The 57,671-nt window shown below is 58.7% G+C and carries 51 protein-coding genes and 1 pseudogene (1 of these 52 running past the window's edge); 14 read left to right on the top strand and 38 right to left on the bottom strand.

What is annotated here, in order from left to right; all coding sequences use genetic code 11:
* From BM063_RS17655 to BM063_RS10795, 17 genes are all read right to left on the bottom strand, one after another.
* On the bottom strand, nt 1-593 hold the 5' portion of the coding sequence (locus BM063_RS17655; RefSeq protein WP_177199109.1) for a TetR/AcrR family transcriptional regulator. 10 nt of this gene lie to the left of the window's left edge; 593 of the gene's 603 nt are visible here — the first part of the coding sequence; the start codon lies at nt 591-593; the stop codon falls past the left edge of the window.
* A gap of 349 nt (nt 594-942) precedes the next feature.
* On the bottom strand, nt 943-1,818 hold the full coding sequence (locus BM063_RS10870) for a carbohydrate ABC transporter permease (protein ID WP_092038870.1): 876 nt from the start codon (nt 1,816-1,818) through the stop codon (nt 943-945).
* Nucleotides 1,819-1,831: 13 nt separating this feature from the next.
* Nucleotides 1,832-2,794, bottom strand: coding sequence for an ABC transporter permease (locus tag BM063_RS10865; RefSeq protein ID WP_092038868.1), 963 nt, complete (start codon nt 2,792-2,794; stop codon nt 1,832-1,834).
* 12 nt (nt 2,795-2,806) lie between these two features.
* Complete coding sequence (locus BM063_RS10860) at nt 2,807-3,697, bottom strand: ROK family protein (protein WP_177199108.1); 891 nt, start codon at nt 3,695-3,697, stop codon at nt 2,807-2,809.
* Nucleotides 3,698-3,710: 13 nt separating this feature from the next.
* Nucleotides 3,711-4,367, bottom strand: a complete 657-nt coding sequence (locus BM063_RS10855; protein ID WP_177199107.1) for a YesL family protein — start codon at nt 4,365-4,367, stop codon at nt 3,711-3,713.
* A gap of 7 nt (nt 4,368-4,374) precedes the next feature.
* Nucleotides 4,375-5,442 carry a dihydrodipicolinate synthase family protein gene (locus BM063_RS10850; RefSeq protein ID WP_092038862.1) on the bottom strand — a complete coding sequence of 356 codons (1,068 nt, stop codon included), beginning with the start codon at nt 5,440-5,442 and terminating at the stop codon, nt 4,375-4,377.
* 1 nt (nt 5,443) lies between these two features.
* On the bottom strand, nt 5,444-6,460 hold the full coding sequence (locus BM063_RS10845) for an NAD-dependent epimerase/dehydratase family protein (protein WP_092038907.1): 1,017 nt from the start codon (nt 6,458-6,460) through the stop codon (nt 5,444-5,446).
* A gap of 188 nt (nt 6,461-6,648) precedes the next feature.
* Nucleotides 6,649-8,211: an extracellular solute-binding protein gene (locus tag BM063_RS10840; RefSeq protein ID WP_092038860.1), complete on the bottom strand. Its 1,563-nt coding sequence runs from the start codon at nt 8,209-8,211 to the stop codon at nt 6,649-6,651.
* 170 nt (nt 8,212-8,381) lie between these two features.
* Complete coding sequence (locus BM063_RS10835; protein WP_092038905.1) at nt 8,382-9,644, bottom strand: Nramp family divalent metal transporter; 1,263 nt, start codon at nt 9,642-9,644, stop codon at nt 8,382-8,384.
* 101 nt (nt 9,645-9,745) lie between these two features.
* Nucleotides 9,746-11,311 (bottom strand): extracellular solute-binding protein, encoded by a 1,566-nt coding sequence (locus BM063_RS10830; RefSeq protein WP_245752232.1) that lies wholly within the window; start codon nt 11,309-11,311, stop codon nt 9,746-9,748.
* 60 nt (nt 11,312-11,371) lie between these two features.
* On the bottom strand, nt 11,372-12,346 hold the full coding sequence (locus BM063_RS10825) for a Gfo/Idh/MocA family protein (protein ID WP_092038858.1): 975 nt from the start codon (nt 12,344-12,346) through the stop codon (nt 11,372-11,374).
* Nucleotides 12,347-12,435: 89 nt separating this feature from the next.
* Nucleotides 12,436-13,434 carry a Gfo/Idh/MocA family protein gene (locus tag BM063_RS10820; protein WP_092038856.1) on the bottom strand — a complete coding sequence of 333 codons (999 nt, stop codon included), beginning with the start codon at nt 13,432-13,434 and terminating at the stop codon, nt 12,436-12,438.
* Between the two features lie 259 nt (nt 13,435-13,693).
* Nucleotides 13,694-15,799, bottom strand: coding sequence for a beta-galactosidase trimerization domain-containing protein (locus BM063_RS10815; RefSeq protein WP_177199106.1), 2,106 nt, complete (start codon nt 15,797-15,799; stop codon nt 13,694-13,696).
* A 76-nt stretch (nt 15,800-15,875) separates the two neighbouring features.
* Nucleotides 15,876-17,807 carry a beta-N-acetylhexosaminidase gene (locus BM063_RS10810; RefSeq protein ID WP_245752230.1) on the bottom strand — a complete coding sequence of 644 codons (1,932 nt, stop codon included), beginning with the start codon at nt 17,805-17,807 and terminating at the stop codon, nt 15,876-15,878.
* 236 nt (nt 17,808-18,043) lie between these two features.
* Nucleotides 18,044-19,282 (bottom strand): DegT/DnrJ/EryC1/StrS family aminotransferase, encoded by a 1,239-nt coding sequence (locus BM063_RS10805; RefSeq protein WP_092038852.1) that lies wholly within the window; start codon nt 19,280-19,282, stop codon nt 18,044-18,046.
* A gap of 38 nt (nt 19,283-19,320) precedes the next feature.
* The gene (locus tag BM063_RS10800) at nt 19,321-20,991 is read right to left on the bottom strand and encodes a polysaccharide deacetylase family protein (protein WP_425439154.1); all 1,671 of its coding nucleotides are present in this window, start codon (nt 20,989-20,991) and stop codon (nt 19,321-19,323) included.
* An 8-nt stretch (nt 20,992-20,999) separates the two neighbouring features.
* Entirely contained in the window at nt 21,000-21,920 is a 921-nt protein-coding gene (locus BM063_RS10795) for a Gfo/Idh/MocA family protein (RefSeq protein WP_092038848.1), read from the bottom strand.
* A 185-nt stretch (nt 21,921-22,105) separates the two neighbouring features.
* Between BM063_RS10795 and BM063_RS10790 the strand changes: the two genes are divergently transcribed.
* From BM063_RS10790 to BM063_RS10780, 3 genes are all read left to right on the top strand, one after another.
* Nucleotides 22,106-23,500: a GGDEF domain-containing protein gene (locus tag BM063_RS10790; RefSeq protein WP_092038846.1), complete on the top strand. Its 1,395-nt coding sequence runs from the start codon at nt 22,106-22,108 to the stop codon at nt 23,498-23,500.
* Nucleotides 23,501-23,576: 76 nt separating this feature from the next.
* Nucleotides 23,577-24,374 (top strand): M55 family metallopeptidase, encoded by a 798-nt coding sequence (locus BM063_RS10785; protein ID WP_177199105.1) that lies wholly within the window; start codon nt 23,577-23,579, stop codon nt 24,372-24,374.
* Between the two features lie 259 nt (nt 24,375-24,633).
* Entirely contained in the window at nt 24,634-25,833 is a 1,200-nt protein-coding gene (locus BM063_RS10780) for an ABC transporter substrate-binding protein (RefSeq protein WP_177199104.1), read from the top strand.
* On the opposite strand, the gene BM063_RS18220 is transcribed toward BM063_RS10780, so the two are convergent.
* A complete protein-coding gene (locus BM063_RS18220) occupies nt 25,773-26,273 on the bottom strand; it encodes a hypothetical protein (protein ID WP_342713750.1) in 501 nt (166 codons plus the stop codon). The two genes, BM063_RS10780 and BM063_RS18220, sit on opposite strands and share 61 nt — an antisense overlap.
* 31 nt (nt 26,274-26,304) lie before the next feature.
* On the opposite strand from BM063_RS18220, the gene BM063_RS18215 reads away from it, so the two are divergent.
* Nucleotides 26,305-26,859: a carbohydrate ABC transporter permease gene (locus tag BM063_RS18215; RefSeq protein ID WP_342713749.1), complete on the top strand. Its 555-nt coding sequence runs from the start codon at nt 26,305-26,307 to the stop codon at nt 26,857-26,859.
* Nucleotides 26,860-26,897: 38 nt separating this feature from the next.
* On the top strand, nt 26,898-27,728 hold the full coding sequence (locus BM063_RS10770) for a carbohydrate ABC transporter permease (RefSeq protein WP_245752228.1): 831 nt from the start codon (nt 26,898-26,900) through the stop codon (nt 27,726-27,728).
* Between the two features lie 727 nt (nt 27,729-28,455).
* On the opposite strand, the gene BM063_RS10755 is transcribed toward BM063_RS10770, so the two are convergent.
* Nucleotides 28,456-29,586 (bottom strand): mandelate racemase/muconate lactonizing enzyme family protein, encoded by a 1,131-nt coding sequence (locus BM063_RS10755; RefSeq protein WP_245752227.1) that lies wholly within the window; start codon nt 29,584-29,586, stop codon nt 28,456-28,458.
* Between the two features lie 246 nt (nt 29,587-29,832).
* Here BM063_RS10755 and BM063_RS10750 point away from each other — a divergent pair, with 246 nt between their 5' ends.
* Nucleotides 29,833-33,432, top strand: coding sequence for a heparinase II/III domain-containing protein (locus BM063_RS10750; protein WP_143085323.1), 3,600 nt, complete (start codon nt 29,833-29,835; stop codon nt 33,430-33,432).
* 302 nt (nt 33,433-33,734) lie between these two features.
* On the opposite strand, the gene BM063_RS18335 is transcribed toward BM063_RS10750, so the two are convergent.
* The 3 genes from BM063_RS18335 to BM063_RS10740 all read right to left on the bottom strand — a co-directional run bounded on the left by BM063_RS18335 (nt 33,735) and on the right by BM063_RS10740 (nt 34,998).
* Nucleotides 33,735-33,866, bottom strand: a complete 132-nt coding sequence (locus BM063_RS18335) for an LIM domain-containing protein (RefSeq protein ID WP_143085322.1) — start codon at nt 33,864-33,866, stop codon at nt 33,735-33,737.
* Nucleotides 33,859-34,059: a hypothetical protein gene (locus BM063_RS10745; RefSeq protein ID WP_092038828.1), complete on the bottom strand. Its 201-nt coding sequence runs from the start codon at nt 34,057-34,059 to the stop codon at nt 33,859-33,861. Before BM063_RS10745 ends, BM063_RS18335 begins: the two co-directional genes overlap by 8 nt.
* A gap of 270 nt (nt 34,060-34,329) precedes the next feature.
* On the bottom strand, nt 34,330-34,998 hold the full coding sequence (locus tag BM063_RS10740) for a suppressor of fused domain protein (protein WP_177199103.1): 669 nt from the start codon (nt 34,996-34,998) through the stop codon (nt 34,330-34,332).
* Between the two features lie 243 nt (nt 34,999-35,241).
* On the opposite strand from BM063_RS10740, the gene BM063_RS10735 reads away from it, so the two are divergent.
* The 5 genes from BM063_RS10735 to feoB all read left to right on the top strand — a co-directional run bounded on the left by BM063_RS10735 (nt 35,242) and on the right by feoB (nt 38,731).
* Nucleotides 35,242-35,607 carry a hypothetical protein gene (locus BM063_RS10735; protein ID WP_092038823.1) on the top strand — a complete coding sequence of 122 codons (366 nt, stop codon included), beginning with the start codon at nt 35,242-35,244 and terminating at the stop codon, nt 35,605-35,607.
* Nucleotides 35,608-35,612: 5 nt separating this feature from the next.
* Nucleotides 35,613-35,945, top strand: a complete 333-nt coding sequence (locus tag BM063_RS10730; RefSeq protein ID WP_092038821.1) for an ArsR/SmtB family transcription factor — start codon at nt 35,613-35,615, stop codon at nt 35,943-35,945.
* Nucleotides 35,942-36,202, top strand: coding sequence for a hypothetical protein (locus BM063_RS10725; RefSeq protein ID WP_092038819.1), 261 nt, complete (start codon nt 35,942-35,944; stop codon nt 36,200-36,202). Before BM063_RS10730 ends, BM063_RS10725 begins: the two co-directional genes overlap by 4 nt.
* A gap of 278 nt (nt 36,203-36,480) precedes the next feature.
* On the top strand, nt 36,481-36,714 hold the full coding sequence (locus BM063_RS10720; protein WP_218154436.1) for a FeoA family protein: 234 nt from the start codon (nt 36,481-36,483) through the stop codon (nt 36,712-36,714).
* Between the two features lie 25 nt (nt 36,715-36,739).
* Nucleotides 36,740-38,731 carry a ferrous iron transport protein B gene (feoB, locus tag BM063_RS10715; RefSeq protein WP_092038817.1) on the top strand — a complete coding sequence of 664 codons (1,992 nt, stop codon included), beginning with the start codon at nt 36,740-36,742 and terminating at the stop codon, nt 38,729-38,731.
* A gap of 24 nt (nt 38,732-38,755) precedes the next feature.
* Here feoB and BM063_RS10710 read toward each other — a convergent pair whose 3' ends face one another.
* Nucleotides 38,756-38,968, bottom strand: coding sequence for a hypothetical protein (locus BM063_RS10710; RefSeq protein ID WP_143085321.1), 213 nt, complete (start codon nt 38,966-38,968; stop codon nt 38,756-38,758).
* 644 nt (nt 38,969-39,612) lie between these two features.
* Here BM063_RS10710 and BM063_RS17285 point away from each other — a divergent pair.
* On the top strand, nt 39,613-39,864 hold the full coding sequence (locus BM063_RS17285) for a VOC family protein (RefSeq protein ID WP_143085320.1): 252 nt from the start codon (nt 39,613-39,615) through the stop codon (nt 39,862-39,864).
* A 397-nt stretch (nt 39,865-40,261) separates the two neighbouring features.
* Complete coding sequence (locus BM063_RS10695) at nt 40,262-40,912, top strand: DUF4272 domain-containing protein (RefSeq protein ID WP_092038808.1); 651 nt, start codon at nt 40,262-40,264, stop codon at nt 40,910-40,912.
* A 292-nt stretch (nt 40,913-41,204) separates the two neighbouring features.
* Here BM063_RS10695 and BM063_RS10690 read toward each other — a convergent pair.
* The 4 genes and pseudogenes from BM063_RS10690 to citZ form a co-directional block, all read right to left on the bottom strand.
* Nucleotides 41,205-41,396, bottom strand: a pseudogene (locus BM063_RS10690) (RHS repeat-associated core domain-containing protein); the annotation flags it as partial.
* 761 nt (nt 41,397-42,157) lie between these two features.
* Nucleotides 42,158-43,096 carry a malate dehydrogenase gene (mdh, locus tag BM063_RS10685; protein ID WP_092038804.1) on the bottom strand — a complete coding sequence of 313 codons (939 nt, stop codon included), beginning with the start codon at nt 43,094-43,096 and terminating at the stop codon, nt 42,158-42,160.
* Between the two features lie 130 nt (nt 43,097-43,226).
* Entirely contained in the window at nt 43,227-44,519 is a 1,293-nt protein-coding gene (gene icd / locus BM063_RS10680; protein ID WP_092038802.1) for an NADP-dependent isocitrate dehydrogenase, read from the bottom strand.
* 72 nt (nt 44,520-44,591) lie between these two features.
* Entirely contained in the window at nt 44,592-45,704 is a 1,113-nt protein-coding gene (citZ, locus tag BM063_RS10675; protein ID WP_092038800.1) for a citrate synthase, read from the bottom strand.
* A gap of 375 nt (nt 45,705-46,079) precedes the next feature.
* Between citZ and ytvI the strand changes: the two genes are divergently transcribed.
* Nucleotides 46,080-47,222, top strand: a complete 1,143-nt coding sequence (gene ytvI / locus BM063_RS10670) for a sporulation integral membrane protein YtvI (protein WP_092038798.1) — start codon at nt 46,080-46,082, stop codon at nt 47,220-47,222.
* 101 nt (nt 47,223-47,323) lie between these two features.
* Here ytvI and BM063_RS10665 read toward each other — a convergent pair whose 3' ends face one another.
* From BM063_RS10665 to BM063_RS18330, 11 genes are all read right to left on the bottom strand, one after another.
* Nucleotides 47,324-47,722: an FxsA family protein gene (locus tag BM063_RS10665; RefSeq protein ID WP_092038796.1), complete on the bottom strand. Its 399-nt coding sequence runs from the start codon at nt 47,720-47,722 to the stop codon at nt 47,324-47,326.
* Entirely contained in the window at nt 47,695-48,159 is a 465-nt protein-coding gene (locus BM063_RS10660) for an acyl-CoA thioesterase (RefSeq protein ID WP_092038793.1), read from the bottom strand. Before BM063_RS10660 ends, BM063_RS10665 begins: the two co-directional genes overlap by 28 nt.
* A gap of 603 nt (nt 48,160-48,762) precedes the next feature.
* On the bottom strand, nt 48,763-50,514 hold the full coding sequence (pyk, locus tag BM063_RS10655) for a pyruvate kinase (RefSeq protein ID WP_092038791.1): 1,752 nt from the start codon (nt 50,512-50,514) through the stop codon (nt 48,763-48,765).
* Nucleotides 50,515-50,525: 11 nt separating this feature from the next.
* A complete protein-coding gene (gene pfkA / locus BM063_RS10650; protein ID WP_092038892.1) occupies nt 50,526-51,485 on the bottom strand; it encodes a 6-phosphofructokinase in 960 nt (319 codons plus the stop codon).
* A 120-nt stretch (nt 51,486-51,605) separates the two neighbouring features.
* Entirely contained in the window at nt 51,606-52,568 is a 963-nt protein-coding gene (locus BM063_RS10645) for an acetyl-CoA carboxylase carboxyltransferase subunit alpha (protein ID WP_092038789.1), read from the bottom strand.
* Entirely contained in the window at nt 52,543-53,424 is an 882-nt protein-coding gene (accD, locus tag BM063_RS10640; RefSeq protein WP_092038787.1) for an acetyl-CoA carboxylase, carboxyltransferase subunit beta, read from the bottom strand. Before accD ends, BM063_RS10645 begins: the two co-directional genes overlap by 26 nt.
* 43 nt (nt 53,425-53,467) lie before the next feature.
* Nucleotides 53,468-53,650: a glutamate decarboxylase gene (locus tag BM063_RS10635; RefSeq protein WP_092038785.1), complete on the bottom strand. Its 183-nt coding sequence runs from the start codon at nt 53,648-53,650 to the stop codon at nt 53,468-53,470.
* Between the two features lie 144 nt (nt 53,651-53,794).
* A complete protein-coding gene (gene ystJ, locus BM063_RS10630) occupies nt 53,795-55,072 on the bottom strand; it encodes an NADP-dependent malic enzyme (protein ID WP_092038783.1) in 1,278 nt (425 codons plus the stop codon).
* Between the two features lie 107 nt (nt 55,073-55,179).
* The gene (locus tag BM063_RS10625) at nt 55,180-55,908 is read right to left on the bottom strand and encodes an MOSC domain-containing protein (RefSeq protein ID WP_092038781.1); all 729 of its coding nucleotides are present in this window, start codon (nt 55,906-55,908) and stop codon (nt 55,180-55,182) included.
* Between the two features lie 170 nt (nt 55,909-56,078).
* Entirely contained in the window at nt 56,079-57,017 is a 939-nt protein-coding gene (locus tag BM063_RS10620; protein ID WP_177199102.1) for a DMT family transporter, read from the bottom strand.
* Nucleotides 57,018-57,431: 414 nt separating this feature from the next.
* On the bottom strand, nt 57,432-57,644 hold the full coding sequence (locus BM063_RS18330; protein ID WP_092038890.1) for an IS3 family transposase: 213 nt from the start codon (nt 57,642-57,644) through the stop codon (nt 57,432-57,434).
* Nucleotides 57,645-57,671: the final 27 nt, after the last annotated feature.

The following is a 57,671-nucleotide window of genomic DNA, read 5'->3' as shown; positions in this document are numbered from 1 at the left end:
GTGGAATCTTTAATGCCGCACAAGACCATGCGCCGGACCGTTTCGACCATCGGAGGAATATCGCGCTCAATCCGGGCGGGATCCACTTCTTCCATGCTGTACAATTTTTGCAGCACCACGACACTGGCCGCCCCGAAAATGGCACTGGCCGTTTCCGGAACATGCTTGATCTGAAATTCGCCGAGCCGGTTCCCTTCGATCATCACTTCCTCGATCAGCTGCAAATATTCACCGATCTTTCTCCGGAACTGGACTTGTCTCGTCTTGGTTCCGAAGGCTTCGTTCAGCAACAATTTGGCGAGTTTCCCGTTCTGCACATAAAAATGAATCTGATTCTCCACCAGGGCCAGCAATTGATCCGTCGGCGATTTATGCAATTTCAGATACTGTCTGGCGCGGTCTATCAGCTTTTGAACCCCTTCATTCATCAACCCGACGAACAATTCCTCTTTGCTCCTAAAGTGGTAATAAATGGTCCCTTTCGCGACTCCGGCCGCCCTTGCGATGTCGTCCATTTTCGCCTGGTCGAAACCGCTTTCGGCAAAGACTTCAATGGCGGCGTTAAAAATCAGATCCACTGTTTCATGGCGCATGACAAAGCCTCCCGGTCCTCCGTCCATCCGGTAAAATCGCTCAAAATCAGTATACGGCAAATCCGGGCCAGAATGAAGAAAAACCGGCACCGGAAACCAAAGGCAGGTTCTCTTTGGCCCGCAAAAAGGGTTTTTCGCCCCGTCCATGCCGGCTGGGTCAGCCAAGCAAATCATCCCCCGGGAGGTCTTCAGGAGGGGGGCAGGCCGCCGCCGCGGGGGATGGGACCCACGCCTTCCTCCATGCGAAAAGCCCCCGCAGAAAAGACCGGTTCCGCCCAGCCATCCAAAAAAAACCGGCGCCCATCTCGATGCGCCCCTTTGGAAAAAGGATCGCGCCGCATCCATGCGTTCATTCCTTCACCGAACCCAGCATGACTCCCTTGACAAAATACCTCTGCAAGAAGGGATAAACGAACAGAATCGGCAGGGTGGCGAGCAGGATCGCCGCCATCTGCACCGTTTCGGGAGGAGGCGGATTTTCGATCATCTGCTGTCCGCCCCGGAGCGCCGCATTCGGTTCATTGACGATGACGATTTGCCGAAGAACCACCTGCAGGGGCCACTTGGCGGGATCGTTGATGTACAGAATCGCCGCAAAATAGTTGTTCCAATGGACCACGGCGTAAAACAGGCTGATGGCGGCCAGGGCCGGTTTGGACAGGGGCAGGATGATCCGCCAGAAAATCTGCAGGTGGTTCGCCCCGTCGATGATGGCCGCTTCGTGCAGCTCCTCCGGTATGTTGAGGAAGAATTGGCGCATGACGATCAGATTGAAGGGATTGATGGCCGCCGGGAGAATCAGGGCCCACAGGCTGTCGATCAGCCCCGTCGCCCGGACCACCATGTAGGTGGGGATCATCCCCGCGCTGAACAGCAAGGTGAATACCACCATGAACAGGAGCGGCTTTTGTCCGGGCACCGGCCGGGACAAGCCGTAAGCCATGGTGGTGGTGAAGGCCATGTTGACAAAGGTTCCGACCACGGTGACGAACACCGTGACAAAAAAGGACCGGATGAACTGCTCGGAGGAAAGGATGTACCGGTAGGCGTCGGTCACCCATTCCTTGGGCCAGAGCAGCAGTTCGTTCTGAAGCACCTCCTCCAGGCTGGAAAAGGATACGGCGAAAATGTAGACAAAGGGAAACAGCATCGACAGCGCGATCAGCAACAGCACAAAGGCGTTTATGGCATCCGCGATTTTTCCGGCGGTGCTTCGATACCTCACGCCCTTCCCTCCTTCAGTAGATTCCCCCTTCACCGAACCGCTTCGCCAGGCGGTTGGCGATCACCACCAGGATCAGGCCGACCGCCCCTTTGAACAATCCCACCGCCGTTGCAAAGCTGATATCCCCCTGCTGAATCCCTTTGAAATAAACATAGGTGTCCAAAACGTTCCCCACTTCCATCGTAAAGGGGTTCAGCATCAGGAAAATCTGCTCAAAACCGGTATCCATCACCGAGCCGAGCCGCAGGATCAGCAAAATGACGATGGTGCTGCGAATGGCGGGCAGGGTGATGTGCCACATCTGCTGCCAGCGGTTGGCGCCGTCGATCACCGCCGCCTCGTACAGTTGGGGATTGACCCCCGCCAGGGCGGCCAGGATGATGATGGTTCCCCACCCCGACTCCTTCCAAATCACCTGGAACACGATGAGGGGCTTGAACCATTCCGGGCTGGTGAGAAAGGGAATCTGGCCGATCCCCAGCGCTTGCAGAAGCTGGTTCACAATGCCGTCCGATTTGAGGAAGACGACGAAAATCCCCACCACCACCACCCAAGACAGGAAGTGGGGCAGATAGACCATGGACTGGATGAGCCGCTTGTACACCGCATTGCGCAGCTCGTTGATCATCAGGGCCAGGATGATGGGCAGCGGAAAGGCGAACAAAATCTGGAGCAGGGAAATCTCCAGGGTGTTCCAGATCACCCGGAGCGCCTCTTCATCCTCGAACATCGTCCTAAAATGCTTGAGACCGACCCAGGGGCTGTCGAAAAAGCCCAAAAAGGGGCTGAAATCCTGGAAGGCCATCACCAACCCGAACATGGGGAGGTACCTGTAGACGAGAAAATAGAGAAGCCCCGGCAAAATCAGCAGGTAGAGATGCCAGTGACGGTAAAGGGGACGGGTCCTGCGCCGCTTGACCGCCTTGACCCTCCTGCCGATTTCGGGGCCCGTCCCGGTTGGTTTCCGGATTTCCATGCCTCCACCCCCTCAGGACGAAACGGTTTCTCCCCGCAGCACCCGCAGACCGGCCCCGATGCATCCCGCCCTCTCCCCCAGGGTCGTGAGGGACAACCGCTCAAGCGACGGACGCTGTTCGGGGATGACCAAGGATTCCAAGCGCCGGCGGATTTCATCCAGCAGGAACGGATTGCGGTGGATCACTCCTCCCCCCAGCACCAGCCGGTGGGGATCCAACAGGCAGATAATCGCGTACAATCCCCGGGCCCACGCTTCGATCACCCCGTCCATCGCCGCAACCATCCGGGGATCGCCCTCCCGGAAGCGGCGCATCGCCCGCCTGGAAGCTTCCGGTCCTTTCCCGCCCGCAAGCCTTCCGATCGCCGGACCCGCCGCCTTCTTCTCCAGCCGGCCCCCCTCCCCGGAAAAAACCGCCAGGCCGATTTCTCCGGAAAAACCCGCTCCCCGGAGAATCCGCCCGCGATGAATGGTGCAGCAGGCGATCCCGGTGCTGATCGTGAAATAGACGAAGGTCTCCTCCACCGATCCCCCCCGTTTCATCCACTCCCCGTGGGCGGCCATGCACACATCGTTGTCCAGCACCACCGGGACGGGGATCTCCTCCCGGATCCGATCCGCCAAGGGGAAATGGCGCCAGGGGAGATTGTTCTGCATGACCGCCACCCCCTTCTCCCGGTCCACTTTTCCCGGAACGCCGACGCCGATCCCGCGGATGCCGGCGGGCGACACCCCCGCCTCCGACATCACTTCCCGGATGGCCCTCATCACCTGCCGAAACATCTCGTCGCCGTCTTCGGAAGCGCTGGGCAGTTCCGCGTAATGCAGGCATTCCCCGGCGGCGCTGACCAGACCGGCGGCCACTTTCGTTCCTCCGATATCCACCCCCAGAGCCACTTCCACGCCGCTTCCCCCCTCAGGACTGTTTTTTTTCGGCCCCTGCCCAACCCGCTTTGGGGGCGGCGGCCGTCGGATCGATCGAACGGAAGGTGCGAAGGGAAAACGCCATGACCACCGTGGCGGGAAGGCTCACCGCGAACACCGGAAGGGTGCCGGGCAGCCACGACATGGCGGCGCACATTAAATACACGGCACCCCCCATCAACACGGAGGCCAGCGGTCGATACAGGGTGATCAAAAAGGATTGCAGGACGTACTCGCGCAGCTTCAGCCGATAGTGGGCATAGAGGGGGAAGAGATGGAGCAGGGACAGGAGATAGACGGAAAGGGCGAAAATCAGGAAGAGGACGACCCACGGCTGCGCCGCCCCCTCCCACTCCCGAACCAGGCGGAAGTCGAGGAAAAGTCCCAGTCCCATCACCGAATAGATGACCATCAGGATGTTCATGGGAACCCAATCGGCGCGGTAGAACGACCAAAAGGTGCGAAACATCGGAAACGTCCACTCTTCCCTCAACCCTTTGCGGATCATCGAAAAGACGGCCGCCGTGGCGGGGAACAGTCCCAGGACCCCGCCACCGAGGAAGGTGAACAGGATCCAGAGAAGATTCAGACACGCCAGGCGGAGCGCCCATTCCCCCGCCTTCACAAGAGCCCCGGCCCATCCGCCCATGGCACTTTCACACCTCCAGCCAGCGCCGCAGATTTTGGCGCACGAAGGCATCGTCGGCAAGATCCGGATACGCCCGACACACCCGGTCGATTTCCTCCATCTGGCCCGGTGACAACTCCTCCTCCGGATCGAGGCACCATCGCCCCTCCAGAAGCCCCTGGCGGCGGAGCACCTCGTGAATCCCCGGAATGCAGCCGCGGAAACGATGGGCCGCATCGAACAAAGCGGCATTGGCATCGGTCAGCCGGCTCCCCAGGGCGAGCAATTCGGGCGGAATCGCGTTTTGATTCCGAACCCGCTTCACCTGTTCCAAAAGCTCCACCGCCTTCCGGGTCCAGACCGCCCACTGTCCCAAAAGTCCGCCGACAATCCGCTTTTCCACGATCTTTCCGCCGATGTGGAAGCGAAACGGGGTCAACAGATCCGCCAGGATGTTGTCATCGTTGCCGGTGTACAGGGCGACTTCGTCCCGGCGGGACGAGTGGCACACCGCCCGGACCACATCCACCGTCCGGTACCGGTCAAAGGGGGCGATCTTGATCGCCTCCACCCCGGGGATCTCCGCAAACGCCCGCCAAAAATCGAAGGAGAGTTCCCGCCCGCCGACGGCCGGCTGCAGGTAAAAGCCGAACAGGGGGATCACTTCGGCCACCCGCTCGGCCCGCTCGAGAAGGGCCTCCTCGCTGAGATGACCGAGCCCCCCGGGGCTGAGCAGCCCCAGGTGATAGCCCAGCTTCCGGGCCAATTCCGCTTCCCGGAGAGCCTGCTCCGTCTCCCCGCAGATCCCCGCCACCAGCAAAACGGGGCGATCCGGATTCATCCGCTCCACCTCTTCCGCCGCCAGGCGGAGCACCGGTTCCAGCAGGTCGATTCCCGGTTTGCGGATGGCGAACTGGGTGGTGTGAACCCCCACCGCCACCCCTCCGGCGCCGCTTTCGACATAATAACGGGTCAACGCCCGCTGTCTCCGCTCATCCAGGCGCCTGGAGGCGTTCAGGGCCAGGGGATGGGCGGGAATCACCAGGCCGTCGCGCAACGCTTCCCTTAGCCTTGGGGACAAGGGCTCGTTCGCCATCTCAAAACTCTCCCTCCCGTTCCTGAAAATGCGTCGGCTTATTGTAGATGACGCCCCCGGTCTCAAGCCACTTCACCGTCCACTCGATCATCTGCCGGAGGGACACCCGGGGATAGCCGAACAGCCGATGGGCTTCCGACGCGTTGCTCAGGAGGGCGCTGTCCTCCTCTTCATTTTCAAAAATCGGCTCCACCTTGAACCGGCGGCCGAATTCCCGGGCCAGCCATCGGACCGGAATGCTTTCCGGTCCCGTCACGTTCAGAATCTTGGGCGGCGACTGGCAGTGCAGAAGGGAACGGATGGCCATTTCGCTGGCGTCTCCCTGCCAGATCACGTTGACCTGGCCCATGCGGAGGTCGATGGGCTGCCTCTGCCGCACCGCCTGGGCGATTTCCAAAAGCACCCCGTAACGCATTTCGATGGCGTAATTGAGGCGAAAATGCAACATCGGAATCCCGTACTTCCGGGAAAAGTATTCGAATACCCGCTCCCGGCCCAGGCAGGACTGGGCATACTCGCCGGTCGGCCGGGGCGGGTCCTCCTCCGTCGCGCCCCCCTGCGCCAGTTTCACGAGGGGGTACACGTTTCCGGTGGAAAAGGAAACGATCCGGGCATTCCGGTACTTCAGGGCCACCCTTCCCGGAAGATAAGCGTTCAACGCCCAGGTCAGGTGTTCCTTGCCTTTGGTGCCGAACTTCCGACCGACCATGTGAATCACATATTTGGCGTCGGGCAGGGCCTGCAGTTGATCCTCTTCCAGGAGATCGGCGGAAATCGTCTCCACCCCGCTTCGCTCCAGTTCCTCGCGAACCCCTTGGTCCGAAAAGCGGGACACGCCGATCACCCTGTGCTTCAGCCCGGCCCGTTCAAAGGCCTTCTTGGCCAATTTTGCCAGTCCGGGACCCATTTTCCCCCCGACGCCCAGAATGATCAGATCCCCGTCCAGCCGGGACACGTCGCGAACCAGCCGGTCCGAGGGTTCCGTCAGGATTCGTTCCAACTCTTCAAGACTTTCCATCGCCGTTCCTCTCCTCTCCGTGCAAAGGGTGGGCGGCCCTTCCGCATCCGGAACAGGCCGGTCCGCCGCGTCCTTTTGCCGAGCGGCAAAGTCGCCCCGGACTTTTTCAAGCGGATTCAGATGGCGGCGGGAGAACCGGGCGGATCGAAGCCGGCTCTCCCGGGCGGATGTTGAGGGGGATTTGCTTCTCATTTCCAGCCGGACTGAATGTTGTTCTTCTGAATCTCCCGGTTCACTTCCTCGATAATCTGCGCTCCGCCGGAATCCAGATATTCCTTCACCAGCCGGTCCCATTCGGAAAGGGGCAAATCGCCGGTGATCATCCGGGCCTGTTCATTCAGCAATTTCTCGGTGATCTCCTGCCCCTTTTCGACGAAGGTTTTGGAGTACACCTGATGGATCGGATTTTGATAGTGCTTGATGCCGGCATGCATCTCCTCCAGTTCCTTGGCCAGCTTCCGGTACTCCTTTGTCTTGTATGTCCGGTGGTATTGGTTGGCCTCGTCGCTGGGCGCCCACATCTTGTTGTCGATCAGATAGTTGAAGGGAGCCAGCCCCTTTTTCCCGTCGGGGGGTGTCGCAACCCCGTCCACGATCTGGTACCCGGTTCCCTCATTGCCGTAAAGCCAGTCAAAATCCTTGTTTTCCGGCTTCTGCTGATCGGGGGGGTAAAACTTGCGGCCGAAGTCGATGATCTCCAATATGCGGCGCACCTTGCCCGGATCATCGGCCAGCTTGGCGGACAGGGCGGTCATGGTGTAATAGCCCGACCCCGCCGTGTAACCCCGGGAGCCGTCAGGGGCTTCAAAGGGGGGAATGGCGGCCAATTCCGCGTCGGGATGGATCTTTTTCAGAGCCTTCATGTAATCGTCCGACATCCCCCGGGGGGCTCCCACCATGATCCCCGCCTTCCCCGCGTAAAACACGCGGGTGTTGGCCTCATTGGGATTGAGGAGGACGAAATCCTTCTGAATCGCACCGGCCTTGTACAGCTCGGCCATCAATTGGATCCACTCTTTTCGGGCGTCGCTGATGATCCCCGGGATGTACTGCCCCTTCTCGTTTTTGTGGTACCAGGCATCGGCGTCCCAGTAGGTGCCGAAATGATAATTCGGCCAAAGCTTTTCCCCGAACACCAGGCCGTAGGTGTCATCCTTGCCGTTTCCGTCCGGATCCTTGGTGGCGAAAGCGATGGCCACTTCCTTCAGTTCCTCGTAATTGGTGGGCATCTTCAGGCCCAGTTTGTCCAACCAATCCTTGCGGATGATCGGCGTGAGCAGATAATTTTGGGGATAGTATTTGGGAATGGCATAAATCTTTCCGTCGACGGAAACGGCGTTCCACACCTCCTTCGGCACCATCTTCAGGGTGGGATAATCATCGATGTAATCGTTCAGGGGGAGAAACGCTCCCTGCTTCGCCCACTTGAAAAAGTTGGTCCGGTCGATGCTCCCCTCGAAACCGATCACGTCGGGAATGTCCCCGGAGGCCACCCGGGCGGTCAGCTTCTGGACGTACTCGGTGTAAACCACGTACTCCCGCCGGTAATCCACGTTGAACCGCTCGTTGATCATCTTCACGCCCCGGCCGTCCTTGGGAGGGATGTCCGTATACAGAAAATCGATGGAGGTGATGGTGTACTTTTTGTCTTTGGAATCCGCGTCTTCCGCGTCCCGGGACGAACACGCCAGAAGGGACCCCGTCAGCGCCAACACACACATCCAAGCGATCCACCGGCGAAACCTCCGCATCGCGACTCCTCCCTCCGGTTTTTCCCCCGAAACGACTCCTTGTACGGACTATTCGAAGGAAACGATTGATTCGGAAGATTCTGGATGGATGGGCTCACTTCTATTATAAGTGGGGACGAGGATATCAAGACAAGTCTTTTAATTGTCTTAAATTGATTCCCGAGGCGGCGTCAGCCGAACAGATCGCGGATCAAATTTCCCAGGGTGTATAGAGACAGAAAATAAAGGACGAAAAGACCCACCCCGCCGATTCGCTTCTTGACGGCCGAAATCGCAAGATCCCCCATGAGGGTCCGGTCGCCGGCAATCCGGAACATCGCCGTTCCGATCAGGGGAACGATCACGACGGTGATCAGCTGGGCCGTCACGATCAGTTCCAGGGGTGCATTTCCGAAGGCCAGAGCGACGGCGGCGCCGATCAGCATGACCGCCACCACCAATCCTTTCACCCGCATCCCGTGAAAGCGGGAACCCCATCCCAGGGCATCGGCCAGCAAGGCGCCTCCGATCGCCGCATTCCCCATCAGGGAAGAGAAGGCGGCTCCCCACAGGCCGAGGGTGAAAACGGCGGTGGCGGTGCCTCCGTAAAGGGGTTCCAGCGTTTTGCCCATTTCGACGACGGAGTTCACCCGAATGCCCTGGGGAAGCAAGACGGCCGCGGCGCAAACCATCACCATGGCGGAGATCAGGCCCAGACAGAAGATTCCCGAGTAACTTTCCCGCACCCCTTCCTTGACGTTCTCCCGGCCCCATCCCCTTTCCTGAACCAAATAGGACTGGTAAAAGGCGCCGACGATGGAAAACGTCGTGGCCAAGGAAGCGGTGATCAGCGCGAAGGACCCTTCCGGAACGCGGGGGATGAGGGCGCCCGCCACCGCCGCCGGATCCGGCCTCACCGTCAGCAGGGTGAAGAGGAAGGAGGCGAGCATGAGACCGACCAGGCACAACATCGCCTTTTCCAGAAACCGATAGAAGTTTTTCAGAAACAGCGAAGCGATCGCCAAGAACGTGAAAAGAAGCGTCCAGAGGGGGGCGGGGATTCCGGTCAGCGTTCCGAAGGCGATTCCCGTCCCCATCGCATTGCCGGCCTGAAAGGAAGAGGTGATCAGAAACGAACCCGCCCCGATGAGAACCGCCGCCGGCGATCCCCACTTCCGCCGGACGAGGGTGAGGAGGGATGAATCGGAAGCCATCCCGATCCGCGCGCCCATCTCGGTGAAAACCATCATGAAAAGCGTCGCCAAGACGACAATCCACAGCACCTGATATCCGTACATGGCACCCAGTTTGGTGGACACCGTCAGGCTTCCGGGACCCAGCACCAGCGCGGCGGTAATGACCGCCGGCCCCAGGGATCCAAACCAGCGGATAAACCCCGACGTCCTCTCCCCTCTTGCCTCTTCGACCAGCGGCTTCTTTTCCGGACTTGCCATCCGAAATTCCACCTCCACCTCGGCGCGGAAGGACGCGTTTTCCGTCGGATAAATCGCCCTTTTATCCGTTTTCGGACCTTCTGACGCGGCAGCTCCCGGAATCATTTCCAACCGGGCCGGATGTTGTTTTTCCTGATCTCGCGGTTCACTTCTTCGATGATCTGTGCTCCGCCCGCCTCCAAATACTCCTGAACCAGCCGATCCCAGTCGGACAGGGGGCGGTCGCCCGTGATGATGCGGGCCTGTTCGTTCAGCAGTTTGAGCGTGATTTCCTGCCCTTTTTCAATGAAGGTTTCGGAATACACCTGGTGGATGGGATTGTCGTAGTGTGGGATGCGCGCGTGCATCTCTTCCAGTTCCTTCGCCAGCTTCCGGTACTCCTTCGTCTTGTACGTCCGGTGGTATTGATTGGCTTCATCGCTGGGAGCCCACATGCTTCTGTCGATCATGTAGTTCCAGGGGGCCAGCCCCTTTTTCCCCTCGGGCAAGGTCGGCGCTCCGTCCACCATTTGGTATCCCGTTCCCTCGTTTCCGTACAGCCAATCAAAATCCTTGTTTTTCGGGTTTTGCTGCTCCGGAGGATAAAATTTGCGGCCGAAGTCGATGATCTCCAGGATCCGGCGCACCTTGCCCGGGTCATCGGCCAGTTTGGCGGAGAGGGCGGAGGCGGTGTAGAAGCCGGAACCCGCCGTGTATCCCCTGGAGCCGTCGGGCGCCCTGAAAGGGGGGATCGGGGCCAGCTCCACCCCGGGATGGATCTTTTTCAGGGCCTTCATGTAATCATCCGCCATCCCCCGCGGGGCACCGAAGAATATCCCCGCCTTCCCCGCGTAAAAAACCTTGGTGTTGGCTTCATTGTGACTCAGCAGAACGAAATCCTTCTGAATCGCTCCGGCCTTGTACAGTTCGGCCATCACCCGGATCCACTCTTTCCGGGCGTCGCTGATGATTCCCGGGATGTACTGTCCCTTCTCGTTTTTGTGGTACCAGGCATCGGCGTCCCAATAGGTGCCGAAGTGATAAAAATTGATCAAGTTCTTTTCCCCGAATGCCAGTCCGTAGGTGTCGTCCCTGCCGTTTCCGTCCGGGTCCCGTTTGGCGAAGGCGATGGCCACCTCTTTCAACTCTTCGAAATTGGTGGGCATCTTCAGGCCCAGTTTATCCAGCCAATCCTTGCGGATGATCGGCGTGATCTGATATTTTTTGGGATAATACTTGGGGATCGCGTAGATCTTTCCGTCGACCGTGACGGCGTTCCACACCTCCTTCGGCACCATTTTCAGGGTGGGATAGTCGTCGATGTACTCGTTCAAGGGCAAAAACGCTCCCTGTTTCGCCCATTTGACGTAATTGCCCCGGTCTTCCTCCATGCTGAAACCGATCACATCGGGGATGTCCCCCGCAGCGACGCGGGCGGTCAGCTTTTCGTTATATTCCGTAACCACTGCGTACTCTCTCCGGTAATCGACATTGAACCGTTCGTTGATCATCTTCAACCCCCGGCCGTCCTTGGGGGGAATGTCCGTAAAGAGAAAATCGAAGGATGTGATGGTGTATTTTTTGTCTCCGGAATCTCCCCGCTCCGCTTCGGGGGATGAACAGGCCAAAACTCCCCCCGTCAAGACCAGGACGCACGCCAGAGCGAGCATCGTCTTCCTTCCCCGCATCGCCTAATCCCCCTCTTTCGTTTCCTCGCCACCACCCAAATAAGAAGCAAGTCCCCATCCTCAGCGGAGAATTACCGGAGTCTGCGTCTCTGCGGCCCGGTAGGCCGCCAGCGCCACTTCGACGGCTTTCAGCCCGTCTTCCCCGGTTACCGACGGCGACCGCCCTTCACGAATGCTGACGACGAATTCGCGGATCATGCCGACATCCATGTCGTCACCCCAATAATCCCAACTGACGCCCTGATCATCGGTGTAGACGTGAAGCTTTTGCGCGAAGGCGTCAACCGACAGCGCCCCCTCGGTGCCGACAATCTCCAGCGTCACATCCCCCCAGGTCGGAAACGCCCGGTTCCGCGACCAGCTGCAATCCAGGGTGGCAAAGACTCCGTTGTCGAATTCCATGGTCAGGATGCCCGCTTCGTCGATCCCGCCGGCGGAAGGCAAGCGGTCCACTTCGGCGTAAACTTCCCGCACCTCGCTTCCCATGAACCAACGCATCACATCGACAACGTGAACCGTATGGTCCATCACCGCCCCTCCCCCCGACAGCGAGGGATCGACAAACCAACCGCCCGGGTTTTTTCCCCGATTCGTTCCTTTGATGGCCAGAATCCTGCCCAACCGTCCCTCCTTGATCATCTCCCTGGCCCGGGCGATCGAAGGATTGAACCGCACCGGAAAAGCCGTCATCAGCTCCACCCCGTTTTTCTTGCAGGCTTCGATCATTTCCCGGGCATCCTGCAGAATCGTCGCCAGCGGTTTTTCACACAGGACGTGTTTTCCCACCCTTGCCGCCGCCAGAACATGCTCTCGGTGCTTGACGTTTTCCGAGGTGACGATCACCGCATCGATGTCCGAGTCCAACAAACCGTCGATGTCGGGAAAGAATTGGACACCGAACCGCCGGGCCGCCGCCCCGCCCCGTTCCTGGTCGGGGTCGGCGATCCCCGCCAATTCGACGCCCTCCAATTGCTTTAGCGCCCGCGCATAACTGTAGGCATGCATATGAGCAACACTGATGATTCCCACTTTCATCGGTCCCACCCCCCGATTCATCCTGACCAAAAGACTTGCCCGCGGCCGATACCTGCAAAGATCCACACCGGAAACAAAGAATGTCCCGTTCAGGAGACGAGCTCCCCCGGCTTGACCGGCTCTCCCGTCTCGATGGAACGGAGGGCCGCCAAAGCGATCTCCATCGCCCGGTACGCGTCCTCCGCCGTGACAACCGGCTGTTCACCGGTCTTCAAACAATGGAGGAAGTGCCGCAATTGGCGGGCATAGGGATCTTCGTTCAACGGGCTTTCCGGAACTTCCACCCCGCGAAGGGATGCCTCCTTGCCGTGCCCCCGCACCAACAGCGGCCGGTCCTTCGCGCTGTCATATGCGATAATGCCCGTTTTCCCCGCGATCTCAAAACGGTAGGAAAAACTTCCGTGGGACCACATGCCCTCCACATGGGCGATCACACCGCTTTGAAACCGCAAGGTGACCAGCGCGTAATCCCTGCGGGCGTAACCCCGGCCGGTCAGACCCTTGGCAAACACCCGCTCCACTTCGCCGAAACACCAACGGAGGTAATCGAAATCGTGGATGATCATATCCAAAACCAGTCCGCCGCTGGCATGAAAATCGGCATACCAGTCGTTCCATCCCGCCGGGAAGCTTCCGCCGCGCCCGGTGCGGACAACGGTGACGTTGCCGATTCTTCCGTTCTTCACGAGCTCCCTGGCCCTCACGTATTCGGGAAAAAACCGGACCACATGTCCGACGAACAGCTCCACCCCCTTTTCCCGGCACGCTTCAATCATCTCCCGTGCATCCTCGAGGTTCCGGGCGAGGGGTTTTTCGCAGATCACATGTTTTCCGGCATCCGCCGCCTTGAGAACAAAGGGCTTGTGAAAAGGAGTGGGCAGGCAGATGTCGACCACCTCCGCCGGAACCTCCCTGATCGCCTCTTCAAAGGTGGTGAAAGGGGAAGCGCCAACCGGTTTCGCCAGTTCTTCCGCCCGCCGCGCGTCCCTGTCGACGATGCCGCTGACGCGCGCATCCTTCATTCCCGCGAAGGCTTGGGCATGGATGCGTCCCATCGTTCCCGCGCCGACGATCAGGATATTAATCATTGTCCCTCTCTCCTCTCCATTTTTCCGTCCTTTGACGGCGCCACATCGTCCCCGTATCCGCCCGTACCGGCAGCAGATCCGCCGCACTTCCGCAGGCTGACCGGCAAAGGCGGACAAAGGGATGCCGATCGGGCGCAATTTCTGCCTCCCGAAAGGGAATGGGGATGGCGAACAATCATTTCCGCATGGGAAATGGGTCCAATCATGGTTGGACAATGCCGGAGGCCGACAAACCAAACGGAAGCAAACAAGCCTAAGATCAACGGTCCGAACCGCGTTCATCGCCTTTTCCCGGCAGATCGATCACCGCGGCTTCATACTCTCTCACTTCCGGCACTTGGAAAGAGACCCATCCTTCCGCGTAGGAAAAGGAAAGGTCGCACTCTCCCCGAATCGTCCGGATGGATCGGGGCCTTCTCCCCGTGTGGACGGAAATTTTCACATCCCTTAGCTCCTTCACCCGCTCGATCGGCCGTCCGACGTCGTGGGGGCAATTGACCAAGTGGAGAATCCGCCGGTTTCCCTTTTCGCGAACGTTGACAATGAGGGAGGTCGATTCTTCATCCATCCGGACGTCACGCCGGCTCAGCCCGTCGACGGCATTTCGCATCAACCGGCCGTGTTCGGGAAAACGGTAGGTTTCGTACATCGCGTCGATGTTTCCCGTAAACAGGAGCGCCGTCCCTTTTCCGAAGCGGTTTTTCAAGAGAAACGGATGATCCGTCTTCGGAGGCAGGTCGCAGTAGCTGGAGGGTTGCTTTTCCTGGAAATGCATATGGGCCCGGGCCCCCGGCGCGGGAACCACCTTTATGTGCAGGTGCGGGGCGGGAATGAGCGATTGGTCGATTCCCCCGGTCAGCGGCGACGGCTCCAAAGCCACATGATCGCAGCGCAGATACTCGGCTCCCTCCGTCTCCGAGATCTCGAACACTTCCTTCAAGGGGTGGGTTTCCCGCGGCCTCCCCCAGGCATCCCAGAGGGCGGTGTCGTAGGTGGCGATGACGTTGCCGCCCTCCGCCACGTAATCCCGGATCGACCGGCACTCCTTCTCCCCCATGCAGGCCACGTTCGGGAGGATGACCAGCTCGTAACGGGACAAACCGCCGCGCTCCAGGCAGTGATCGTCGATCACGTCGAAGAGGCGGTGGGAACGGGACAGCACCTCGAACCATCCGTTAAAGGCCCGCCTCGCATCGCTCTTCATCCGATGCTCAAGGACCGCCTTCCCTTCCACAAAATCCAGCTGCTCCGCGGTGGTCTGATAGAAATTGGCGTTTTTCAGGGACCAGACCAAAGCCACCCTGGCGACCGAGGCGGTCTGCGCCAGGCAATCGGAGTGGGCGGACAAAAGCCGGTTGATTTCCCTTACGGTGTTCATCCGCGGGTCGTCGCGGTTCGCATCGTAGATGCCGTACCAGACATGGGCGCCGTTGGCGACGGAAAGGGCATAGGCGATCCAGGTTTCCGCCGCGGGAAGCAGGTAACGGTTCCACGGGCCGTGCCTCCCGGCGACGGCGACGATGGTCGGTTTCCCTTCCGCCTGGGTTTCCAGCCATTTGGCCGTAGCCGCGGGCTTCCAGACCGGAAGATCCCGCAAATCCCCGGACAAAAACCCGCCCTCGGCGAGCAGGGCATCCTGCCAGGGGGCCACCCGGCGGTTGTCCCGGCCGCAGGTTCCCGGACCCAGCGGGAGTCCGTTCATGTACAGCACCGCGTCCGGATTGACGCTTTTCAGGGATTTTCGCACATCCCGGACAAACCGGGCGATGCTCTCCTGCTTGAAGGTCAACACCTTGTGAAAGACGAGAGGGTCCTTCATCTGTTCCGGCGCGTATTCCAACCCGTGTTGTCCTTTAAAACCCGCCCTGCAGGCATCGCAATAACATCCCTTCGGACTGAACACGGGGCCGTCCAGGAAGATTCCCTTCACCCCGTACATGCCGATTTCCCGGATCATTTCCATCGCCCAATCCCGGAAAGGGGAATTGATGCAGGAATAGCCTCCGCTTCCGTAGGGGATGGGAATGATTCCCCCGCGGCCGTCCCGCTGGAACCATTCGGGATGAAGCGGCATCAATTCCCCGCTCAGCCAGTGCACGTTGAAATAGACGATGTCCCAACTCCCCCGCCGCCCGTGGTGCTTTCGGTATTCCTTCAAGAGATCCCGCCGGTTCAAGCGGGCATGTTTGGAATCGAAAAAGGCGATCCCCGCCTCCCCGACGGTCACATCGGTCACCTCGATGTGCTGGGCGCTAAATCCCAAGCGGGTGATCGCCTCCACCTGGGCGCCCACGTCGAACCGTTCCAACGCCTCCGGACCCGGCGGGATCAAATCGGCGATCAGCAGCAGGCGGCCCGGATTCATCGGAGTCCCCTCCAATCCAAAGTGAAAACCCGTCGCGAAAGGAGGCGGAACCCTTCGGCATGCCGGCTTCATCCCTTCAGCGGAAGCCCATGACGCAGGCCGAAGCGATCCGGGAATACAGATTGGCCTTGCCGACGCCCGGGTCCCGTCCGGGGCGGAATCCGTCGAATCCCAGCCGCTCTTCCTCCAGCTCCTCGATGCGGGAAATCCTTCCGGAGCAATAGTCCAGGAGGCGTTCCATCGCCGTCTCCACCCGGGCAAGCAGCCCTCCGTATCGGATGTCCAGCACCTCCCAGCCAAAGGGTTTGTAGGTGCTGAACCACTGTTTTCGGTGCGCCTTCCGCAACCGGTCGATCTCCCGGTGCAATTTCGGCAGTTCTTCCCGGGCGACGGCCTCCAGCCTGTCCTTTTCCCCGCGATCGTAATGCGCCTTGATCCTCAGGCCGATGTCGCATTTCATGCGCAGTACGGCGCTCAACCGGACGGGAACCTCAAAGAGCTCCCGCCACCTTCCGGCCCGGTCCCGGTCGGCCTTCAGAAGGCGGTGCAGCCGATCGTAATATTCCGCGGCACCCGCCCCCTCCAGGTGCTTGTCGAACAGGCCGATCAACACATCCTGCCACAACAGGAATTTGGAGGGGTTATCGGGAATCAGCGCCCCCATGTCCGCCCCGGGAAGGGTGTCGAATCTCCCCATGTTGAGGAAAGCGTCGGCATCGCCTCCGGTGCAGAGGGCAAAGCGCCGTTTCAGGGTTTCCGGATCCGGCTGTTCCGCGTAGCCGTGTTCGGCGAACAGCTGCAGTCCCAGCAGGCCGGCCAACATGTTGGTCTCCGCCCCGTCATCCCCCCAGAAGGTGGCGAACACCTCCCGGATCCCCTTCCGCTTGCAGGCGGAAAGGGCCGCGTTGGTGGCGGCGAAGGTTTTCTCGTAATGGACCGCCGGCCCCGCCCAGGTCCACACTCCTCCCGCGAAAACGGGATCGGATCCCAGTAAGCGGTGTTTTTCGATGAATTGCTCATAGAAGGCGGGATCTTCGTGATAATAATCCCAGTACACCAGCCGGATGCCCTCGGGCATCCGGCGGACCGCCTCGCCGGGAATCTCCGCGCTCAAATCGTAATACTCGTGGCCGGGAGAGCCCATCCGGAAAAACATGTCGCTCCACATCATGGGCCTCAGCCCGTACCGGGAGGTGATGTCCAGCACCTTCCCAAGATGATCCATCATGATCTCGAAGGGAGGCCGGTAACCGAAGCGGTCCAGATACCTCCCCCTTCCCAAGCCGAATGCCTCATCCATCCCGATGTGGATGCGCCGGCTCCGGAACGTTCCGGAGACGGAGCGGATCATTCCTTCGATCAGCCGGTAGGTGTCCTCGGATCCGGCCAGGAGCACGTCCTCGGTGTCCCGGTACTTTCGCGCCGGCTCCCACTTCAGAAAGGCGGCCAAGTGGGCCAGGGTTTGAATGCAGGGAATCATTTCGATGCCGAAAAGGGCGGCGTACTCGTCCAGCTCCTTCAGTTCCTCCGGCGTATAGCGGCCGCGCATGTATCCGAAGTAGGGCTCCCCTTCCACGGTGTAAGTGTCTTCCGTGTACAGCATGAGCATGTTGAGCCCCATCAACGCCATGATCCGGATCACCCGCCGCAGAACCTCGGGCCGGAACACGGCGTTCCGGGAACAATCGAACATGGCCCCGTTCATCGCAAACCGGGGCTTTTCCGTCACGGCCTCCGTCTTTCCGTCCCGGAGGGCACCGATCAGGATGCCGAGCCCGCGGTAGAAATGGACGGGCTCCCGGAACCGGATCCGCCCCCGCTCCTTCCCCACCTCAACCTGGAGCAGACTTTCCGGTATCCGCTCCACTTCCACGGGAAATCCCCTTCCATCCCGGACAAAGGAAAGATCGGCTTCCAGCTCCTTCAATCCGGCCTCCAGGCCGGACAGATCTCCCTGAAACCGCAGCCTCATGCTCTCTTCCTCCCGCCCGCTGATAACGGCCGTCATCGAGGCTCACTCCCGTCAAACTAGCATCCTCCAAAATCCGGACGGGGCCGTCCTTCCCCGCCCCCGCGTCGCGAGATTTTTCCGAAAGATGCGGATCCCAAAGCCGCCAACGTCATGAAAAAGCGCCACCGGTTGCGGTGAGGTGCGGGCGTGACGGACATGAAGACCCGTACCGCCTTCCCTCCGGCAGACCATGCCGAGTCCGCGTCCCGCAATCCGGCGGAAAAACCCCGCCGTCACCCCTTGGCGTAATACCGCGCCACTTTCCGGATCGCCCGGATCATGTCGTCGATGTCCTTTTCCGTAAAAAATTCGCTGACGGGAAGGCGGATCGACGTCGCCAAAATCCGCTCGGCGACGGGGCAGAGTCCCGGTTCATAGGAGACGTCCGACAGGGAGAAAGGAAAATCGCTGCCGGGATAGGCCCGCCGCTCCCGAAACATCTTTTGCCGGTACAGCACGTGGGGAATGTAACCGGGACTTGCGGGAATACCCTCCCCCCGGAGGGCGAGGGCAAACTGATCCCGCGTGCAGGACAGCCGGGACTCATCCACCCGGAACATGTAAAACCAGTAGGAAGACCAGCCGCCTTCGGGCACCTTCGGCGGAAGGACGCCCGGCAAATCCCGGATGCCCTCGGTGATCCGCTCGCCGTAGGCATGGCGCCTTCCGCAGATCCAGGACAACTTTTTCAGCTGGGCGATGCCGACGGCCCCCTGAAGCTCCGTCATCCGGTAATTGGGGGCCAGGCACTCCGGATCCCGCATCACCTCATCCGAAAAGCGCCGGTAATTCTTGTCGGCAAAAGCGTGCACCCGCTGAAAATCCTCTTCATCCCCGGAATTGACGGTGACGATTCCCCCGTCCCCGGTGCTGATATGCTTGAAATCGTTGGTGCTGAAACACCCGTAGTCGCCGAAGGTGCCCGCCAGTTTGCCCCGGTGGCGGGTCAGCCAGCTCTGGGCGCAATCCTCGATCACCTTGAGGCGATGCTTTCGGGCGACCTCCATGATCCCGTCCATGTCGGCGGGAGTGCCCGCCAGATGGACGACCAGGATGGCCTTGGTCCGGGGGGTGATCCTCTCCTCCACCGATGCCGGATCCAGATTGTAGGTGCGGGGATCCAGGTCGGCGAACACCGGAATCGCATTCTGGTACAAAATGCCGATCAACGTCCCCTGATCGGTGATCGGACTGGTGATCACCTCGTCCCCCACCGTCACTCCCGCCGCCCCCAGGGCGACGTGGATCGCCGCCGTTCCGGAGGAAACGGCCACGCTGTACCGGACGCCGTACAGTTCGTTAAAGCGCCGCAGAAAGGTCTTCACCTTCGTCCCGGAGTGGTAAAACAGCGTGTTTTGTTCCAAGGCCTCCAGCAGCTCTTTCGCCTCCTCCGCGCCGAAGCGTTTGCCCGTCCCGAAGGCGTCCGTCTTCACCCTCGGCCCGCCGTGGATGGCCAGCTCCTCTTCCCGCACCTGCTTCCCCTCCTTCAAGCGCCTTGATCAACAATGCCTCACACTCGTTTCGCCAGCGACAGGGACCATGCTTTGCACCGGACTCCGTGGCGGAGGACCGTCCCCCCCCGCTCTTCCCTTCCCCGGGGAACGGGAACCATGATCGCCGCGTCCTCGCATCCCGCCGACCCGGACACCAGCGGTCTTCCCTCCTCATCCACCCCCGCCAGCCGGATGCGCCGCCGGCGCCGCTCCCAGTCGTCGATCTGCTCGCCGGTCCAGAAGTCGAAATTCCGCCCTCGCGCCTCCTCGACCACCCTTCTCAGCGCCCCCCGGACCGGCTTTTCCCGGTGGAGGTGGATGGGATGGAAGAGAAAGTGGGCGACGCCCCGCACCCGCCGCACCCCCTCCAGGAAGGGAACGATCACGCTCTCATCCGCCAGGCGGCCAAGATTGACATCCTGGGTGAGGAAACTGATTTCCAACACGTCGTAGAACCGGTTTTCCTCGTCTGCCCGGGCGATGGGAAAATAGGGATGGCACGTCCCGAACAAAAAGCCGATGTTCCCCTTTTTGCTCGGACCCCGGGTCTGATCCGACCGGATGCCGAATTCCTCGCACCAGCGGAACAGTTCCCCCCACCCTTCATACCGGGTGTAATGGTTTTTGTTGGAAACCACCCGCTCCGTCCCGATTGCGCGCCTGAGCCATTCCAGTTGCCTTAAAAACGCCTCCCGCCCCCAGGCCCCTCCGTCCGGCTCGTAGGCGTTATAGTGAAAGGCCAATTCATGCCCCTCCGCGGCCACCTTGGGATAGATCCCGGGGCTGTATCCCGGCTCGATCAGGCACCAGGTGGCGGCCACATCGCACTCCCTCAACAGCCGCAGGGTGGTTTCCGCCGAATCATCCAGATTCCAGTCGCTGTCCAGGGAAATCATCGCCACCTGTGACACGCCGGCGGGCCAGTAATCCACAAAGGGAAGCGTCAACCCCCGGGCGGTGGCCGCCTTCAGCAGCGAACCGATCAGGGTCTCCTTCCACAGATCCGCATAGGGATGGGCGAAATACCGCTCGCCGGTCTCGGTCCGGGCCCGGTCCACCTCCCAGTCCATCTCGAACCCGTCGTCGGCCTTCAGGATGCCGTCGTCGATCCCCGCCGTACCGTCGGGGGCGGGGAAACCGTCCCTTTCCACCGGACGGGTTCCCTGCTGAAGCCCCACCACCGTGCCCGGAAGATCCACCGCCCAGTGGGTGATGCCCCCCGACCCGATCGCAAACCGGTGAAAGAGGGGACCGTGAAAGGGTCCGTCGGGATTTCCGCCGTACAATCCCCCCCTCGCGGAACAGGGAGCCGAAGAAGAAACCCTCCAGCGGCAGGCGCGAAGAAAGCGGAGAGGAGGCCTATTTTCCTCCTCCGTGTATGCATAACCCGCTCCCTCGATCATCTTCTCCTCCGCCCCCAGCGCGCCGGCCATCTCCGGAAAGCTGCCGAAGACGAACACTTCCCCTCCCCGTTCGGCCACGTCCTTCAACAGGGGAACCGCCTCCCGCCCCGCCAAGGCGACGAGCAGAACATCCGGCTTGCCGAGCTCCTTCGGATCAAAGACCCGGCGATGGGGAATGCCGCCGTGGGACAGGATTTCAAACAGTTCGCCGCCGAAGGCGTTTTCCCCCCGGCTCCACCGCTTCCGCGCCTCTTCCCGGTCCAGGAGGACCGCCACATCGGCCATTTTCACGTTTATCCCCCCTCACGCCTCGTAAGATCCAACTCCACCGCTTTCCCCGTGGTCCTGCTTTCGTTGGCCGCCTCGATGAACCGGATGATCTCCAGCGTCTCCCCCACATTCAAAGGCGGCGTGCCCGATCGAAACATCGCCATCACCTGCTCCAACAACGCGGCGTAATAGGGTTTGCGGCTCCGGGTCACATCCGCGAACACGGATCCCATTTTGCCGTGAATCAGCGCCCCGAAAGCCGAATTTCCCTCCCGGTTTCCCCGGTACGTCCCGATCCGGCCGTCCTCCCATTCCCCGACCACCACATCCTGCCGGGGATGGGAGACGACCCTCACCCGCACGCATCCGGCCCCCAGCGCGGCGTACATCATTTCCACACCGTGAATGCCGTACCAAAAGAGCCCGGGCTGGGTCGGCTCGAGCGCCATCGGGCCGAAACAGTCGCAGCCGTACGGCTCTTTTACGCTCTCCAAGGCCTCCGCCAAGGGTTCCGCATACCGGAGGGCGGAGGCGCTCATCAGGGGAATCCCATGCCTTTCCGCAATGCGGACCATCTCCCGCGCGTCCCGGAAGCTGACGGCGAAGGGCTTGTCGATGAAAACCGGCTTCTTATAGGGGGCGATCCGCCGGAAAAGCTCCGGATGAAGGCGCCCGTCGACAGCCGTCAGGAGGATGGCGTCCGACTGCTCCGCCACCGCTTCCGGAGAGGAAACGATGCGGACGCCGTAATGTTCCTTCAGCTCCGCGGTGATTCCAGCCACCCGGGACCGGCTCAGCTCAAAATCCGTGGAACCGCCGGGATAGGCGACGGTCACTCTTCCCCCCGGCACGTGAAATTCGTCGGCCGGATCATTCAACAGCCGGGCAAAGGCCGTGCAATGGGAGGTGTCCAAACCGATCATCCCGATTTCGATCAACGTCATGTCATCCCCCCAAATCCCCTTTAAGGGCGAAAAAATTCAAAAATTGACGGAAATGAAAGATAATCGTGTGACGATTTATTTTTTTTGTACATTTGCAATTATTATACGAAATGTTTTATTTTATAGACAAGTCGATTAATTGTCTTTTTATTCGATCACCATCCCGGCTTCAGGAGGAGAAGTCCATGAGCGAACCCTTCACCACCGGAGATTCCGTCATCGCCATCGGCGTTATCGGACCCAAACCGCTGGTGGACCGCACCGAGGAGGCGCTGAAATCCTTTCCCACCTTCGTGCCCCACCTGCGTCCCCTCTCTTCCGAGGAGGAGCTGACGGACGCCGTGTCGGAGCTGATGGATACCGTCGAAGTCCTTCTGTTTCCGGAATACCGGGGGTACAAACTGGCCCAGGACCGCCTTCAGTTCAAGGTGCCCGCCCACTACGTCCCCCTGATGGGAACGGGTCTGTACCGCTCCCTCTTCCGGCTCCGGAGCCTGCACGGCGCCCAAATACTTTCCGTGGATTCCGTTCCCAAGCGATACGTGGAGCAAATCCTGGGGGAACTGGGGGAAAACAACCGCGAGGCCGCCTATTTCCAAGGTCCGCCCACGGCGCCGGTGGAAGAGATTGTCCGCTTCCACCGAAAATACGCCCTCAGCCATCCGCACTGCGCGGCGATGACCGGCATCCACGCCGTCGCCAAGGAGATGGAAAAGGAGAACATCCCCCACGAATGGGTCACTCCCACTCTGCAGGACTTGATCGTGGCTTTGGAGAGGGCCCTGCTGTCCACCGAGACCCGCCGGAACAAAGAGGCGCAAATCGTGGTGGGCCTGATCCAGATCGACAACTACCGGAAGATCGCCGGCCAGTTTTCCTACGAGCACGACATTCAGCGGCTGGAGTTGGACCTTCACCGGCTGCTGCTGGACTATGTGAAACACCTGGACGGGCATCTGACCAACCTGGGGGGAGGAGAATACCTTTTCTTCACCACCCGCGGCGTCTTCGAGCGGGAAACCCGGGGCTATAAGTATCTTCCCCTCCTGGAGGACACCCATCGCTCCCTGGGCATCACCCTGAGCATCGGCATCGGCTTCGGCCGATCGGCCACGGACGCGGGGACCCACGCCCGGATGGCCCTCCGGCAGTCCGTCGAATTCGGGGGCAACATCTGCTTTATTGTGCGGGAGGACCGCAGCGTCATCGGCCCGGTGGAGATGACCCATCCGATGATTTACGAACTCTCCGTCACCGACGAAACCCTGCTGCGGGAAGCGGAAAAAGCGGGCATGTCCGCCATCTACATGAGCAAGTTGGCCGCCCAGATCGCCCGGGACGGAAAAACGGACTACACCGCCCACGAACTGGCCGCGGTGCTGGGCGTCACGATTCGCAGCGCCCACCGGATCCTGCTGCAGTGGATCGACGCCCGGCTGGTGGAAATCGTCGGGGAGGAGAAAGTGTCCACCAAAGGCCGACCCCGGCAAATCTACCGCCTGACCTTCGTCCAGGAACTGATGCGAAAGCGGAACCTCCTGAAGAAAAAACGCGCCGTAACCGGCGACCCGCACGGGTGAGCAGGTCCCGACGCCCTCAATCTTCGCGGATGAACCCTGATTTTCCCGAAATCCACCGATGAGAGGGGAAGATTCCATGCGCTTTTATATCATGACCGACATGGAAGGCGTCAGCGGCGTGGTCGACTATGAGAAAGATTGCAGCCCCGGAGGCGTCCATTACGAAAAAGCCATGCGGTTGACCACGCTGGAGGTCAACGCCGCCATCGAAGGGATCCTGAGCACCGGAAACCACGAGATCATCGTTTGCGACGGCCACGGTCCAGGAGGCATCGACATCGAGCTGCTGCACAGGGAAGCCCAGTTGATCATGGGAAGGCCCTTGGATCCGATGTTCGGAATCGACGACGGTCCCTTCGACGCCTTCCTGATGATCGGCCAGCACGCAATGAAGGGAACCCCCGGGGCCGCCTTGGCCCACACCTTCAGCAGCAAAAACATCCTGTCCCTGACCCTCAACGGCACACCGATCGGAGAGGCGGGAATCAATGCCTTAAGGGCGGGAATATACGACATCCCCACCATCTTTTTGAGCGGAGACCGAGCGGCTTGCGAAGAAATCAGGCGAATCATTCCCGGCATACACACCTGTGCCGTCAAAAAAGCGATCAAAGAGACCAGCGCCCTCTGTCTCCAGCCGGAAAAGGCCCGGGAAAAAATCAAAGAGGCGGCGGCTTACGCCGTCACCCACATGGAGGGAATTCGGCCCTTCAAACTGGATCCGCCCTATGAAGCCATCTTTGAATTTGTCCGCCCCAACCAGATTGAGCCATACCGAAACAAGAAATATTGCCGCATCCTTTCGGAAACCAAAGTGGCCATTTACGCGGACGATATGGAAACCCTGCTGAAGGAGAGACTTTGGGCCGGATGATGATGCGTCCGGGGCGAGGCAAAGTTCGCGGGTTCTTTGAAAAAATATTTTGGACATTTTGTGGATCATGCCCGATGCCCTATAATTGATCTGCAGCCGTCCGAAATCAAAATTTTCGATCCATTCGGAGCCTCGCTGGCGCGGAGATTGGTCCGCCAAACCGGAACCATTTAGAATCAAGGGGGAACAGAATGATGTTTGGGGGCAAACGGGCAATCGTCTTGATGATGTTCGCCATGTTGCTGACCCTGTTTTCCGGGTGTTCTCCGTCCTCTTCCGACTCCGGGCAAACCGAACTGAAATCTGGACCCATCCCTTCCTCGGCGGGGAGAAACTGAACAACCAGGAAGATGAATTTTGGAAAAAAGTCATCGCCGAATTCGAGAAAAAACATCCCGGGGTAAAAGTCAACCTGCAGGTACTTCCCTGGGGAAACCGGGAGGAGAAAATTCTCACGGCCATCTCCTCCAACAGCGGACCGGATGTGTTTTATGCCATTCCCGACATGATGGTGGACTACAAGGCGAAAGGAATCCTGGCCCCGATGGACGAGTATCTCGACAAAAACGATCTCCGGGATTTCAACGACAACGCCTTGGCGGCCGCCCGGCATGAAGGGAAATTGTACGGACTGCCCATCCTCCAAAGCGTGGTCACCAACTATTACAACGTGGATCTTCTCAAGGAGATCGGCGCAAACCCCGACGATCTCCCCGAGACATGGGACGAATTGATCGCCTTGGGGCCGAAGCTGAAGGAAAAGAAAAAATTCTTGCTCAATTTTGAAGGAGGAGGCTCGCCGAACGAAAGACTGTATCCCTGGCTGTGGCAGGCAGGCGGAGACGTCGTCGACGAACAGGGGAATGTGATGATCAACAGCGAAGAAGCGAAAAAAACTTACCGGCTGATATCCGACATGTACAAAAAGGGATATATCAGCAAAGACAGCCCGACGGCCGCCAATACCGGCATCCAAGAGTTTCTCGCCGGGAAATTGGCCGTCTTCATCGGTCCCAACAACTTTGCCGCGATCTTCAAGGATCAACCCCCCGAGTTTGAATGGAAACTGGGTCCGATATTGAAGGACAAAGAGCAGGCGACTTTCGGCACCACCGGCTTTTACGTCATTCCGGGAAACAGCAAAAACAAGGAACTGGCGGCCGAGTTCATCAAATTGTTGACCAACAAAGAGAACATGAGCCAATTCTGCAAAATGGCCGGTTACATTCCTCCTCGGAAATCGGCCGCCGACTTATACAAAGGCGATCCGGTGATGGAGATGCTGGTTGAACAATCCAAGCTGACCCGACCCGGCGTGCTGCACCCGGTGGCCCGCCAGATCATTCCCGCGGTGAAAGCCAGCTATCAACAGGTGATGACCGGCAAGGCATCGGTGGATCAAGCCTTGTCGGAGCTGGAAAAAAGCATCCGGCAGACCATTGAACAAAACGGCTCCTGATCTTCGGTCCCCGAAAACAAAATGGCCGCTCCGGTTTCAACCGACATGCGCGGGAGCGGCCTCTCCACTTCAAGGAACGTCATCGTGGAAGGAGGATGCGGATGGAACGGATCCCCTTGTCCGCCCGCGCCTCTTGGGTGGAGCGGCTGAAAAAAGAGTGGCGGAAAAATGCGCTGGTGTATATCGTGATGATTCCCGTATTGGTCCATTTTCTGATTTTTCAAGCCCTCCCTCTCATCGGAAGCTTCTTGCTCAGTTTCATGAACTGGCCGATCATCGGGGAGCCGGAATTCGTCGGTCTGAAAAACTGGGAGCGGCTGATCTCCGACGACTTGGCTTGGCGCTCCCTGTGGAATACCACGCTGTTCACCCTGTATTACGTGGTGCCGACGATGGCGATGGGCCTGATCCTCGCCCTGCTTGTTCACCAGAAGCTTCACGGAGCGGGATTCTTCAAGGGGATCTTTTTTTTTGCCCGTCGTCACCTCCTTTGTGGTGATCGCCGGGATTTGGGCCTGGCTGTTCAAAGGGTCCGAGGACGGGATCGTCAATTACATCCTCGGTTGGTTCGGCATCCCGCCGCAAGTTTATTTCTCCGACGAGCGGCTGGCATTGATCGTTTTGGCGATGCTCAGTGTTTTTAAAGTGTCGGGAGGGATGATGATCTATTATCTGGCCGGCTTGAAAGGGATCCCCGATCATCTGTACGAAGCGGCGGCCATCGACGGAGCCACGGGCTGGCGCCGGTTCTGGTACATCACGTTTCCCCTGCTCAAACCGACCCATTTTTATGTGGCGGTGGTGACGACCATCGGATCGTTCCAAGTGTTTGATTCCGCGTTTCTCCTGACGGACGGCGGACCCAATTACGCCACCACGACCATCGTCTATTACATGTACCAGACGGGATTTCAATTTCTTCAGCTGGGTTACGCCAGCGTCCTCGCCTACCTGCTCTTCATGATCATCCTGTCCGTCTCCCTGATTCAGCGAAAATTCCTCGGCAGGGAAATCAGCTTTTATTAAAATCCCGATCGACAAGCCCCTGAAAGGAGGACCCATCGTTGCCGAAACACACGTTGACCGGCCCCCTGAAAAAAACAGCCCTCTACCTTCTTCTGGCCCTTTTCGCCGCGGTTTACTTCGGCCCGTTTCTCGTCATGCTGGGCGGATCCTTCAACGATATTCCGGAGTTCGTCGCAGATCCCCTTTTCTGGATTCCGCGGGATTTCACCTGGGACAACTATACCGTCATCCTCCGGGAAGAATCGTTCCTCCGCTGGTTTCTCAATTCGGTGATCATCACGGTCGTTCCCGTCGCATCCCAGGTGTTCTTCTGCACCCTGATCGGATACATCTTTGCGCGAAAGGATTTTCCCTGGAAGGAAACGATATTCTGGATTCTGATGGCCATCATCATGGTGCCGAGGCAGATGCTGATCATTCCCAATTACATCCTGTTTTCATGGCTGGGGTGGATCAACACGTATTGGGTGTTCATCATTCCGGAGTTGTGGGGCATTCTGGGTGTGTTTCTCATGCGCCAGTTTATGCAGTCGATCCCCAGGGAACTGGATGACGCGGCCAAGATGGACGGGGCCGGCGACCTCAAGATCTTTTTCCACGTCATTCTCCCCTTGTCCAAGCCGGCAATGGCGGCGGTCGGAACCTTCGCCTTTATCGGCAACTGGAACGACCTTTTCACTCCGCTGATCTTCACCAACTCGGAAGAAATGTATCCCTTGACCGTCGGGTTGGCCACGCTGCTGGGCAAAGAGGGGAACTTCGGTCTGCAGATGGCCAGCGCGGCCATATCCTTCATCCCCACATTCCTGGTCTACCTGTTTTTCCAACGGTATTTCACCCAGGGAATTGCCCTGTCGGGACTGAAATGAGCGCAAAACGGCGTGGTGAAAGGCCGCGGGTTGAAACGGCGCCCGGCTTTGACCCTTCGGGATGAAACCCCGGCCTTCAATCCCGACCCTTTCCCGCGAGCGGACGTCTAAACCCGCCGGATGCCCCCTGCAGCCCGGGCTCATCCGCCCGTCAGCATCATCTCCGGAAACCCCTTGAGCCGGCCTTCCCGGGGAGCGGTGAAAATCCGGAAGGCGGAGGGCCCGCCTCCACAATCCGGCCCCGGTCCGGACCGGAAGATAGCGCGCCGCATGACCGCCCGGCCGCTTCCCTCTTCTCCCTGAAAAAGGAATCGGTCACCCGGACCGTTTCCGCAGTGCTCCCACTCCGTGAAAAAGCCGATCACGGCGGCGGTGATCGGAACCAGGCGATCCCGATCACCGCAAGACCGTCACACAAGATGAACAACCGGACCGTCAGGGGGCGTCCCCCGGATCACCGAAAAGGAGGCTCCGTCCGGCGGAACCGCCGGGTCGTCCGGGCCATCGCCGTCACCCGGCGCTTTTTTCTCATTTTCTCCAAAGATCCTTTCACAGCCGCCTGGTCGGGAAAGGAGGCTGTCCACGCCACCTCCCGCCATTTTCGGCCGGATCCCCTTGCCAGCGGAAAGGAAGCCCACCCCGGATTTCCGGCCACAAAAAAGGCCGGCGCGTCCCCGCCGTCCATGCGCGGGACGCATCGGCCGGAATTTTTTCGGGTTTTGCCCCATCACTCCGCCAGATACCGCTCCACATCCGCCTCCTCCACCCGGCATCCGATCCCGGGGCGGTCCGGGAGGCGGACCGTTCCTCCCTGCAGAATCTGCGGCCCTTCCCTCACGGGATCCTCCTTCAGGAAAAAGGGGCCGTTCAGATCGACGGGGGTTTCAATTCCCAGATAGTTGAACAGGTGGGCGCTGGCCGCAAGTCCCAGGCTGGATTCCGTCAGCCCGCCCCCCAACAGCTCCAATCCGGCTTCCCGGGCGATCTCGCCGCACCGCTTCGCGCCGCTCAGCCCGCCCATCTTGGTGCATTTGACCACGATCGCGTCGCAGGCCCCAAGGCGAACCGCCCGGATCACATCGCCGGGCGTCCAGACGCTTTCGTCCAACGCCACGGGCAGGTGGATCTTGCGGCGCAGTTCGGCGTGGCCAAACAGATCGCCGGCCGGCAGGGGCTGTTCAAAGACGTCCACCCCCAACGCTTCCATCCGCTTGGCCAGCCGGACCGCCTGGGGCAGGGTGTACGCCTGGTTGGCGTCCACCCGGAAAAACAGATCCGGCGCCGCCGCCTTCACCGCTTCCAGCACCTCGACGTCCCGGCGGGGATCCAGCCCGATCTTGACATCCACTCCCCGAAAACCCGCTTCCCGGGCATGCCGCGCCTTTTCCGCCGCCTCCTCCGGATCGGGGGTGCTGATCAGATACGAGAGGCGGAGGGTGTCCCGGAAGGGACCCAACCACAATCCGGACAGGCGGACGTTCCGCCCTTTGCCGATCAGATCGTGGAGGGCCGTGTCCACCGCCGCTTTGGCGATGGGCTGGCCGATGCCGAGCGCGCCCTTGATTTCCCGGTTCATGATCCGATGCACCGTCTCGAGGTCCTCCGCATCCACGCCCGTCAGCGCGGGAGCGATGTATCGCCTTAGGGTGGTCACCACCGACTCCAGCGTCTCGTCGCTCCATCGATGGCTGGGACGCGCCTCTCCCCATCCTTCCACTCCCTGGTCGTCCACCACCCGCACGTACACATGGGGCGCCCCCTGATCCACTCCTCCCACGGAACCGCCGGTGATCAAAAAGTTTTGTTTCATCGGCAGTCGCAACGGGAACACATCGATCCGGGAAATTTTCAACTTCACCGCTCCTTTTTCCAGAAAGTAGAATCCCGTGCCCGCGTCCGCCGAAAGGGGCGCGGACATGAACGCGAAGGAAGATCCCGATCTCGGGTCATTTAAATTATAAAAACGGAAAAATGACCGGAAAATGACGAAATGACGCGGGGAAAAAGCGCCGGAATTTTCGACAATCAATGGACTTGCATCCGGCGGGCCCCTTCGCTATTTTTATTTATGAAAAATTCAAAATTGGGAAAAGGAGTCATTCGGGTGAAACATTTCCTCATCCTCCTTGCCCTGCTGTTGCTTCTGCTTCCCCTTTTCAAACTTCCCGCCCGCGCCCAGCCGTCCGAGGGGGAAGGCGGCAAAACCCGGAGCACGATATACACCGACGAGAAGGTGGCCAACGCCCGCAAAAACATACAGCGGTATGACTGGGCGCGCAAAATGCGGGACAACGCCGTCCAGGAAGCCGAAAAATACCTGGGCTACGGCGAAGAGCGGCTGTGGGAAATGGTGACACCCCAGTCCCTCCCGCGCAGTTACGCGGTCAACTATGAATTGGGCTCCCCCATCACCGGCAAGGAATTCAACGAAAAGTACGGATACCGGGGATGGCTGGCGGACCCGCTGAACGAACCCTGGAAACTGACCGATCCCAGCAGCGGATACAAATTCCCCACCAACGACTTCGAATCCTACTACAAAAGCGGCTTGGACGAGCACGGCATCTTTGACCCCAAACGGGCCGACAAGCGTTTTCTGATCAACGAACTTTACCCGGAAAAGGGGCCCGACTGGGGGGTGGATGACGGCTTTGGATGGGTGGATGAAGAGGGGAACCGCTGGACCTTCATCGCCTACTACAACCACTGGCACGTCTGGCACGGCGGCGTGGTGGACAACGCCATCCGGGCCTTCCGGGACGCTTATCTCTACACCGGCGACCTGCGTTACGCCCGGGCCGGCATCATCCTCCTGGACCGCGTCGCCGATGTGTATCCGGAGATGGACGTTTCCGTCTACAAGGAAGAGGACGGCTTCCTCAACTCCCACGGCGGAACCGGAAAGGGCAAAATCCGGGGAAGCATCTGGGAAGCGACCGCGGTTCCCAATTATCTGTCGGCTTACGACGCCTTCTTCCCGGTGGTGGAGGAATCCGGGGCGGTGGAGTTCCTCCGGGATAAAGCCAGGGAATACAAGCTGGACAACCCGAAGGACACCGCCGACGCCGTCCGCAAAAACATCGAGGACAACCTGGTGCGGCAGATCTTCCCGGCTGTAAAAAACGCCCAGATCCGCGGCAACTTCGGGATGCACCAGCGGGCGCTGGCCATGGCCGCCGTGGTGCTGGACGAGCCGGGAACGACGGAAGCGTGGATCGATTGGGTGTTTCAGACCGGGGGACTCTATTCCACCCCCGACTGGCACCTGACCGGCGGGAACGTGATGACCACCCTCGTCAATCAGGTGGATCGGGACGGGTTCGGCGACGAACCCTCCACCGAATACAACAGCTACTGGTTGCAGCAAATCATGGACGTGGCCGATGTATTGCAGGGATACGACCGCTATCCGAAGGCCGACCTGTACAACAACGTCAAGTTACGGAAGATGTTCGACACCCGTTACCCGCTGGTGATGGTGAACAACTACACCCCCACCATCGGCGACTCCTTCAAGACGGGGAATCCCGGGATCGTCGGAACGGTCCAGGAACACGTCAAGGCCTTTGAAAAGTATCGAAAACCCGTTTACGCCCAACTGGCCCACCTGCTGAACGGCAACACCACCGACGGCCTTCACGGGGATATCTTTTCCGCGGATCCGGAAAAGGTGGTCCGGGACATCGAGCGCGTCATCGATGAAGAGGGTCCCTTCAATCCCGGCAGCATAAACCTTTCCGGCTTCGGCTTCGCCGCCCTGCGCGACGGAAAGCCGCCCTCCGACCGGGGGATCACCTACAAGTTCTCGGAGCTTAAGCGAATTGACGCCACAGCGGAAGTGACCGATTTCCTCGGCCGGATTCACCTGGAAACCGACGAGCTGGGAAAACGCCTCCCCGAGGCCTTCGACATCCCCGAGGACTATTATGACAACGCCGGTGCCGTGCAGCTGGAAGCGGCTCGGAAAGGGAGAAGAATCTCCTTCGCTTTCCGGGTTCCCTCCACGGATCGTTACCGACTGCTGGTGTTTCCCCTGGAATCGACCGGTTACGGCCGGTATGAGATTCGGATCGACGGCAAGAAGGTGAAGGAACACGATTTCTACGGCACGTCCTCCTCGCCGGAGCCGGTCGATCTGGGCGAATTCCGGCTGACCAAAGGAACCCACACGATCAGCTTCGTCAACACGGGCAAACATCCGGAAGCGACCAATTACAAATTGGGAATCAGCAAGCTGGTGCTGAAAAACCGCGCGGCGTTGACCCAGGAAGCGAAGGATTCCCGCAACCTCCGGGGGCTGTGGCTCTACTACGGCCGCAACCAGGTCGGCCGCCACGGACACAAGGACACCCTCAACCTGGGGCTGCACGCCTTCGGACTCGATCTGAGCCCGGACCTGGGCTATCCCGACAATTTCAAGGACCGCACCGAGTGGGTGAGCAACACCGTCAGCCATAACACCGTGGTGGTGGACCGCTCCAAGCAGAAGGACCACTGGGTGGGCATCCCCCATCACTTCGACGCCTCCTCCCGGGTCCAGCTGATCGACGTGGAAGCGCCCAAGGTGTATCCGCAGACGGAGCGGTACCGGCGGACGACGGCGATGATCCGGGTGGATGAGGAAAACTCCTACGCCGTCGATTTCTTCCGGGTGAAGGGGGGCAAGGAGCACCACTTCAGCTTCCACGGCGCCGAAGGGGAAGTGACGACGGAAGGGCTCCGCCTCGTGCCCCAGCCGAAGGGCACCTATGCCGGAGAAGACGTGGAATTCGGGGAGAAGGAGCCGGATCAACCCGACGGGTGGGAGTACGCCGGCAGCGGATTCCACTACCTGACCCGGGTCGAGCGGGACCGAAATCCCTCGGGCCCCTTCAGCGTCGACTGGAAAATCCGGGATACCTGGGGAGTTCTCCCGCAGGAAGAGGACATCCATCTCCGCCTGACGATGCTAAGCCCCGTGGACGAAGTCGCCCTGGCGGACGGATACCCGCCGAAACTGCCGGGAAACCCGAAGAGCCTCCGCTACCTGATCGCCCGCCGGAGCGGTGAGGATCTGGAAAGCCAGTTCGTCTCCGTGCTGGAACCCTACAAAAACCGGCGGTTCATCCGCTCCGTCGAACCCGCAACCCTGAAAGCGGGCGGAAAAAAGGTCGATTCCAACACGGCGGCGGCCGTGAAAGTGACCCTTTCCGACGGGCGGGTGGACTACATCGTCAACTCGCTGGATCCGGAAGTCACCTACACCGTGGACGGCAAATTCCGCTTCCGGGGCTTCATCGGCGTCTACTCCGAAAAGGGCGGAAAACCGGTCTACGCCTATCTCCACGACGGCAGGCTCCTGGGACCGGCCTCCGGTCCGCCCCTGCTCCGCTCCCACGGCCACATCAAGGGGACGGTGGAAGAATTCACCCGGGAGCTGACGGATCAAAACCGCCTGACGGTCAAGCGGACAGGGCCGGCGATCGATCCGAAAGAAATCATCGGCAAGCAAATCTTCGTCGAAACCGACGGGGAAAGAAACGGTTCCTACGAAATCCGGGAAGTCCGTCCAGCCTCCGGAAACCGGTGGGTGCTGGATTTGGGAGACATCACCTTGGTGCGGCGTTACAAGGATGAAAACAACTTTTCAAAGGGATATGTCTACAACCTGAAAAAGGGAGCTTCCTGGCGGATTCCCCTTTCCGCCGAATGGTTCGGAAAATAAACGGCGCCCCCCTGCGATCTCATGTGCCTTTGACCGCAGGGGGGCGTTTCCCATCCAAACCGAAGTCCGCCATCGCCTTTCCCGCAAGAAAACCGGAACCCCTCAGAAACTGCAACGTCAACACCCTTCCTTCCATCAGGCGAGCAGCTGGCATTTCCCTTTACCTCCCCATGACCTACAACCCTTCCCGCGCACTTCGGGCCGTCTGTCGGTCGGACTGTTTCCATCGAATGACGAGGGATCCGCTTCCATTCCGCTTCCAACAAACCTTGTATGTACCGCGGCTTAAAGTGCTGCAAATCCTATTTCCCCTGTTTTCTCTTCCATTCCTTGTATTCCAGATAGCACGATTCACAGAAGGTTTTCCCATCCGTCCAGTAAACCGGTTCCCCGCGGGGAATCTGTTGGAGACATGCGACGCATTTGTTAGCCACTCGTTTTGCTCCTTTCCAGTTTGTTTAACCGCTCCTTAAGGATTTCCGCCCATTTCAGGCAAGCTTCTTTCTGCCCCCGTTTAAAGGCCTTTTTTGTCTCTTCGCCCTTTTCCGTGTTAAAGGTTGTGGCCAAAAACTCCATGTCTTCAATAGCTTCCAAAATTAACCGCCGGTACTCTTTCGCCTGAGACACAGCCACCCCTCCTGGCCATTTGACAATAGTGTTACACGGGTTTCACCATTAATCAATACCCTTTGGGGTGTCATTGAAACCCCAAATCTCCCCCGAAGGCACGGAACGAGGTGAAAAATCCCCTCCCGGTTCACCTGCTGGAATTTGCACCACGGAATGGGAAACCCTCGGATGGCCTCGGGAAGCGGTCTTGCGGATGCGCATTTGCAAGTTGGTTCTTTCGCCGGTTGCCGGCCCCCGCCTTGACCATGGCGCCGATCGATCACATTCTTATACGACTGAATTTCTGTTGAGCGTGGACAAATGATCGGAACCTTGTTCGCGGAACAATCGGGCCAGTTTTTTTCTCCCTGCGTCACCATGCCGCAAAACGTACTGCAACTCTCGGGATGTGAGGATTTTTATGCTCACCAGGCGAATGTTGCTTGCCGGACCCTCAATACTGGGAGGGATATGAATCGAATCCAGCCCGAGTAAGACTCCCACACGCCCCTCCTCATCGCGGAAAGGTTCCATCACATCGATGGATGACAGTTCCATCGAAAGAAGACCATGCCGCTCCAGCAACTCCTTTATGCCCCCATGACCCGCGATGTGATGCACCACATTGTATAACAATTGAAGTTGCCACGCCTCAGTGAGATCGGCAAAGCTTTTGCGCAGCGCAGGATCATCCGATTCAATAAAACATTCCAAAGAAAATCCCTGGTTTGGCTCATCAAGGGCATCAAACGGATTGGACAAGCCGTCACTCGCCAAAATCACCGTATTCGGGGTTTCTACTTTCACAAAGGCCTGTCTCACAAACGACCATCCGAAGCTGCCGATAAGCGCGGGGTTTAAAAAATATGACAAAACATAGGGATCCACGGTTCCAATCTTTTTCCAAAAGGCTTTTCGTGCGTTTACGGTTTGCTCGTACAAATCGTTATTCTCCATGCACCCACCCCCGGAAAAATCCCCGTTCCATTCAACCATAAACACTTCCTTTTAATCTGTAAAGAGAGACGAAAAAGACGCGCCTTCACCAAATCTCTTTCAAATTAACGAGCGCATCATCTCTTGGCCGAACGGAGAACGCCTTCCTCAAATTTGTTTCCTCATTTCGTTGACAAATCATATCATGTGTAATATTTTATTTACACATGATATTAATCTGAGACTTATGAAAGGAGAAACTGAATGACCATCCGCTTCATCAGGATTTTCGACATCCCTTTCGTCATCGGAGCGGTTTCGGCGGGTTATATGGGTAGTTCCGATCCGCTTTCCAGCACATCGGCCCATGCGCGCATCCATCCGCTCGGATGGATGTCCCTGGCCCTGACGGATTTGACCCATCACGCCTTCCCGCAGGACGGCCGAAGCGGTTTGGCAGCGGCTCTCTGCCGGCTGAACATGATCGGCATTCCCCTGCCGGCAATGGAACTGTTCAGCCCTGGGAAATTCGGCGCCTCCGTTCTCCCGAGCGCTGCCGTCGGTCTCACCGTGACGTACGGAATCGCGTTTGCCGCCAACATCCTGAAAAATCTGCGGCCAAGCGGTTGATCCGAATGACTTATGCGGAAATCACGGGAGACCGACTGCTCGCCCTTCTGGAAGCGCTGGCCAATCCGCACCGCCTGCTGATCGTTTCCATCCTGAGCCGTGAGCGGAAATACGTCAGCCAACTGGCCAGGGAGCTGGACATGAGCCGGCCCCTCCTGTACATGCACCTGAAAAAGATGGAAAAGGCCGGGATCGTAAAAAGCACCCTCGAACTCTCCGACGACGGAAAAGCGATGAAGTATTACGAGCTGGTTCCCTTTGATCTGCCCCTCAATCAGGAGATGATCGCAAAAGCAGCGGAATCGCTGACGATCAAACCGAAAGGAAGTGGATCATGATAAAAAGCGAGATCATCGTTGCACTGGCGGGCATGGCCTTTTCGCTCATCTTCCTCGCCATTTTGATGAGCAATCGGTCGAAGATCCGGCAAGCCAAGATTATCAAAGGCGAATCGGAGAGGTACGAAAGATTGGCCTCCGAAGCGGTGGAGGTTCAGCGGGAAATCCTCCAGAAGCAGAAGCAGCTGGCGAAGGATCTGGCCGAAATGAAAGAGCGCCTGGCTTCCATCGAAAAGATCCTGAAGGAAGTGGAGTAACTTTCCCGCCAACCCAGATCACTCCAGCCCCGGACACCGCCCGGCCTTTGATCGCAGCCGGGCTTTTTGCATGCCCGCCCGTCCAATATTCCCCTTTTCCGCCGATTGACGGGATGATTCGCCATTGAGAGCCGGGACCTTCGGCACCGATGGGTCAGACGCTGCCGGTGCGATCGGAGGCCGGCAAAATGTGTAGATTTCAGGAAAATCGAGCCGAAATGATAGACGATGAAAATGAGAAGCGTTATCATTTGAGCAGGATGGAGGAAACGGAGTGAATGGCCGTGCGCTTGGCGGATTGCATTCCGGGCAAAAAAGCGAAAGTGGCTGAGCTGCTGATCCATCCCGCCTACAAAAAACGCTTTCTCGACCTTGGCATGCTTCCGGGAACCGTCGTGCAGGTGGTTCGCAAGGTTCCCTTCGGAGGGCCGATCATCGTGCGAGTACGCGGTTATCAAATCGGCATCCGGGCGAGCGAAGCAAAGAAGATTCTCATTGAACCCGAGGCATGAGACCGACGGAGAGCGGGATGCACCGATGAACAAAACCCTTGCACTCGTTGGCAATCCAAACACCGGTAAAACGTCGATATTCAACCATTTGACCGGAACGCGGCAGCACGTCGGAAACTGGCCGGGGGTGACGGTGGAAAAAAAAGAGGGCCGGATCAAAACCCTCCCAGAAGCCGTCCTTGTGGACCTTCCCGGCATTTACAGCCTGTCCGCCCAGACGCTGGAGGAGCAGTTGGCGGTCACATACTTGATCAACGAAGATCCGCACCTGCTGATCAACATCGTGGATGCTTCCAATCTCGAACGAAATCTCTACCTTTCCGTTCAGCTCCTCGAAATGGGGATGCCGCTCGTTTTGTGCCTGAACATGATGGATATCGCCGAAAAACGCGGTCTGAAAATCGACGTTTCCGCCCTTTCCCGAACGCTGGGGATTCCCGTGGTTCCCATCGTCGCCCGCCGGGCGAAGGGCGACGGCGAGCTGATCCATCTGCTTCACCGAAACATCCCCTCCCCCCCATGGAAGGTACCGTATTCTCCCAAGATTGAAGAGGCCATCCGGAAATTGGACAAGCTGATGGCGGAGGCCGGGTTGCATCTCCGCCCGAACCGCCGTTGGCTGGCGCTCATGTGGCTGGAAGGAAACCGCACAGTGAGGGAACTGCTGTGTTCCCGGTTGCCCTCCGATTTGATCGAACAGATGGAGGAAGTATGTTCCAAGTGCCCCGCGGATCTCGATCAACGGATTCGGAACGCGCGCTACGCGCTCATCGAAAAAATCGTCCGCGAAGTGACCCGCAATAGCCGTACGGCCGACGGTCCCACCTGGAGCGACCGGCTGGATCGCCTGCTCCTGCACCCGGTCATCGGAATCCCCATTTTTCTCTTGCTGATGTACCTGGTGTTTCAACTCACCTTCAGTTGGGTCGGCACTCCCCTGTCCGATCATCTCGACAGCTGGTTCAGCGGGCCGTTCTTCACGGGTGTGAGCGCCGCGCTGGATGCGATGGGCAGTCCGGATTGGTTCACCCGGTTGATGATCGACGGCGTCTTGACCGGGGTGGGAGCGGTGCTCGTATTCGTGCCGCAGATTGCCATCCTGTTTCTCTGCCTCTCCTATCTGGAGGATTCGGGCTACATGGCGCGGGCGGCCGTGCTGATGGATCGGTTCATGTCGATGATCGGACTGAGCGGCAAAGCGTTTATTCCGCTGATCCTCGGTTTCGGCTGCAATGTTCCGGCCATCATGGCGACGCGCACCCTGGAAGATCCGAAAAGCCGACTGGTCACCGCGCTGATCTCCCCCTTTATGTCCTGTTCGGCGCGGTTGCCCGTTTACTCGCTGTTTGCAGCCGCATTTTTCAAAGAAAGCGGAGCGGCCGTGGTGTTCACCCTGTATGTCGCCGGAGTTCTGGCGGCGGTCCTGACGGCCCTTGTGTTGAAAAAACGGCTGCCTGACGAAGAAGGGGTTTTTTTGCTGGAGATGCCTCCCTACCACGCACCCGCGATGAAAAATTTGCTTTTGCACACCTGGGAAAAGACAAGGGGTTTCATCCGCAAAGCCGGGACGATCATCTTCGGAATGACGGTGGTGATCTGGTTTCTCGGCAACTCTTCCTGGCAGGGTTTCGTTCCGATGGAAGAGAGTTGGCTTGCCGCCATCGGGCGATGGATCGCTCCGCTGTTTGCTCCCCTCGGCTTTGACTCCTGGGAGGCGGGCGTGTCCCTTGTAGTCGGTTTTCTGGCCAAGGAGCTCATCGTATCCACGTTGGGCATCGTGTACGGCGCCGGGACCGAAGACAAGCTCGGCGAACTGTTGCCCCATGCCTTTGACCCGCCTGCGGCACTGGCGTTTCTGTTTTTTGTCCTGCTCTATACTCCGTGTGTCGCCGCCCTGGCGACGATCAAACGCGAGACCGGTTCCTGGAGATGGACGCTGTTTTCCGTCGGCTACAGCTTGACGATCGCTTGGATCACGGCCTTTGTCGTCTATCGCGTCGGTCAGCTGATCTTCTAGAAAAAGGGGAAGGATCAACATGATTTACCTGGTGATGGCGGCGGTGTTCGGCTTGCCGGTTGGCAGATCTTCCGTTTTGTTCGCCGCCTCCGTCGGGATGACTGTCCGGCGGGGTATTGCCCGGCCTGCAGCGTGCAGGATTGCGGCAAAAAAAGACGAATGGAGCAAAAGAAGGAAGAAGGTCAACCTGTTTGACCGGAAAAAGACATCCTGCCGGGGCGCCTTGCGACGGATCATTCCGTCCCCTTTTTTGAGGGCCGGAATGATCCGTTTTTCCTCTTCGCGGGAACACCTTCTCACCGCCGCGGATCAGTTCAGCTGCCTCCCACCTTCCTCCACCCGTCGAACCAGCTCCCCGGAGTGGATGAAGTCCCGGAGCACCCGAATCAGGGGATAAAGCTGCAGGTCCCTGGTGAGCGGCGGCACCCAATGGGCCACGCGCTCCAATACGGCCCAGCAGGCCCTCTCGGCAGGCGGGAATATCCGGTTTTCTCGAGGAGGATCGAAAAAGAAAAACCGACCTACTTCCGGGAAGGTGCGTGAATACATGTCGGTTCTGTCGTTGTTCCTGGAGCCGGGATGTGCCATGAAACGACATCAGAAGATGATCCCGTTTTATCGGAAATTTATCGATTTCCGCGTTCTAAAACGATCGGAAGACCGGACCGCTTTGACCGCCGACGGAAAAACGCCGCTCCTTGTGCTGGAACGCCCGGCCGATGTGGTCCCGAAGGCGGGCAAGCGGCGGGACCCTGCCCCTTCCGGGCCGATTTGTCCGCCTTCCTGAAACATCTGCTTGAAAGGGACTACCCGATGGGCAACGCCGACCACGCCGTCAGCGAGACGCTCGTATTTCCGATCCGGAAGGAAAGGGCATCGAAGTGTATCACGACGCCTCCATCGGAATGGACTTGGAACCATGGCGACCGATCCGTGGAAGTGCGGGGCTTCTGGCCGAAAGCGATGCGCCCGGAACCGGTATGCCGAAAAATGCCGTGATGGGACACGTCCATCTGCACGTGGGCGATCTGGGGCGGCGGAGGTGTCTTCTACGAGGGAGCGGGTTTGACGTGGTCAGCTATTCATCGCAGATGGCGTTCTGTTACCGCCATCATATTGCGGTGACCACCTGACCGGGGACAGGCATCCCCAATGCTCCCGAAAACATCGCGGAATGGAACGGGTATGCCCTCGAATTTCCAAATCAAGAAACGATCGGCCAAACCGCAGACCGGCTCCGCCCGATCTGCGCGCCCGTCAAGCCGATCAGTGAAGGCTACCCCATCTGCGATCCGTCGGGATATCGGATTCGATTGGTCGCGAAGGACTGATGGGCGCATCGCCGGGCCGTTGGGTTTTGCGGCTTTTTAGAATAGAAGAGAAGAAAGGACAGCCGCCATGAAGGCATGAATCTACAAAAATGAGATCTCGAAAGACCCTCAAATCCTCCGAGATCGTTTAACTGGCGCTGCAAGCCCACCTCCTTTTTCGATAGAATAGGAATCAACCGACAAGGAGGGAATTTTCTTAATGACAGAAGCCAATACCAAGCAAGTCGTTTTCGACCCCGACAGCCAGCGAATCGAGATGATATTCAATTTTCCCGTTTATCCCGAAAGAAAAGACATCCGGCTCCGTTCGGCCGGGGAAGTCGCCAGGCGCGCCCTCGCCCTTCACATGCTGTTGGGAGTCATTTTTTACGAGGAGCCGGAAAAGGTTGTAAATTGGGCGATCGATGAGGGAATGTGGGATTACCTGAGTCCCCGGGAACAAGAGATTTTTCGGATGCCGCTATCGGATCTCAGCCCTGCCGAGAAAAAGCGGGAGCAACGGGCATTGCAGTCCAACCTGCTAACCTGGCGCATCGAGGGCTTGCAGGCCTTGTTGTGGAGCATCGGGCGGGTGGATGAACTGGATATGCCCATCGAACGGTGCGACGGTTCCGACATGAGCGAGGCATTACCCGCCCTCGGTGAGTCCGTTCGACCCTTCATCGCCTCAGCCCGGTTGCGCCCGTCTGAAGAGATGGTGCACATGCTGGAAGAACACCTTCAACTTTACAACCAACAGGTTGAGGCCTATGAGAAGGGAGAAAAACATCCCTTTGACACGATGATCACCTATGAACGGATCCATGCCCTGAACTGGGTGTGCGGTCTGATCGATGAATGGGACGACTAGAAGGACGAACTATGCTGAAAGCCGTCTTGCGGACGGCTTACTTTGATTTCGGCGCAGGAATTTTGGTGTGTAAAGGACCCCTTTATCCGGCTCGCTCAATAACACCGCCTCCAAAACGATGCAGCAACAAACCTTTCCATCTCCGGCGAACGCGTTCCCTCCAAACACATGGACTTTGAAACGGGGGAAATCCGACTCTTCCAGACCATCCCCGACGCAATCATCATTCTCCGGAAAATGAGCGTCTTCTTCTTTATGGTAGATCTCCGCACGATAGGACTTTTATGAGGCATTACGTGCGTCTTCCCCACCCACAAAGGGCATACCGGTTCATGTTCCAGGGATCCAGGGCGAGACGCATGTCCGCCAGGGCGCCGTTGTACATGTCCCGAGTCAGGAAGCGGTTCAGCCCCGGATCGTAGTCCCGGAAGCCCATGTCCACCTTGCCGGTATGGGGATCCCAGCGCTTGCTGTTGAAGCGATAGACGTTGTACGGGTCGTCCGGGTTGTAGTTCGGATCCTGCGGATTCCCGTCCCCTCTACCAGTTTTTTTACAAACTGTACCCTACATGATACAATTCCATATCCTTGCAAACTATATGCAAGAATGGCTTTTCAATATCTAACGTATGAATCTTTATTTCAGTAAACATATGTTCACCGTATTCATTTATTACATTATGACAGTTATCTCCATAAAAATTTATTATAGTAAACCAACTATATATATTTGCTGGTTTAAGTTGATCTCTAGGTACAGCCAACACTTTTTCCGACAAACAAAATTGAACCTTTATACAATTTTTAAACACAAGCTTTAGCAATCTAGAGTTTTTTTATCCTTCTTGAATATCCCGATAATAATCCACTGTAATGGATAAATCTAATAAGTTGTCTTCCCATTTAAGGTTTGTAATTATACTATCAGTAAACTCATAATCATTTAATATTTCGCCTATGTCATTTGAAATCAACACAGTGACTCTCCTCCTCGATGCAAAAATGCATCCAAACAATTATGGACATGAATTGGGTTGTTGAACTGGAAAAGATTATGATGAATTTGGCCCACAACTTCTCTCCAACAGAACCGACCGGTCCGGATCACTCGGCTTAAAGCTTTCCCTTCTTCGGAGCTAGAGCAAAAACCGCCCCGGCCAATCCGCTTTCTAAGCCAAAAAGCCATTGAGGCTACGAGGGAGGATCCCTCATAGTCCCAATGGCTTTCCGATTCGATAGCGGCCGTCAGTCGAGGAGCTTCATCACCCTGCGGACCGATTCGGCCGACTTGTCCAGGGCCTGCTTCTCCTCGTCGGTCAGCTCCAGCTCGATCACCTTTTCCAGGCCGTTGCCGCCGAGGATGGTCGGGACGCCGAGGAACATGTCGTTGTACCCGTACTCTCCTTCCAGATAGGCGACGGCCGGCAGGATGCGCCGCTTGTCCTTCAGGATGGCTTCGGCCATTTGCACCAGGGAGGCCGCCGGGGCGTAGTAGGCACTGCCGTTGCCCAGCAGGTTGACGATTTCGCCTCCGCCCTTGCGGGTCCGCTCGACGATGGCGTCGATCCGGTCCTTCGGCAGCCATTTTTCCAGGGGAATGCCGCCGACGTAGGAATACCGGACCAGAGGCACCATGTCGTCGCCGTGTCCGCCCAGCACGAAGCCGGTCACATCTTCCACCGACACGTTCAACTCCTGGGCGATAAAGGTGCGGAAACGGGCCGTGTCAAGAACTCCGGACTGCCCCATGACCCGGTTTTTGGGGAAACCGGAGGTGCGGAACACCTCATAGGTCATGGCATCCACCGGGTTGGTCAGGACGATGATGATGGTGTTGGGGGAATGTTCCACGACGGATTTGGTTACCGACTTCATGATTTTGGCGTTGGTGCTGACCAAATCATCGCGGCTCATCCCCGGCTTCCGGGCGACGCCGGCGGTGATGATCACCAGATCGGAGCCGGCGGTCTCCGCATAATCCGTGGTGCCGACGATGTTGGAATCCACCCCCTGCACCGGCGTGGATTCCAGCATGTCCAACGCCTTCCCCTTGGTCGGCCCCTCCACCTGGGGAATGTCCACCAGGACCACATCCCCCAGTTCCTTCTGCGCCAGCATCAAGGCGGTCGTCGCTCCGGTGAAACCGGCACCGATGACGGAAATTTTTCTTCTCCGGATGGTCACTTCAACCTTCCTCCTTTTTGGGGTCCCGTGTGACGAATCGGGATGGATCTCCTGTCTCGCGCGTGTCACTTCCCCCCTCCCCTCCCGCCGGAAGCTTCGGGAAAGGGAGGGGGCGGGTCTCATCTTCCGATCACAGATTTTCGATCAACTTGTCCCCGAACTCGGAGCACTTCACCTCGGTGGCCCCTTCCATCAACCGGGCGAAGTCGTAGGTGACGGTCTTCTGGCTGATTGTCTTGTTCATCGAGGCGTAGATCAAGTCCGCCGCCTCCTGCCAGCCCAGATATTCCAACATCAGCACGCCGGACAGAATGACCGAACCCGGGTTCACCTTGTCCAAACCGGCATATTTGGGGGCGGTGCCGTGGGTCGCTTCAAAAACGGCGTGCCCGGTGTCGTAGTTGATGTTGGCTCCGGGAGCGATTCCGATGCCGCCCACCTGGGCCGCCAGGGCGTCGGAAATGTAGTCCCCGTTCAGGTTGAGGGTGGCGATCACGTCGTACTCGGCGGGGCGGGTGAGGATCTGCTGCAGGAAGGCGTCGGCGATCACATCCTTGATGATGATCTTGCCGGCCTCTTCCGCCTCGGCCTGGGCGCGGTTGGCCGCTTCCTTGCCCTGCTCTTCGGCGATCCGGTCGTACTGGGCCCAGGTGAACACCTTGTCGCCGAACTCCCGCTCGGCCAACTCATAGCCCCATTTCTTGAAGGCGCCTTCGGTAAACTTCATGATGTTCCCCTTGTGGACCAGGGTGACGCTCTTCCGGCCGTGATCCAGGGCATACTGAATGGCCGCCCGCACCAGCCGCTCCGTCCCCTCCCGGGAAACGGGCTTGATGCCGATGCCGGAGGTTTCCGGGAAGCGGATCTTCTTGACGCCCATTTCCTCCTGCAGGAAGCGGATCACCTTCTTCACTTCCTCCGACTCCGCTTCCCACTCGATCCCGGCGTAGATGTCCTCCGAGTTTTCCCGGAAAATCACCATGTCCACCAGCTCGGGATGTTTCACCGGCGAAGGAACGCCGTCAAAATACCGGACGGGCCGCAGGCAGACGTACAGATCCAGTTCCTGCCGCAGGGCCACGTTGAGCGAGCGGATCCCTCCGCCCACCGGCGTGGTGAGGGGGCCCTTGATGGCCACCTTGTATTCGCGGATCGCTTTCAGGGTATCTTCGGGCAACCATTCGCCGAAGCGGTTGTAAGCCTTCTCCCCGGCAAACACTTCAAACCAGGCGATCTTTTTCTTCCCACCGTAGGCCTTTTCCACGGCGGCATCCAGCACCCGCTTCGCCGCCGCCCAGATATCAGGGCCCGTGCCGTCCCCCTCGATGAAGGGAATGATCGGCTGATCGGGAACGTTGAGCTTTCCGCCTTCAATGACAATCTTTTCCCCGGCTTGCGGTTCTCCCCATTTGAACGCTGCCATCCTGACACCCCTTACTGTATATTTATTCACAACAAAACAGGGGACAGGATCTCCCTCCCCTGTCTGCAGCTGTTACCGCTGGTCGATCGGTACATAGGGCTGATTCTTCGGCCCCACATATTCCGCGCGCGGACGGATCAGGCGGTTGTTGGCATACTGCTCCATCACGTGGGCCGTCCAACCCGTCACCCGGCTCATGGCAAAGATGGGAGTGAACAAATCGCTGGGAATTCCGAGATAATTATAGACCGAGGCGGAATAAAAGTCCACATTGGGCTTGAGCCCCTTCTTCTCTTCCACCAGCGCCTCAATTTTCCGGGACATCTCATACCATTTGGTGTCTCCGGTGAGCTCGGCCAGCTGGCGGGACATCTCCCGCAGATGCTTCGCCCGGGGATCTCCGTCCTTGTAAACCCGGTGTCCGAAGCCCATGATCTTTTCCTTCCGGTCCAGCTTTTCCTGGATGTAGGATTCCACCCGGTCCATCGTGCCGATTTCCTTCAGCATGGCCATCACGCGCTCGTTGGCACCGCCGTGCAGGGGACCCTTCAAGGTGCCGATCGCCGAAGTGATGGCGGAATACATGTCGGACAGGGTGGCGGTCGTCACCCGGGCGGCGAAGGTGGAAGCGTTCAGCTCGTGGTCCGCGTGCAGGATGAGCGCCTTGTCAAAGGCTTTCACGGCCACCTCTTCCGGATCCTTGCCGTTGAGCATATACAGGAAATTACGGGCGAATCCCTGTCCCGGACGGGGAGCGACCGGTTCCAGTCCGGACCGCAAGCGATAGAAGGAAGTGATGATCGTGGGTATCTTGGCGGTCAGCCGGATCGCCTTGCGGCGGTTGGCCTCCGCGCTGTTGTCGTCCGCTTCGGGATCGTACACCGCCAGCTGGGACACCGCCGTCCGCAGCACGGCCATCGGGTGCACATCCTTCGGATACTCTTTCAGCGCATTCAAAACCTGTTCCGGAATGGAGGCATTTTCGTCGAGGTCCTTTTGCAGCTGTTCCAGCTCTTCCCTCTTCGGCAGCCGGCCGTTCCAGAGCAGGAGGATCACTTCTTCAAACCCGGCCTTTTCGGCCAGTTCGTCGATGTTGATCCCCCGGTAGGTCAGCACGCCGTCGATGATCGAGCTGACTTCGGAAGTTACCGCAACTACACCCTCCAATCCCTTGGCAACCGTCATATGATCTCTCCTTTGCATTCTGATCTGCGACCCAGGGCACAACCGGCCGGGAAGTCTTTCGGCATTCGACTGAAAATACAGGAAAGAGTTTCACTTCCCCCCAGGGTGGTGAACCACTTTGTTCGGTGTTGCGCAAGATTCGCAATCTTGGTCGAAAAAGAGCCGATAAGACCCGGGGTTCGCCCCCCGATTTTTCCTTGGACCGGATGTGCCCTTCTTATTCCGACAATAGTGTACCACAAAAACCGACGGATATCACCATGGGTGCCGGTTTCGGATTGTGATTGAATTAACGTTCTATCATGCCCATTCCCTTTTTTAAAACCGTTAAAAATGGTATAATGTCAGCGCCAAATAAACGGCGGAGGCGAAACAATGAATATAGGTTCATCTCAATTGATCGGAATCCTTATTCGTCTCGGACTGCTGGTGTTGATCGGGGTTGCTGCCTATTACATTCTGTCCTTTGCCCTTCCGCTCCTCTATCCCTTTCTGATCGGTTGGCTGATCGCCATGGCCATCGAACCCGCCGTCCGTTTCATGGAAAATAAACTTCGCCTTCCGCGCTGGGCGGGCGTTTCCCTCATGCTGATCATTGTGCTGGCAGTGGTCTCTTCACTGCTGGTTTTGTTGGTCACGCAAGTCGTCATCGAACTGACCCGGCTGGCCGAATTGCTGCCGACAAGTCTCGAACGGTTCAACCAATATCTCCTCGACCTGTTCCTCGATGAAGACACCGGAATATCGCATCTGATCCAGAACGTGCAGACGTATCTTCAGAACAATCCGGAGCATCAAAAGGAAATCGTCAGCAGCATACGGGAAAATCTGGGAGTCATCACCCAGAAGGGCACCGAGCTGATCACCGGGATTATCGCCGGCATCGGTTCCTTCCTCACGGACCTTCCCTATATCGTGGCCGTCATTGTCATCATTTTCCTCGCCGCCCTGTTCATCGGCCTCGATTGGCCGCGGATGCGGGACGCCCTCAACCGGTCCCTCCCGGAGCGCGTGCGCAGGACGGGAGGGATCGTGCTGAAGGACATTCGAACCTCCCTGTTCGGATTTGTGCGAGCCCAGTTGACGCTGATCAGCATCACGGCCATCCTGGTGATGATCGGTCTGTGGATCCTCGGCGTCAAATACGCCCTGACCGTGGCGATCATCATCGGGGTGGTGGACCTGCTCCCCTACCTCGGCGTGGGAGCGGTGCTGGTGCCCTGGTCCGCCTACTCGTTTTTCTTCGGCGGGGACACGAAGCTGGCCGTGGGCCTTTTGGTCCTTTACGGCGTGCTGCTTGTAGTGCGCCAGATATTGGAGACCAAATTGGTCTCCAGCAATGTGGGGCTGGACCCCTTGACCACCCTGATCGCCCTGTTTGTGGGTCTCAACCTGTTCGGGTTCATCGGATTGATCATCGGTCCGGTCAGCGTGGTGATCGCGATCGCCCTTTACAGAGCCAATGTGTTCCGCGACCTGTGGCGATTTATCAAGGGAGATTCCTTCAACCGTTCCTAAGAAAAGGAGCCGTCCTCCCGGAGACATCCGGGGACGGCTCCTTTTATCGGCGCTTTCGCCGGCCGCTTTCCCTCCGATGAAAACGGTCCGGCTCCCCTTTTTCACCAGCGGCGGGTGATCCGGATCACTCGCCCTTCGCGGGTCTTTTTCTCAAACCAGCGTTTCACAAACAATCTCACAATTCCCCGTATGTAAGGAATCATCAGGAGAAAACCGACGGTATCCGTAAAGAAGCCCGGAGCCATCAGCAGCAGTCCTCCCGCCAGGATGAGAAGGCCGTCCAACAGCGTGTCGCTGGGCAGCTCGCCGCGATTCAGCTGGAGCACCGTCAAACGGTAAACCTCCAGCCCCTGCCGGCGGGCCAGGACGACGCCGATGACGCTGGTCACGATGACGGCCAAAACCGTGGGAAGGGCGCCGATCCACTGTCCCATCTGAGCCAGTCCCCAAATCTCAAGAAGGGGGACGAGAATCAGGAGGATGATGAAGACCCGGAACATGTCCCCACCTCCTCCCCTTCCCGGACCGCCGCCAACATCTCGTACAGCTCCGGATGGGACCTCTGGATATTCATCCGTTTCATCTCGCGGCTGACCCAAAGGTGGGTGGTGGATCCCCTCGCCAGCTTGGCATCATCCGGTTTCCGCCGAATTTCGTAGGAAAAGATGATCTTTCCCGGGGTGAGATCCGCGATCCGCGTCAGAATCCGAATCTCATCGTCATAGCGGGCGGCTTCCACGTAGCGGCAGGAAAGATCCACCACCGGCAGAAGAATGCCGCGGCCTTCCAGATCCCGGTAAGACAGGCCCAGCTGCCGGAGAAGGTCGGTCCTGCCCACCTCGAACCACACGATGTAGTTGGTGTGATGCACCACACCCATCTGATCCGTCTCTTTGTAGCGCACGCGTACCGATGTTTCAAAAATTCGTTCTCCCATGGGACTTCAACTCCGGGTTGGTATGTGGAATCAAACTCATTATACCAAACAAATTTCCGCAGCCCTATGGAATCCGCCTTTTTTTGCGAATATATACATATTACAAGAGCGCATCACACATAATGGGAATAGCAAAACCTCCGCTTTCGCGGTAAAATAAAGAACAAAGCGCACAGGTCGGGAAGGTTGTCGACCCTCGCAAGAGACATCGTGGGACGGGCCGTCGGAAAGGCGGTCTTCTCCGGGGCGGACCGGGATGAAACGAAAAACTTGCGTCGACAACCGCGAAAGTCACTCATCTGGCATTCCCTGAAACGGAACGGTTCAACCCTTTACCACGTTTTGGGAAAGGAGTTGGTTCCAGATGAAACTGCGGCGAAGAAGGAAAAGACGCAGAAGGTTGCGCTGGTGGATTTATCCCCGTTTGCGAACCATCTGACCGCCGCGGAAAGGCGGTTTGAGCATAAGCGGTGTCGCCCCCTTTCGTCATTTCCGTCATGGCGCCGGATCCGGCGCTGTTTTCATTTTTCGGGGGGCAAATTTGAAGCACAAAAAATCGGCGGGTCTACCGCCGATTTTTTTCGGATTGCTCTCCCTTTTTTCCTACAGCACATTGGCCCGCCCGGGATAGATATATCCCCGTTCCGAATCGACGGTGATCTCCATCCCGTCCTTCAGGATTTGAAGGGCCCCCTCCACTCCGACGATGACGGGAACCCCCAGGCTGATTCCGACCACGGCGGTGTGGGAAGTGAGGCCGCCTTCCTCCGTCACCACCGCTTTGGCCCGCTCGAACAGGTCGATCATGTCCCGATCGGTGGCCCGCGTGACCAGGATGTCCCCATCCCGCATCTTCCTGCGGATTTCCTCGGGATCCACCCCGACCACGACTCTTCCCGTCACCACCTGCCGGCCCACGCCCTGTCCCTTCGCCAGGACGTCGCTGATCACATGGACCTTGATCAAGTTGGTGGTTCCGGGCTGACCGACGGGCACTCCCGCGGTGATCACCACCAAATCCCCGTGGCGGACGGTTTTGGAGGCAAGGGCCGAATCGATGGCCGACTGCAACATTTCGTCGGTGCTGTTTACCACCTTTCCCTTTACCGGATGCACGCCCCAGACCAGGGTCAGCCTCCGCATCACCTTTTCGTGGGGAGTCACCGCCACGATGGGGGCCCGGGGGCGATACTTGGACACCATCCGGGCCGTGTGACCCGACTCGGTGGAGGTGATGATCGCGGCGCAATTCAGGGCCTCCGCCGTGTGCACCACCGCCTGGCTGATGGAATCGGTGATGCTCACCTCCAGTTCCTGGCTCCGCTGCCGGAACAGATCCCGGTACCGAAGGGCCGACTCCGCCCGGGAGGCGATGCGGGCCATCGTCTCCACCGCCTCCACCGGATATTTGCCGGCCGCCGTCTCCCCCGACAGCATGATCGCATCGGTGCCGTCCAGAATCGCGTTGGCCACGTCGCTGGCCTCCGCCCGGGTCGGACGGGGATTCCGCTGCATGGAATCCAGCATTTGCGTCGCGGTGATCACCGGTTTGCCGAGGAGATTGCACTTGCGGATCATCTGCTTCTGAACGAGGGGAACTTCTTCCGCGGGAATTTCAACCCCCAAATCCCCGCGGGCGACCATCAGCCCGTCGGCCACCTCCAGGATGGAATCCAGATTGTCCAGACCTTCCTGGTTCTCGATCTTGGCGATGATCGGGATGTCCGCTCCCCGGTCCTCCAGCAGCTTGCGGATCTCCAGCACATCCTCCTTCTTTCGCACGAAGGAGGCGGCGATGAAATCGATTCCCTGCTCCAGGCCGAAGAGGATGTCCTCCGCGTCCTTCTCGGTGATTCCGGGCAGCTGGATCCGAACCCCCGGAACGTTGACCCCTTTTCGGTTTTTCAACACGCCGGAGTTGACCACCCGGCAGACAATCTCATTCCCCCGAACTTCCACGACCGTAAGTTTGATCAGTCCGTCGTCGATCAGGATGGTGGAACCGGGGCGAACATCTTGCGGCAATCCCGCGTAGGAGACCGAAACCCGGGACGCATCCCCCTCCACCGGCTCCGTGGTGAGGATGAAGGTTTCTCCCTCCTTCAGCTCCACCTCCCCGTCCCGCAGGTCGCCGGTGCGGATTTCCGGTCCCTTGGTATCCAGCAAAATGGCCACCGTTTTGCCCGTCTCCGCCGCCGCCCGGCGGATCCGCTCAATCCTTAGGGCGTGTTCTTCGTGGGAGCCGTGGGAAAAATTGAGGCGCGCCACATTCATTCCCGCCTCCATCAACCGCTTCAACACGGACAGCTCTTCACTGGCCGGCCCGATCGTGCAGACGATTTTTGTCTTGCGCATGTCCTGCCCCCCTAAATTGCCAGTATTCCGGCCAACTGATACATCGACAAGTCGAGACGGTGTTTTTGCTTGAAAGCTTCCTCGAAGGGAATGCCGCAGATCTGGTTGTTCCGGATCGCCACCATTTGATTGGATTTGCCCTCCAGGATCAGATCGACGGCGGCGGCCCCCATGCGGCTGGCGAGAACCCGGTCAAAGGCCGTGGGGGAACCCCCCCGCTGGATATGTCCCAGCACCGTCACCCGGGTCTCCCATCCCGTGCGGCGCCGGATCTCCTCGCCCACCTCCACGCCGCTCGCCACGCCTTCGGCCACCAGGATGATGCTGTGCTTCTTGCCCCGCTTGTTCCCGCGCTTGAGCCGTTCCACCACCTCATCCAGATCGTAGGGGGCTTCCGGAATCAGGATGGACTCCGCTCCATCGGCCAAACCCGCCCACAGGGCGATGTCCCCGGCATCCCGTCCCATCACTTCCACGACATAGGTCCGCTCGTGGGACGTGGCCGTGTCCCGGATTTTGTCGATGGCTTGGATCACCGTGTTGATGGCCGTGTCGAAGCCGATGGTGAAATCCGTTCCCGGAATGTCGTTGTCGATGGTCCCGGGGACGCCGACGGTGGGAATTCCCCTTTCGGTGAGCTTCATCGCCCCGCGGAAACTGCCGTCCCCGCCGATGACGACCAGTCCTTCCACCCCGTGCTCCCGCAGCGTCTTGACCGCCTTCTCCTGCCCTTCCTCCGTCTTGAATTCCTCGGATCGGGCGGTGTACAGCATCGTCCCGCCCCGGTGGATGATGTCCCCGACCGAACCCAGGGACAGGGGCTTCAAATCGCCGCGGATCAAGCCGTGGTAACCCCGGTAAACCCCCATGACCTCCAGGCCGTGGTAAACCCCTTTCCGGACGACGGCGCGGATGGCCGCATTCATTCCCGGTGCGTCTCCCCCGCTGGTCAACACTGCAATTCGTTTCACCTTTCCCACCCCATTTTCACATTTTTCCTTCCTCCCGCATGGACAAATTTTGTCCCTGCGGGACAAAAAGAGAACCGCTGACGTTGGGAATTGTCAGCGAGTAAAGGCAAGGTGAACTCCTCAATCTCCGCCGGCAAACACGCCGATTTGGGCATACTTCCGATGCCGGTCCGCGACCAGCGCCTTTCCGTCCATTTCCAACAGGGGCTTCAAGGTTTCGAGAAGGGCCTCTTTGATCCAAGCCGCCTGGGCATCGGGATCCCGGTGGGCTCCCCCCTTCGGCTCGGGAATGACGCGGTCCACCACGCCCAATTTCAGCAGATCCTGGGCGGTGATGCGCAGCGCCTCCGCGGCCTGCTGGGCTTCGGCCGCGTCCCGCCACAAGATGGCGGCGGCGCCCTCCGGCGTGATCACCGAATAGTAGGCGTGCTCCAGCATGAGCAGGCGATTGCCGACGCTGATGGCCAAGGCTCCGCCGCTTCCCCCCTCGCCGGTCACCACGCAGACGATGGGAACCGAAAAACCGGCCATCTCACGCAGGTTGCGGGCGATCGCTTCGCTCTGGCCCCGCTGTTCCGCCTCGATCCCCGGATGGGCACCCTGGGTGTCGATGAACGTGATGATGGGGCGGCCGAATTTGTCCGCCTGCTGCATCAGGCGCAGCGCCTTCCGGTAACCCTCCGGATGGGGCATCCCGAAGTTGCGGGCGATTTTGTCCTTGGTGTCCTTTCCCCGCTCGTGCCCGATCACGGTCACCGGCATTCCGTCCAGTTTGGCGATCCCGCCGACAATGGCGGGATCGTCGCCGTACAGCCGGTCCCCGTGCAGCTCGATGAAATCGGTGAAGATGCGCTGTATATAATCCAACGTGGTCGGCCGGGAAGGATGGCGGGCGATCTGGACCCGTTGCCAGGGGGTCAGATTTCCGTAGATTTCCTTCTCCAGGCGCTCCGCCTTGGCCTCCAGCGTGGCGATCTCATCGGACAGATCGATCTCTTTCTCCTTGGTGAATTTTTTCAGTTCGGCGATCTTTTGCCTTAGCTCGATGATCGGTTTTTCAAAGGGTAGATGGCCGTTTGCCATCGGCATTTCCCCCATTCGCGTGCAACTCCAGGATCTTGATCAGGGTCTGGCGCAGTTCGGTCCGCGGGACGACCATATCCAGCTGCCCGTGCTTCAGCAGAAACTCCGCCGTCTGAAAGTCGTCCGGAAGTTTTTGGCGCACGGTTTGCTCGATCACCCGCCGCCCGGCAAAGCCGATCAGCGCGCCGGGTTCGGCGATGTTGATGTCCCCCAGGGAGGAAAAGCTGGCCGACACCCCGCCGGTGGTGGGATTGGTCAACACCGAGACGAACAGCACCCGCTCCCGATGCAGACGCTCGAGCGCCGCGCTCGTCTTGGCCATCTGCATCAGGGAAAGAACCCCCTCCTGCATCCGGGCCCCGCCGGAGGCGGAGAAGAGAATGAGAGGATACCGCTTCGTCGCGGCTTGTTCCACCGCTCTGGCGATTTTTTCGCCAACAACCGAACCCATGCTCCCCATGCGGAAACGGGAATCCATCACGCCGATGACAACCGGATAGCCGCCGATGGTTCCCTCGCCCGTCACCACCGCCTCGTTCAAGCCCGTCTTTTCCATGTCCTTCCTGAGCTTGTTTTTGTAGTCCGGAAACTCCAGCGGGTCGAGGGATTTCAAATCGGCATCGTACTCAAAAAAACGCCCCTCATCCACCGTGACGGCGATCCGCTCCGGGGCACTCAATGAAAAATGATAACTGCAGGACTTACAGACCTTCAGGTTTTTTTCCAGCTCTTTGGCGTAGCTGATGGTTCCGCAACGGGGGCATTTCTGCATGATGCCTTCCGGAATTTCCCGCTTGACATCCTGCGAGGGGATGGTTGCATATCGGCGTTGTTTCCTGAAAAAATCCTTTAACAACGATAACACCTCATCCGCTTGTAAAAACTGAAGGATCCGATCATCAGAGGATGGAAGGAAGAACTTCCTGCACTTCCTTCAGCTCGGCCTTCGGAACGAGGATTTCATACTGACCCTTGGAAAGGTTCATCGGGCGGATCTGAACCAAAAAACCTTCATTGGTCAGGCGCTCCTTGATCCGCTCCGCGGTTTTCGAATCGGGCGCAATGTAGATCACGGTCCACATCGTGGTTCCTCCTCAGACTCAAGCAGCCTCGTCCAACGTGCAACCATCGGACACATGATAGCATATTTGCGAAATCGACTGCAACGATATGAGAAGATTGCAGGCTCCGATTCTTAAACCTTTCCTTTAACTTTTCCGGCGGCTTCAGAGGGAATTGCGCCGGTTCAGAAGGCGCTCCGCTTCCTCCGCCGGAATTCGTCCGTTCATCCGCATCGTCCGCTCGTAGATCTCCTGGGGATCCACCTGAATGCGGGCCATTCCCGTCTCCATCGCCGCCTTGGCAACCGCGGCGGCCACGTTGGGCGCAACCCGCGGATCGAAAGGAGCGGGAATCACGTAATCCGGCCTCAATTCATCCTCGTCGATGAGCTCGGCGATGGCCCGCGCCGCGGCGATCTTCATCTCCTCGTTGATTCCCCGGGCGCGCACGTCGAGGGCACCGCGGAAAATCCCCGGAAAAGCCAGCACGTTGTTCACCTGGTTGGGAAAATCGGAACGTCCCGTCCCGACCACTTTGGCCCCGACGGCGTAGGCATCTTCCGGCATGATTTCCGGAACCGGATTCGCCATGGCGAAGATGATCGGATCCCGGTTCATGGAGGCCACCATTTCTTTCGTGACCGCCCCTTCGACGGACACGCCGATGAACACATCCGCTCCGCGAATGGCGTCCGCCAGGGACCCCCGGACGCGGTCCCGGTTGGTCAGGCGGGCGATCGATTCCTTGATCGGATTCATTCCGTAGGGGCGCCCTTCATAAATGGTTCCCCTGCTGTCGCACATGATCACATCCTGCACGCCCACGGAAAGCAACAATTTGATGATGGCGATTCCTGCGGCTCCCGCCCCGTTGGCCACCACGCGAATTTCTTCCATCTTCTTGCCCACGACCTTCAGGGCGTTGATCAAACCGGCCAAGGTGACGATGGCGGTTCCATGCTGGTCATCGTGAAAGACGGGGATGTCCACTTCCTTCTTCAACCGCTCTTCGATGATGAAACATTTCGGAGCGGCGATGTCTTCCAGGTTGATCCCCCCGAAGGTGGGTGAAAGCAGCTTCACCGTCTCCACGATCTTATCGATTTCCGTCGTGTCGATGCAGAGGGGAAACGCATCCACTCCGGCAAAGGCCTTGAACAGAACCGCTTTCCCCTCCATCACCGGCATGGCGGCATGAGGTCCGATGTTCCCCAGTCCCAGCACGGCCGTTCCGTCGGACACGACCGCCACCAAATTTCCCTTCATGGTGAAATCGTACACGGACTCCTGATCGGTATGAATCTCCTTGCACGGTTCCGCGACGCCCGGCGAATAGGCCAAACTGAGATCGCGGGCGGAATTCAAGGGAACTTTGGATTGGACCGTCAGTTTCCCCCGGTTCTCACGGTGCAGTCTGAGAGATTCTTCGCGCAAAGTGGACAACGCCACTCACTCCTTTTTCCGTTCGCGGGCGTCCGTATGGCATGACCACCCGGAGTAGCATTTATTATAACAGAAGGGAGACGGGAAAGGAACGGCGCCGCCTTCGATCAGGACCCGGTCAGAAACACCCGATCCCCCACTTGCAACACGCCGGGCCGGATCACCGCGGCATAAACGCCGAAACAGCTATCCCTTTCCTTTGCCAGCGTCCTGAGCAACGGCAAATCACGGCTTGCATCCTTCGGGTCGACGGTGACGATCATGCAGCGCTCACAGAGCCCGTTGACCGCCAACTCCACCCCGCCCGCCCTCAGCGTTCGACCGACCCAGTCATCCTCGGCAAAGGGAACCGGGTCATGCAGGGAAATCAGCAGATTGGGGCGGAACCGCTCCAAAGCGACCTCCCGCCTCCGCCACTTCCCGAGTTCCCGGAGGGAGGCATCGGTGACGATCAGGACCGGCGCTTCTTCGATCGCCCGGTTCGGCCCGCCGCTGGGATCGTGCATCACCGGCGAAACCTTCCGTTTGGCCAACGCTTCGATGCGACGCTGAAGTTCGGCGTCGCCAAAGCGGTAAACCCGGCCTTCGGGGGTCGTCACTTCCACAGGCGGATAGCGGTCCGGCAACTCCTCCCCCCGAAACCGCGCCCGATACCGGGCCATTTCGGGGCATTGGGCAATGGTGAGAAAGTTGCCCGGCCTCGATTCATCCAGAAAGGCGTGGCTCCGGTCCCCGTAGAGCCCCCCTTTCATCACCCGGGTTTTTTGTACGCGCTCCCCTTGAAACGATTTAACCGGGTAGCGGATGATCTCCTTGATTTCCCCGATCGGTTTCATCAAATTGTCACCACCTTAAATCGCGGAATTCGGCAGACCGGAGCCGTCGGGAGCCGCGGTCCAAGGCGGAGGAGCCGGACGGCCGCGGTTCACCGTGTCCGCAAGGCGCCCCTGATGCCTGCAGGGAAAAACGCTTCCGCCCGGTGCCGACAAGACATCGGACGATTCGCTCAAGGGGCTGAATCCTGACCGCGCCCCCCGCCCTTCCGGGGCGGATTGGAGGCCATCAGGACGCCGAGGAGCACAAAGGCCGCGCCCACCCCCTGGGCCAGCGTGGGCGTTTCCCCGAAAAAGAGCGCGATCATCACCGCAAAGGGCATGATGAGATGGAGAAACACCCCCGATTTGGCCGGACCGACGAGCTGGATGCCCCGGGACCAGCAAAGGAAGGCGACAACGGCGGGAAAGATGCCGAGATAGAGGACGCAGAGCCACTCGATCGGGGACACTTCCGACCAGGGAAGGGGGCGGAAGATTTCCTCCACCGCGCCGAGCAAAAGCGAAAAGGGAAGACCGATGGCCATCAGGATCCAGAAGGTGCCCTTCTCTCCCGCCACCGTTCCGAAGCGCTTGGACAGGATGGAATAGACCGCCCAGGAGAGCACGGCCACGATCATGATCAGATCGCCCGCGTTGAACTCCAGGGAAACCAGCACTTTCCAGTCTCCCCGGGAAACGATCCAGACGACGCCGATCAGCGAGATGAAAACCCCTGCGATCTGGACGGGCCGGATTTTCTCTTTAAGGAAAAAATGGGAAAGAAGCATGATGAATACGGGGGCGACGGAATTGAACAGAGAAGCGCTGATGGACGAAGTGAATTGGACCGCCAGATAGGTGAGGGCGTTGAAGCCCACCACACCGGTCATCGCCATCCAGAAAAGGGGCACCCGATACTCCCGCCACAGGGCTTTCGCCCCCTTTAGCTGACGGCGGGCAAAGGGCCAGAGAGCGAGCAATCCGATGGTCCACCGAAAGAGGGACAAGTGCAGGGGCGGGATCGTCTCCACCATCACCCGGCCGAGCACGAAATTGCTCCCCCAAAAGAGCGCCGCCGAAGTGAGGAGAAGGTAAGGGTTGTTCCAAAGCCTATCCAGCACCCGTTTCATGAGATCCCCCCGATCAGATGCCATTTCAGCCTTGCGACCCCTTCCGACAACCTCCCCCCGCCACCGGCACAGAAGGCTCAGACGCCCCTAATGACATAATTATATAACATTTCGGATGAATACATCTGAATCCATTTTGGGGCGAAAACCGGTGAATGAGGGAATTTCGAAAGCCCTGGCTCGCATGGTTTGGGATAGGGACGAATTTACGGCCGCACAGCACGGCGGAAACGCCGGCAGGCACTTACGCTTTTTCTCATCGACTGCCCTTTGCCCGGAGTTGACCTTCGCGCTTCAACAGCCCGCGGTTCGGGTCCACGGCTTCGCCCTGAAGGCGCGGAAAGAGAAAAAGAAAAGAAAGCCCCGCCGGGGATGGTCAAGCCCCAAAAATGTAGACACGTAAAAACACCCGGCTTATGCGGCGTGCTGACGCCTGTATTCTACAGGCGTCAGCTTGTTTAATTTCAGTTGAAGCCGCTCCTCGTTGTAAAAACGAATATACCTTTGAATTAGGATTTGAGCCTGCTCAGTATCTTGGATATGATGGTGTTGGAGAGCTTCTGTCTTTAAGTGGGAGAAGAAGCTCTCGATTGGGGCATTGTCCAAGCAATTGCCTCTTCTTGACATGCTGGATCTGAGGCCAAACTGAGCTAG

The organism is Planifilum fulgidum (assembly GCF_900113175.1).
Lineage (GTDB): Bacteria > Bacillota > Bacilli > Thermoactinomycetales > DSM-44946 > Planifilum > Planifilum fulgidum.
This window is presented reverse-complemented; position numbering and strand designations above follow the sequence as displayed.

Bases quoted from the DNA above. Each gene is read 5' to 3' on its own strand.
- BM063_RS10865 (WP_092038868.1), bottom strand. From the start codon at position 2,794: ATGGAAATCCGGAAACCAACCGGGACGGGCCCCGAAATCGGCAGGAGG.
- BM063_RS10855 (WP_177199107.1), bottom strand. From the start codon at position 4,367: ATGGGCGGATGGGCCGGGGCTCTTGTGAAGGCGGGGGAATGGGCGCTC.
- BM063_RS10850 (WP_092038862.1), bottom strand. From the start codon at position 5,442: ATGGCGAACGAGCCCTTGTCCCCAAGGCTAAGGGAAGCGTTGCGCGAC.
- BM063_RS10845 (WP_092038907.1), bottom strand. From the start codon at position 6,460: ATGGAAAGTCTTGAAGAGTTGGAACGAATCCTGACGGAACCCTCGGAC.
- BM063_RS10840 (WP_092038860.1), bottom strand. From the start codon at position 8,211: ATGCGGAGGTTTCGCCGGTGGATCGCTTGGATGTGTGTGTTGGCGCTG.
- BM063_RS10835 (WP_092038905.1), bottom strand. From the start codon at position 9,644: ATGGCAAGTCCGGAAAAGAAGCCGCTGGTCGAAGAGGCAAGAGGGGAG.
- BM063_RS10830 (WP_245752232.1), bottom strand. From the start codon at position 11,311: ATGCGGGGAAGGAAGACGATGCTCGCTCTGGCGTGCGTCCTGGTCTTG.
- BM063_RS10825 (WP_092038858.1), bottom strand. From the start codon at position 12,346: ATGAAAGTGGGAATCATCAGTGTTGCTCATATGCATGCCTACAGTTAT.
- BM063_RS10820 (WP_092038856.1), bottom strand. From the start codon at position 13,434: ATGATTAATATCCTGATCGTCGGCGCGGGAACGATGGGACGCATCCAT.
- BM063_RS10815 (WP_177199106.1), bottom strand. From the start codon at position 15,799: ATGAATCCGGGCCGCCTGCTGCTGATCGCCGATTTGATCCCGCCGGGT.
- BM063_RS10810 (WP_245752230.1), bottom strand. From the start codon at position 17,807: ATGACGGCCGTTATCAGCGGGCGGGAGGAAGAGAGCATGAGGCTGCGG.
- BM063_RS10800 (WP_425439154.1), bottom strand. From the start codon at position 20,991: ATGGCCGATGTGGCGGTCCTCCTGGACCGGGAAGAGGCGCGGAAGCGG.
- BM063_RS10795 (WP_092038848.1), bottom strand. From the start codon at position 21,920: ATGACGTTGATCGAAATCGGGATGATCGGTTTGGACACCTCCCATTGC.
- BM063_RS10790 (WP_092038846.1), top strand. From the start codon at position 22,106: ATGAGCGAACCCTTCACCACCGGAGATTCCGTCATCGCCATCGGCGTT.
- BM063_RS10785 (WP_177199105.1), top strand. From the start codon at position 23,577: ATGCGCTTTTATATCATGACCGACATGGAAGGCGTCAGCGGCGTGGTC.
- BM063_RS10740 (WP_177199103.1), bottom strand. From the start codon at position 34,998: ATGGAGAATAACGATTTGTACGAGCAAACCGTAAACGCACGAAAAGCC.
- BM063_RS10735 (WP_092038823.1), top strand. From the start codon at position 35,242: ATGACCATCCGCTTCATCAGGATTTTCGACATCCCTTTCGTCATCGGA.
- BM063_RS10730 (WP_092038821.1), top strand. From the start codon at position 35,613: ATGACTTATGCGGAAATCACGGGAGACCGACTGCTCGCCCTTCTGGAA.
- BM063_RS10725 (WP_092038819.1), top strand. From the start codon at position 35,942: ATGATAAAAAGCGAGATCATCGTTGCACTGGCGGGCATGGCCTTTTCG.
- BM063_RS10720 (WP_218154436.1), top strand. From the start codon at position 36,481: ATGGCCGTGCGCTTGGCGGATTGCATTCCGGGCAAAAAAGCGAAAGTG.
- feoB (WP_092038817.1), top strand. From the start codon at position 36,740: ATGAACAAAACCCTTGCACTCGTTGGCAATCCAAACACCGGTAAAACG.
- BM063_RS10710 (WP_143085321.1), bottom strand. From the start codon at position 38,968: ATGATCCGTCGCAAGGCGCCCCGGCAGGATGTCTTTTTCCGGTCAAAC.
- BM063_RS10695 (WP_092038808.1), top strand. From the start codon at position 40,262: ATGACAGAAGCCAATACCAAGCAAGTCGTTTTCGACCCCGACAGCCAG.
- icd (WP_092038802.1), bottom strand. From the start codon at position 44,519: ATGGCAGCGTTCAAATGGGGAGAACCGCAAGCCGGGGAAAAGATTGTC.
- citZ (WP_092038800.1), bottom strand. From the start codon at position 45,704: ATGACGGTTGCCAAGGGATTGGAGGGTGTAGTTGCGGTAACTTCCGAA.
- ytvI (WP_092038798.1), top strand. From the start codon at position 46,080: ATGAATATAGGTTCATCTCAATTGATCGGAATCCTTATTCGTCTCGGA.
- BM063_RS10665 (WP_092038796.1), bottom strand. From the start codon at position 47,722: ATGTTCCGGGTCTTCATCATCCTCCTGATTCTCGTCCCCCTTCTTGAG.
- BM063_RS10660 (WP_092038793.1), bottom strand. From the start codon at position 48,159: ATGGGAGAACGAATTTTTGAAACATCGGTACGCGTGCGCTACAAAGAG.
- pyk (WP_092038791.1), bottom strand. From the start codon at position 50,514: ATGCGCAAGACAAAAATCGTCTGCACGATCGGGCCGGCCAGTGAAGAG.
- BM063_RS10645 (WP_092038789.1), bottom strand. From the start codon at position 52,568: ATGGCAAACGGCCATCTACCCTTTGAAAAACCGATCATCGAGCTAAGG.
- BM063_RS10635 (WP_092038785.1), bottom strand. From the start codon at position 53,650: ATGTGGACCGTGATCTACATTGCGCCCGATTCGAAAACCGCGGAGCGG.
- BM063_RS10625 (WP_092038781.1), bottom strand. From the start codon at position 55,908: ATGAAACCGATCGGGGAAATCAAGGAGATCATCCGCTACCCGGTTAAA.
- BM063_RS10620 (WP_177199102.1), bottom strand. From the start codon at position 57,017: ATGAAACGGGTGCTGGATAGGCTTTGGAACAACCCTTACCTTCTCCTC.
- BM063_RS18330 (WP_092038890.1), bottom strand. From the start codon at position 57,644: ATGTCAAGAAGAGGCAATTGCTTGGACAATGCCCCAATCGAGAGCTTC.